46 protein-coding genes and 2 tRNA genes (1 of these 48 running past the window's edge) are annotated in these 57,671 nt (G+C 70.6%); 7 read left to right on the top strand and 41 right to left on the bottom strand.

The genetic code is table 11. From position 1 onward, the window contains the following. From ACFXAE_RS26895 to ACFXAE_RS26815, 17 genes are all read right to left on the bottom strand, one after another. Positions 1 to 1,046: the 5' portion of a glycosyltransferase family 2 protein gene (locus ACFXAE_RS26895; protein ID WP_384719329.1), read on the bottom strand. It extends 148 nt beyond the left edge of the window; only the first 1,046 of its 1,194 coding nucleotides appear in the window; it begins with the start codon at positions 1,044 to 1,046; its stop codon lies off the left edge, out of view. A gap of 204 nt (positions 1,047 to 1,250) precedes the next feature. Further along, positions 1,251 to 3,326, bottom strand: a complete 2,076-nt coding sequence (locus tag ACFXAE_RS26890; RefSeq protein WP_384719327.1) for a hypothetical protein — start codon at positions 3,324 to 3,326, stop codon at positions 1,251 to 1,253. A 183-nt stretch (positions 3,327 to 3,509) separates the two neighbouring features. Then, positions 3,510 to 5,006 (bottom strand): D-ribitol-5-phosphate cytidylyltransferase, encoded by a 1,497-nt coding sequence (locus tag ACFXAE_RS26885; RefSeq protein WP_384719325.1) that lies wholly within the window; start codon positions 5,004 to 5,006, stop codon positions 3,510 to 3,512. A 225-nt stretch (positions 5,007 to 5,231) separates the two neighbouring features. Then, positions 5,232 to 6,395, bottom strand: a complete 1,164-nt coding sequence (locus tag ACFXAE_RS26880; protein WP_384719323.1) for a hypothetical protein — start codon at positions 6,393 to 6,395, stop codon at positions 5,232 to 5,234. A gap of 92 nt (positions 6,396 to 6,487) precedes the next feature. Continuing rightward, on the bottom strand, positions 6,488 to 8,038 hold the full coding sequence (locus tag ACFXAE_RS26875; RefSeq protein WP_384719321.1) for an alkaline phosphatase D family protein: 1,551 nt from the start codon (positions 8,036 to 8,038) through the stop codon (positions 6,488 to 6,490). Between the two features lie 157 nt (positions 8,039 to 8,195). Beyond that, positions 8,196 to 8,549 (bottom strand): hypothetical protein, encoded by a 354-nt coding sequence (locus tag ACFXAE_RS26870; RefSeq protein WP_384719319.1) that lies wholly within the window; start codon positions 8,547 to 8,549, stop codon positions 8,196 to 8,198. A 110-nt stretch (positions 8,550 to 8,659) separates the two neighbouring features. Continuing rightward, positions 8,660 to 10,105, bottom strand: coding sequence for a GTPase ObgE (obgE, locus tag ACFXAE_RS26865; protein ID WP_384719317.1), 1,446 nt, complete (start codon positions 10,103 to 10,105; stop codon positions 8,660 to 8,662). A 103-nt stretch (positions 10,106 to 10,208) separates the two neighbouring features. Next, a complete protein-coding gene (gene rpmA / locus ACFXAE_RS26860) occupies positions 10,209 to 10,463 on the bottom strand; it encodes a 50S ribosomal protein L27 (RefSeq protein ID WP_003976205.1) in 255 nt (84 codons plus the stop codon). Positions 10,464 to 10,477: 14 nt separating this feature from the next. Then, positions 10,478 to 10,798, bottom strand: coding sequence for a 50S ribosomal protein L21 (rplU, locus tag ACFXAE_RS26855; RefSeq protein ID WP_004931419.1), 321 nt, complete (start codon positions 10,796 to 10,798; stop codon positions 10,478 to 10,480). 217 nt (positions 10,799 to 11,015) lie between these two features. Next, positions 11,016 to 11,609 (bottom strand): dTDP-4-dehydrorhamnose 3,5-epimerase, encoded by a 594-nt coding sequence (gene rfbC, locus ACFXAE_RS26850; protein WP_384719315.1) that lies wholly within the window; start codon positions 11,607 to 11,609, stop codon positions 11,016 to 11,018. 14 nt (positions 11,610 to 11,623) lie between these two features. Then, positions 11,624 to 13,606, bottom strand: coding sequence for a glycosyltransferase family 2 protein (locus tag ACFXAE_RS26845; RefSeq protein WP_384719314.1), 1,983 nt, complete (start codon positions 13,604 to 13,606; stop codon positions 11,624 to 11,626). Next, the gene (rfbD, locus tag ACFXAE_RS26840) at positions 13,603 to 14,526 is read right to left on the bottom strand and encodes a dTDP-4-dehydrorhamnose reductase (protein WP_384719312.1); all 924 of its coding nucleotides are present in this window, start codon (positions 14,524 to 14,526) and stop codon (positions 13,603 to 13,605) included. The genes ACFXAE_RS26845 and rfbD overlap by 4 nt, the downstream gene beginning before the upstream one ends. A gap of 114 nt (positions 14,527 to 14,640) precedes the next feature. Beyond that, entirely contained in the window at positions 14,641 to 15,630 is a 990-nt protein-coding gene (gene rfbB, locus ACFXAE_RS26835; RefSeq protein ID WP_384719310.1) for a dTDP-glucose 4,6-dehydratase, read from the bottom strand. Continuing rightward, positions 15,627 to 16,694, bottom strand: a complete 1,068-nt coding sequence (locus tag ACFXAE_RS26830) for a glucose-1-phosphate thymidylyltransferase (protein ID WP_384719309.1) — start codon at positions 16,692 to 16,694, stop codon at positions 15,627 to 15,629. Before ACFXAE_RS26830 ends, rfbB begins: the two co-directional genes overlap by 4 nt. Positions 16,695 to 16,909: 215 nt before the next feature. Beyond that, the gene (locus ACFXAE_RS26825) at positions 16,910 to 20,935 is read right to left on the bottom strand and encodes an Rne/Rng family ribonuclease (RefSeq protein ID WP_384719307.1); all 4,026 of its coding nucleotides are present in this window, start codon (positions 20,933 to 20,935) and stop codon (positions 16,910 to 16,912) included. A 261-nt stretch (positions 20,936 to 21,196) separates the two neighbouring features. Next, positions 21,197 to 21,973: a TIGR03936 family radical SAM-associated protein gene (locus ACFXAE_RS26820; RefSeq protein ID WP_384719305.1), complete on the bottom strand. Its 777-nt coding sequence runs from the start codon at positions 21,971 to 21,973 to the stop codon at positions 21,197 to 21,199. Between the two features lie 48 nt (positions 21,974 to 22,021). Next, entirely contained in the window at positions 22,022 to 23,122 is a 1,101-nt protein-coding gene (locus ACFXAE_RS26815) for a hypothetical protein (RefSeq protein WP_384719304.1), read from the bottom strand. Between the two features lie 272 nt (positions 23,123 to 23,394). Here ACFXAE_RS26815 and ACFXAE_RS26810 point away from each other — a divergent pair, with 272 nt between their 5' ends. Next, positions 23,395 to 24,111, top strand: a complete 717-nt coding sequence (locus ACFXAE_RS26810) for a DUF2637 domain-containing protein (protein ID WP_384719302.1) — start codon at positions 23,395 to 23,397, stop codon at positions 24,109 to 24,111. 60 nt (positions 24,112 to 24,171) lie between these two features. Here the strand turns inward: ACFXAE_RS26810 and ACFXAE_RS26805 are convergent, their stop codons facing one another. The 12 genes from ACFXAE_RS26805 to ACFXAE_RS26750 all read right to left on the bottom strand — a co-directional run bounded on the left by ACFXAE_RS26805 (position 24,172) and on the right by ACFXAE_RS26750 (position 40,869). Further along, a complete protein-coding gene (locus ACFXAE_RS26805) occupies positions 24,172 to 26,121 on the bottom strand; it encodes a TIGR03960 family B12-binding radical SAM protein (protein WP_384719300.1) in 1,950 nt (649 codons plus the stop codon). Between the two features lie 64 nt (positions 26,122 to 26,185). Next, positions 26,186 to 27,757, bottom strand: coding sequence for a CHAD domain-containing protein (locus tag ACFXAE_RS26800; protein ID WP_384719298.1), 1,572 nt, complete (start codon positions 27,755 to 27,757; stop codon positions 26,186 to 26,188). 83 nt (positions 27,758 to 27,840) lie between these two features. Beyond that, positions 27,841 to 29,043 carry a rod shape-determining protein RodA gene (gene rodA / locus ACFXAE_RS26795; RefSeq protein ID WP_384719296.1) on the bottom strand — a complete coding sequence of 401 codons (1,203 nt, stop codon included), beginning with the start codon at positions 29,041 to 29,043 and terminating at the stop codon, positions 27,841 to 27,843. Next, on the bottom strand, positions 29,040 to 31,322 hold the full coding sequence (gene mrdA, locus ACFXAE_RS26790) for a penicillin-binding protein 2 (protein ID WP_384719294.1): 2,283 nt from the start codon (positions 31,320 to 31,322) through the stop codon (positions 29,040 to 29,042). Before mrdA ends, rodA begins: the two co-directional genes overlap by 4 nt. A 114-nt stretch (positions 31,323 to 31,436) precedes the next feature. Beyond that, complete coding sequence (gene mreD / locus ACFXAE_RS26785; RefSeq protein WP_384719292.1) at positions 31,437 to 32,105, bottom strand: rod shape-determining protein MreD; 669 nt, start codon at positions 32,103 to 32,105, stop codon at positions 31,437 to 31,439. Positions 32,106 to 32,118: 13 nt separating this feature from the next. Then, the gene (gene mreC, locus ACFXAE_RS26780) at positions 32,119 to 33,060 is read right to left on the bottom strand and encodes a rod shape-determining protein MreC (protein WP_384719290.1); all 942 of its coding nucleotides are present in this window, start codon (positions 33,058 to 33,060) and stop codon (positions 32,119 to 32,121) included. A 213-nt stretch (positions 33,061 to 33,273) separates the two neighbouring features. Continuing rightward, positions 33,274 to 34,293: a rod shape-determining protein gene (locus ACFXAE_RS26775; protein ID WP_004931372.1), complete on the bottom strand. Its 1,020-nt coding sequence runs from the start codon at positions 34,291 to 34,293 to the stop codon at positions 33,274 to 33,276. A gap of 329 nt (positions 34,294 to 34,622) precedes the next feature. Beyond that, positions 34,623 to 35,036 (bottom strand): nucleoside-diphosphate kinase, encoded by a 414-nt coding sequence (gene ndk / locus ACFXAE_RS26770; RefSeq protein WP_145869257.1) that lies wholly within the window; start codon positions 35,034 to 35,036, stop codon positions 34,623 to 34,625. A gap of 65 nt (positions 35,037 to 35,101) precedes the next feature. Then, positions 35,102 to 35,452, bottom strand: coding sequence for a DUF4233 domain-containing protein (locus tag ACFXAE_RS26765; protein WP_384719288.1), 351 nt, complete (start codon positions 35,450 to 35,452; stop codon positions 35,102 to 35,104). 6 nt (positions 35,453 to 35,458) lie between these two features. Further along, positions 35,459 to 36,979 (bottom strand): bifunctional folylpolyglutamate synthase/dihydrofolate synthase, encoded by a 1,521-nt coding sequence (locus ACFXAE_RS26760; RefSeq protein ID WP_384719286.1) that lies wholly within the window; start codon positions 36,977 to 36,979, stop codon positions 35,459 to 35,461. A gap of 55 nt (positions 36,980 to 37,034) precedes the next feature. Beyond that, complete coding sequence (locus ACFXAE_RS26755; protein WP_384719284.1) at positions 37,035 to 38,093, bottom strand: acyltransferase; 1,059 nt, start codon at positions 38,091 to 38,093, stop codon at positions 37,035 to 37,037. 151 nt (positions 38,094 to 38,244) lie between these two features. Further along, entirely contained in the window at positions 38,245 to 40,869 is a 2,625-nt protein-coding gene (locus tag ACFXAE_RS26750) for a valine--tRNA ligase (RefSeq protein WP_384719282.1), read from the bottom strand. A gap of 138 nt (positions 40,870 to 41,007) precedes the next feature. Here ACFXAE_RS26750 and ACFXAE_RS26745 point away from each other — a divergent pair, with 138 nt between their 5' ends. Continuing rightward, positions 41,008 to 41,973 (top strand): hypothetical protein, encoded by a 966-nt coding sequence (locus tag ACFXAE_RS26745; protein ID WP_384719280.1) that lies wholly within the window; start codon positions 41,008 to 41,010, stop codon positions 41,971 to 41,973. 548 nt (positions 41,974 to 42,521) lie between these two features. Here ACFXAE_RS26745 and clpX read toward each other — a convergent pair. The 5 genes from clpX to ACFXAE_RS26720 form a co-directional block, all read right to left on the bottom strand. Then, entirely contained in the window at positions 42,522 to 43,808 is a 1,287-nt protein-coding gene (gene clpX, locus ACFXAE_RS26740) for an ATP-dependent Clp protease ATP-binding subunit ClpX (protein ID WP_384719278.1), read from the bottom strand. A 180-nt stretch (positions 43,809 to 43,988) separates the two neighbouring features. After that, on the bottom strand, positions 43,989 to 44,681 hold the full coding sequence (locus ACFXAE_RS26735) for an ATP-dependent Clp protease proteolytic subunit (RefSeq protein ID WP_384719276.1): 693 nt from the start codon (positions 44,679 to 44,681) through the stop codon (positions 43,989 to 43,991). 110 nt (positions 44,682 to 44,791) lie between these two features. After that, positions 44,792 to 45,397, bottom strand: coding sequence for an ATP-dependent Clp protease proteolytic subunit (locus ACFXAE_RS26730; RefSeq protein WP_217145473.1), 606 nt, complete (start codon positions 45,395 to 45,397; stop codon positions 44,792 to 44,794). Positions 45,398 to 45,752: 355 nt separating this feature from the next. Then, on the bottom strand, positions 45,753 to 47,147 hold the full coding sequence (gene tig, locus ACFXAE_RS26725; protein WP_384719274.1) for a trigger factor: 1,395 nt from the start codon (positions 47,145 to 47,147) through the stop codon (positions 45,753 to 45,755). Between the two features lie 166 nt (positions 47,148 to 47,313). After that, positions 47,314 to 47,390: transfer RNA gene (locus ACFXAE_RS26720), tRNA-Pro, on the bottom strand. Between the two features lie 165 nt (positions 47,391 to 47,555). Between ACFXAE_RS26720 and ACFXAE_RS26715 the strand changes: the two genes are divergently transcribed. Continuing rightward, positions 47,556 to 47,626 (top strand) — tRNA-Gly (locus ACFXAE_RS26715). Between the two features lie 195 nt (positions 47,627 to 47,821). On the opposite strand, the gene ACFXAE_RS26710 is transcribed toward ACFXAE_RS26715, so the two are convergent. Then, complete coding sequence (locus ACFXAE_RS26710; RefSeq protein WP_384719272.1) at positions 47,822 to 48,157, bottom strand: YnfA family protein; 336 nt, start codon at positions 48,155 to 48,157, stop codon at positions 47,822 to 47,824. An 11-nt stretch (positions 48,158 to 48,168) separates the two neighbouring features. Beyond that, positions 48,169 to 48,621: a hypothetical protein gene (locus ACFXAE_RS26705; RefSeq protein WP_384719271.1), complete on the bottom strand. Its 453-nt coding sequence runs from the start codon at positions 48,619 to 48,621 to the stop codon at positions 48,169 to 48,171. 471 nt (positions 48,622 to 49,092) lie between these two features. On the opposite strand from ACFXAE_RS26705, the gene ACFXAE_RS26700 reads away from it, so the two are divergent. Further along, positions 49,093 to 49,365 (top strand): hypothetical protein, encoded by a 273-nt coding sequence (locus tag ACFXAE_RS26700; protein ID WP_384719269.1) that lies wholly within the window; start codon positions 49,093 to 49,095, stop codon positions 49,363 to 49,365. Between the two features lie 78 nt (positions 49,366 to 49,443). Here ACFXAE_RS26700 and ACFXAE_RS26695 read toward each other — a convergent pair whose 3' ends face one another. Then, the gene (locus ACFXAE_RS26695) at positions 49,444 to 49,638 is read right to left on the bottom strand and encodes a hypothetical protein (RefSeq protein WP_217127783.1); all 195 of its coding nucleotides are present in this window, start codon (positions 49,636 to 49,638) and stop codon (positions 49,444 to 49,446) included. A gap of 697 nt (positions 49,639 to 50,335) precedes the next feature. On the opposite strand from ACFXAE_RS26695, the gene ACFXAE_RS26690 reads away from it, so the two are divergent. After that, positions 50,336 to 51,451, top strand: a complete 1,116-nt coding sequence (locus tag ACFXAE_RS26690; protein WP_384719267.1) for an acyltransferase family protein — start codon at positions 50,336 to 50,338, stop codon at positions 51,449 to 51,451. On the opposite strand, the gene ACFXAE_RS26685 is transcribed toward ACFXAE_RS26690, so the two are convergent. Next, the gene (locus tag ACFXAE_RS26685; RefSeq protein WP_384719265.1) at positions 51,448 to 51,927 is read right to left on the bottom strand and encodes an HD domain-containing protein; all 480 of its coding nucleotides are present in this window, start codon (positions 51,925 to 51,927) and stop codon (positions 51,448 to 51,450) included. The genes ACFXAE_RS26690 and ACFXAE_RS26685 overlap by 4 nt on opposite strands. Before the next feature lie 18 nt (positions 51,928 to 51,945). Beyond that, positions 51,946 to 53,124, bottom strand: coding sequence for a PP2C family protein-serine/threonine phosphatase (locus ACFXAE_RS26680; protein ID WP_384719263.1), 1,179 nt, complete (start codon positions 53,122 to 53,124; stop codon positions 51,946 to 51,948). Between the two features lie 162 nt (positions 53,125 to 53,286). On the opposite strand from ACFXAE_RS26680, the gene ACFXAE_RS26675 reads away from it, so the two are divergent. After that, positions 53,287 to 54,537 carry a GNAT family N-acetyltransferase gene (locus ACFXAE_RS26675; RefSeq protein WP_384719261.1) on the top strand — a complete coding sequence of 417 codons (1,251 nt, stop codon included), beginning with the start codon at positions 53,287 to 53,289 and terminating at the stop codon, positions 54,535 to 54,537. 3 nt (positions 54,538 to 54,540) lie between these two features. Here the strand turns inward: ACFXAE_RS26675 and ACFXAE_RS26670 are convergent, their stop codons facing one another. Together ACFXAE_RS26670 and ACFXAE_RS26665 are read right to left on the bottom strand one after the other, a co-directional pair. Then, entirely contained in the window at positions 54,541 to 55,368 is an 828-nt protein-coding gene (locus ACFXAE_RS26670) for an Fpg/Nei family DNA glycosylase (RefSeq protein WP_384719259.1), read from the bottom strand. Between the two features lie 106 nt (positions 55,369 to 55,474). Then, complete coding sequence (locus tag ACFXAE_RS26665) at positions 55,475 to 55,960, bottom strand: ribose-5-phosphate isomerase (protein ID WP_384719257.1); 486 nt, start codon at positions 55,958 to 55,960, stop codon at positions 55,475 to 55,477. Positions 55,961 to 56,164: 204 nt separating this feature from the next. Between ACFXAE_RS26665 and ACFXAE_RS26660 the strand changes: the two genes are divergently transcribed. Next, complete coding sequence (locus ACFXAE_RS26660; RefSeq protein ID WP_384719255.1) at positions 56,165 to 57,640, top strand: amino acid permease; 1,476 nt, start codon at positions 56,165 to 56,167, stop codon at positions 57,638 to 57,640. Positions 57,641 to 57,671 lie beyond the last annotated feature (31 nt).

The raw sequence follows: 57,671 nt of genomic DNA, 5'->3' as shown, positions 1-57,671 counted from the left end.
CGGAAGTGCGGGTAGGCGAGGTAGACGCGGCGGCCCCGCCGCTCCAGCAGGGCCTGCGGCTGCTTCTTCTCCCGGACGAACCGCAGGACGTCCGTGAGGAGTTCCAGCCGCTGCTCGGCCACCAGGTGCAGCCGCAGCCGCTCCTCGGTCTTCAGCCGCCGGGCGACGCCCTCGGTCCAGTGGACGTCCATCAGCGGCCGCGCCAGCTCCAGTTTGCGCCGCCGGACGTCGTCGGTGTCCTTGAGGAACCGGGGGCCGAACTGGGGCAGCAGGGTGACGGTGAAGGGCCGCACCATGAGCAGGTCGCGGCGGGGGCCCTCGGGGACGAGGTCGGCGATCAGGTTCATCAGGGCGCGGGCGGAGTCGAACCGCAGGGCGTAGCCGCCGCTCTTGGTGACGTGCTTGCCGTCGTCGCGGCCCACCAGGTAGTAGCAGGTGTAGTCGGCGATCACGGAGACGCCGTCGGCCCGCAGATAGGCCTCCATGGTGAACAGCGCGTCCTCGCCGGTGAACAGGGACTCGTCGAACCGTATGCCGTACCGGTCGAGTAACGCGCGGCGGAACAGCTTCTGCGCGCTGAGCGTGAACTTGATGTTGGAGGAGTAGACGTCGGTACGCTCCAGCGTCTTGCCCCACATGGACTTCGGCGCGCCCCGGTTGACGCCCTCGATCCGGCCCAGCACGACATCGGTGCCGGCCCGGTCGGCCATGGAGACCATCCGCTCGAGGGCCTCGGGGCCCAGCCGGTCGTCGGCGTCCAGGAAGAAGACGTAGCGCCCGGCGGCCTTGCCCAGGCCCACGTTGCGCGGGCCGCTGGGGCCGCCCGAGTTCTCCTGCCGGAGCACGGTGACCGCCATGGGCGCGCGGGCCGCGAACTCCTCCAGGCACTCCCCCGTGCCGTCGGTCGAGCCGTCGTCGACCGCGATGACCTCGACGCGCTCCGGGGCGATGGTCTGCGCCTCCACGGAGGCGAGGCACTCGACCAGGTACGGCATCGCCTCGTACGCCCCGATAACCACGGTGACATCAGGCTGCGCCATGGTCACTTTCCCCCTCGCCACGGGATGTTCCCCCCGTATCGCCTCATTCTTTACTTGTTAGACGGCTGTTCGAGGCAAGGGGTTGCGTCGGACACCCGTTTCAGTGGTCCACGTCACAGGGTCGCCGACGTCCCGTCCGGCACCCGAAAGGGCTCGGCCCCCGAGGATCAACTCCTCGGGGGCCGAGCCCTGTTGGGTCCGCCCGGCCGGTCAGCCGGCGTCGACGCCGTCCGTCTCACCGGCCGCCGACGTCCGCGGCACGGGCACCGCGTCCGCCAGCTCCACGTCGGGACCGCCGGTGGCGATACGGGACTCCTGGCCGAGGTTGCGCGTCTCGGCCTTCAGCGCGAGCCGGGCGACCGCGGTGTTGAACCGGTCGATGGACTTCGGCTCGTCCGGGCCGAGCAGATAGCGCTTGAGCTCCCCCCGGTCCCCGGCCAGCGGGTCGGCGGCCGGGTCGCGGACCGCGTCGAGCAGCCCGCCGAGCTCGTTCGCGTCGTTGGACAGGATCACCGCGGCACGCACCGCCGTGTTCTGCCGCTTGAACTCCTCCACGCCCAGCTCGGCGGAGTCCGTGACGGCGTACGGCTTGCCGCTGGCGATGAAGTCGGAGACCACGCTGGAGATGTCGGAGACCATCGCGTCGGAGACGTTGAAGCAGTCGTACAGCCGCGGCTCGGCGCCCGTGATGACGCGGTGCTCCCAGTCGGGGAAGGAGCGCCAGTACGCGGCGTTCCACTCGGCGCGCAGCCGGGCGGTCTCCTCGTGCCGGGCCACGTCGGCCACTCCGTCACGGGAGACCTCGGCCTCGTCGCCCTTCTCGCTGCCGCCGGACAGTTCGGCCAGCCGGGCCTCGATGCGCTCCAGCTCGGCCCCGGCCCCGGCCCGGGCGGCGGTGTCGGCGGTGAAGCGCGGGTCGGCCGCGCGCGCTGCGGCGGCCTTCTCGATCAGCGCGGTGATCCGCTGGTGGGCGGCCTTCGCCTTCGCGCTGCGGGTGCCGGTGAAGGGATGCGGCTTGTACAGGACCCGCACCGCGGGGTCGGCCTCGACCAGCTTCTTCACGATGTTCTCGCCGGCCAGCAGGATCGAGGTGTTGCCAGGGTTGTCGTCCCAGCCCTCCCAGGTGGGGGCGTACAGGACCGTCGGCATGCGGTCGCCGGGGACGCCCTGCCAGGTCCGGATCGGGGCCAGCTGCGGGCGGCCGACCTCGACGATGTCGTCGTCGCGGACACCGACGTCGGCGATGGCGTAGCGGTCGCGGCCCGCGCGGCCGGCCGTCCACACCTCGTCGTAGACCTTGCTGTACGGGTTGACGCTGGCGAGCTTGTCGCTGTCGCCGTGGCCGATGAAGACGTGCTTCATGGTCGGCACGCGCAGCATGTGGATGTTCTTGCCGACGTTCGCCGCGTACAGCGCGACCCGCACCGTGGACAGGTCCATGTTCATCAGGTGCACCCCTCCGGGCACGCAGACGACGGGGACCGTGGTGGGCGCCAGGTTCTGCAGGATGACCCGCTCGCGCAGGACGACCAGCGGACGGGTGTCCAGCTGCTCCATCGTCTCCAGCCACATGTTGACCTGGTACGCGGAGTCCTTGGAGCCGGAGAAGTACAGCACGGTCTCCGGGCGGTACTCGCGCAGCCAGCCGTCGATCGCGTCCAGCACCGCCCCCGGGGCCGGCGGGGTCTTCCGGCCGCGCACGTAGGGCAGCAGGGCGAGGACGTACAGGGTGCCCGCGGCCACCGTGACGCCGATGCCGATGTAGCCGACGGCGGCCGACTCCAGGGAGGCGCCGACGAGTATGCCGACGACCGCCGCGAGGTCGAGGTGGAGCATCTTCTCCGCGGCGCGGTTCAGCAGCGCGCGCGGCGGCGCGTCCGGGATGCGGATGCGGGAGGCCAGGTCGACGTTGCGGGTGGCGACCGGCATCCGGCGGCGGTTGCGGATCAGCGTGGTGAGCGCGCCGTGCGGGGCCTGAAGACCGTAGAAGGCGATGAAGCAGGCGATCGCCCCGTAGTAGATCAGGTTGTCCGCGAGGGACAGGCGGGCCAGCAGCAGGATCAGCAGCAGCTGTCGGATCAGGAAGCGGATCGACAGGCCGGCCCGCACCTTGCTGAGGCGGTTGACCAGGTAGCTGCCCTTGCGGTGCAGATAGTGGTCCGCCAGGTACGTCACGGCGGCCGCTGCCGCGAAGGCGGGGATGCTCGGGACGAGCGCGGCCAGCATGAGGCAGGGGAAGCCCAGCACCATGAGGACCGCCGCGGCCAGCTCGGCCGCGCTGCCCACCCGGGCGACGCGAATAGCGGTGGATATCACGAATAACCTGCTCTTGGAGGGGGGAGTGCCGGTTTTGTGCCTGTGCGCAATGCGGGAGGTACGGATTCAGGCCCCCGCGAACTCCCGTCGACCGACCACGTGAACAGGAGGCCGCAGAGGCCTGAATTACGGAAGATTATTTGGCGGCAATTATTACACGCCGTCCTGACGGTCCAGCACCGCGGCCAGCGCCTGCTCGAATCCGGTGGCCCGCGCCGCGCCCGCCGTCGGATCCTGCTGCCGCACGTCGATGACATGGCCGGTGAGCTCGGACAACAGCACGTCCAGCGAGGTCCGGGCCACCGCCTCGGAGGAGAGCAGACTGCTCGCCGGCTCCTGCCCGAAGGCCTTGGTGCGCATCGGCGTGGCGGTGCGCTCCGGGTTGATGCAGTTCACCCGGACGCCGTCGCCGGCCCACTCGTCGGACAGGGCCTGGGTGAGGTTCACCATCGCGGCCTTGGTCGAGGAGTACAGGCTGTACTCGGCGCGCCCGCGGGTGTAGCTGCTGGAGGTGTACAGCAGCAGCTGGCCGTTGGTCTCGGCGAGGTACTTGTAGGCCGAGCGGGCGATCTGCACCGGGGCCAGGTAGTTGACCTTCAGCGCCTCCTCGATGGTGGCGTTGTCGGTCTCGGCGAGCTTGCCGATGCGCAGCACGCCCGCGGTGTTGACGACGTAGTCGATGCGGCCGGTCTCGGCGTACGCCTTGGACAGCGCGTCGTCGACCTCCTCCGGGTTCTCCACGTGGGTGCCGGTGGTGGAGCGGCCCAGCGCGTAGACGGTGGCGCCGTAGGACTCGGCGAGCTCGGCGATGTCCTTGCCGATGCCGTACGAACCGCCGAAGACCACCATCGTCCTGCCGGTGAGCAGTTCGCGGTAGGCCTCCTCGGAGACCTGCTCGGGCGTGGCGGTGGAGGCGAGCTGGAAGAGCTTGTCGGCGATGAAGACGTCGACGGGCTGGGTGACCTTCATGTTGTACTCGTCGCCCGCCACGACGTGGATCGGCACGTCGGGGAGGTACTTGAGCACGACCGAGCAGTCGTCCGTGGCCTGGAAGTTGGGGTCGCCGGCGGCGACCTCGTAGGCGCGGCGGATGGTGGACAGCTTGAAGGCCTGCGGGGTCTGGCCGCGGCGCAGCCGGGCGCGGTCCGGGATCTCCGTGATGAACTCGCCGTCCTCGCCGTGCGTGCGCGTGACGATGATGGTGTCGGCGGACGGGATGGCCACGTCGACGGCCTGGTAGCGCTCCAGCGCGGTCACGCAGTCGTCGATGACGCGCTGCGACAGCAGGGGGCGCACGGCGTCGTGGAAGAGGACGTTGCGGTCCTCGCCCTCGGCCAGGCCCTCGCCGAGCGCGGCGATGGCGCGCTCGGTGGTCTCGTTCCGGGTCGAGCCGCCCTCGATGACCTTGGCGACCTTCGTGAACCCGGCCTTGGCGACGATCTTCTCGATGTCGGGCACGTATCCCGGCGCCATCAGCACGATGATGTCGTCGATCGAGTCGGCCTTCTCGAAGGTGGTCAGGGTGTGCTCGATGACTGCCTTGCCGGCGATCTTCAGCAGCTGCTTGGGGATCGACAGACCCACCCGCTGACCGGTGCCGCCGGCCAGGATCACTGCGGTGGTACGGGGCTTGGCTATGTGCTGGGACACAGGTGACCTACCTTGGGGCGACAGGGAACTCCGAAATGGTCCCACTTGTGGTTACCGCAGTGCAAGGTGAGCGACCTCTGCCGCATATGTGCGCGCAACCTGTCATTCACCTAGGACTCCTGGCACCCCGCGAGGGTTCCCGGGGCGCATCACGAATTGTTGTGAGTAACTCCACAGGAGTTATGTCATTGCTGTACGTGACAGGCGTGACACCACCCGGTCGGCTCAGCGCAGGAGCAGCCGTTTCGGACAGCGGTGACCGAGGACCTTCACGAGTTCCTTCGACGATGTCCGGTGAACGGTACGCCCCTTGTCGGTGCCGCTCGTCGCGGCGACCGTGGTGAGCATCCCGAACAGGGCCTGCGCGGCCGTCTCGGGAGCGAGCCGCGGCTCACCCGCCGGCTCCCCGGACGCCGGCACGCGGGACAGCGACTCCGGGCCGCCGAGGACCCGTACGCCCATGGAACCGATCCGCGCGGCCGTCTCGGCGCCGATCCCGGCGGCGGCCTCCAGGGCCCATCGCGGAGTGCGGATCTTCACGTCCTGCGGGGCGGGACTGCACGCGTTCTTCATATGCGCGATCGCGCCGTGCCGCACCAGCCTCGAATAGAGCTCTTCCGGAAGCTCATTCCCGCGGAATTCCTGGTTAAGATTCCGCAGCATTTCGGTCTCGGCGAGGGTGAGGGAACGGTTCGCGGTCTCCGGAACCGGCCGCAGCAGCCCTCCGGGCAGTCCCAGGAGGGCCTCGAAGGTGCGCATCAGCGCGTCCCGGTCACGGTCGTCGACCACGACGACGGTCACCCGGTCGGGGCCGGTCGCCCCGGCCCACCGCTCGACCAGCCGGTCGTGCCGGTGCCGACGCCAGAAACTGGGGGTGGGCTTGTCGTACGGGGGCCGGCGGAGCATGTGCTCCAGCCACGGCTCGTAGCCCAGCCGCAGCCCGTTCTGCACGTACTGCTGCCACTGCGAGGGCATGATCCGCGCCAGGGGCCGCAGGGTGACCAGGACGTGCACGCGGCCGCCGTCGAGCTGCTCGACGATCCGGGCGACGGTCGCCCCGTCCTCGGCGTCGGCGAAGAACTCGCTGCTGATCACACAGGTGCGCTCCCCGGTGGCCCGCACCCGGTCCAGCAGCCGCTGCCAGTGCTTCTCGGTGGGGACGGTGTCCCCCATCATCGCGGGCCGGGCGCAGGCGGCGAGGACGGCCTCGATCGGGTGCCGGCTGTGCGCCGGGAAGTCGACGCCGTGCCGTGCCATCTCCTCCTTCGCGGCGAACAGCGCGCCCTGGACGGCGGTGGTGCCGGTTTTGTGCGGACCTATGTGCAGCAGGCGGGTACCGGCGGGCAGGGCGGGGGGCAGGCGTTCTTCTCTCGTACAGTCCGTGTCCATGCCGAGGCACGGTAGGACGGCTCGCTGAGGATGCCGTGAGAGGAGCCTGGGACCCGCCTGAGTGCCTGGCTCCTCCCGTCGGGCCGCGGTCGTCAGACCAGGTGCACTCCGGGGCGGCCGGCCTCCACCCGGAGCCTGGCCAGCGTGCTGGGCGTGGCCCGCGGCTTCACCACGGTGTCCACCACCCGCACGCGCGCGTCGATGCCGCCTTGGCGGATGTCGAACAGGTGGTAGCCGCGGTGGGCGTCGAGCAGCTTCCAGTGCGGGTTGTCCGCGCGCCGCGGGTCCCACTGCGCGCGGAACGCGGCCTGGTCCTGGTCGCCGTTGCTGGAGATGGAGGTGCCGACGAACTCGGCGCCCACGACCGCCGACTTCGGGTCGGCGAAGTCCGCCTTGAGGTCGCTGATCATCGTCAGATGGCGGTCGCCGGTGAGCACGACCGGGTTGCTCACCCGCCGGAACTCCTGGAGCAGCGCGTTGCGTTCGGCCTGGTAGCCGTCCCAGGCGTCGTAGAACCAGAGCTTGCCCTCGCCGACCTGGAGGTCGGTCTCGGCCATCATGATCTGGGAGGCGATCAGGTTCCAGCGGGCGGGCGAGTGTCGCAGCCCGTCGATCAGCCAGCGCTTCTGCGCGGCCCCGAGCATGGTCAGCGACGGGTCCTGGGCGCCTTCCTGGCTGGTGGCCTGGTCACTGCGGTACTGGCGGGTGTCCAGCACGTTGAGCCGGGCGAGCCGGCCGAAGTCCAGCCGGCGGTGCATACGGATGCGCGGGCCGTCGGGTACGGCGGTGGCGCGGACCGGCATGTGCTCGTAGTACGCCTGGTAGGCGGCCGTCAGGCGGGCGACGAACGGGTCGTGCGCCTGCTTGTCGGGGTCCTGCGGGATCTCGCCGGCGAAGTCGTTGTCGACCTCGTGGTCGTCGAAGGTGACCACGAAGGGGGCGTTCGCGTGCATCGCCGCGAGGTCCGGGTCGGAGCGGTACTGGGCGTACCGGTTGCGGTACTGGGTGAGGCTGTACGGCTCACCGCTGCCCTCGTGGCGGCGTACGCCGGTCGCCGAGGGGGTGGACTCGTAGATGTAGTCGCCGACGAACACCACGACGTCCGGGTCCTGGTCCAGCATGTCGGCGTACGGGGTGAAGTAGCCGTGCTGCCAGTTCTGGCAGGAGGCGAGCGCGACCTTCAGCCGGCCGCCGGAACTGTGCGGGGCGGGCGCGGTGCGGGTGCGGCCGACGCGCGAGAGCTGCCCGCCGGCGCGGAAGCGGAACCAGTACGTGGTATCCGGGCGCAGCCCGCGTACGTCCACGTGGACACTGTGCCCGTACGTGCTCCGGGCCGGGGCGACACCCCGGCGGACGATCTTCTTGAAGCGGGCGTCCCGGGCCACCTGCCACTCCACGAAGACGGTGCGGTCGGGCATGCCGCCGCCGTTCAGCGGGTCCGGGGCGAGCCGGGTCCACAGGACGACCCCGTCGGGCAGCGGGTCGCCGGAGGCAACGCCCAGGCTGAACACGCCGTCGGGCAGTCTTGTCCCGGCCGCGTGCGCGGTGGCGGGCAGCCACAGCTGGGCGGAGGCGGCGGCGCCGAGCACGGCGGCACCGGCGGTCAGGACGCGGCGGCGGTCGGGCTGAACTGCTCCGGTCATCGGCGAACTCCCCTGCCTCGTCTGGCACTCGGACACTGGGAAGCTCGCGGTCCGGGCGGTCCGGACGCTGAACACCGTGGTTCGCGTGCATGACAAGCAGGGGGACAACGGGAAACCCGCCGCGGCACGGGAACATCCCGTTGCCACGACGGGTCCGTCAGGTGAGCGGCGGGCGACGGCCGTCGGAGCCCGTACGGGTCAGCCGGCGAAGGCGGTGCCCGGCCGCCACCGTGCCGAGGGCGCCCGCACCGAAGCTCCCGGCGCCGCCCGCGACGGACGTCGGGGAGGAGCGGAAGCACCACACCGACCCGGGCCGGATTTCTCCCCCGGCGCGCCCGTCGCCGTCGAAGCCGTCGCGCGGCCGGGTGGTGCCGGCGGCCGGCTCCCGGGCGGGCGCCGCGTACGCGCCGGGCACCGCGAGGGTGCCGGCGACGACGAACGCCCCACCGGTCGCGGGCGCGATCCGGGTGGGGCGGGCGAGGTTCCTGCGGCGTGGGGAAGGCGCGGCCACGGCGGGCGCCCCGTGGTGGAACCGGCCGGGCCGCCGTTCAGTGCGACCGGCCGGAACACCCGTCGGCCGCCCGGGTGTTCACCGCGACCTCACCGCCGTCACCGCACCGGCTAGAACGGCTCGAAGTCGTCGTACTCCCGGTCGACGTCGTCCCGCTCGGCCTCCCGGTCGCGCCGTCGCTGGGCGGCCGGGCGGGGTGCCTCCAAGCGGTGGTCCTCGCCGCGCCGGCCGAGCATCTCCGCGCCGGCCATGACGGTCGGCTCCCAGTCGAAGACGACCGCGTTGTCCTCGGGACCGATGGCGACGCCGTCACCGGACCGGGCACCGGCCTTCATCAACTCCGTCTCGACACCGAGGCGGTTGAGCCGGTCGGCGAGGTAGCCGACGGCCTCGTCGTTGTTGAAGTCGGTCTGGCGGACCCAGCGTTCGGGCTTCTCGCCGCGCACGCGGAACAGCAGATCACCGTCGATCTCCTCGCGGGTGACGGTGAAGCCGGCGTCGTCCACGGCCTTGGGCCGGATGACGATCCGCGTCGCCTCCTCCTTGGGCTTGGCGGCCCGTCCCTGGGCCACCAGCTCGGCGAGCGCGAACGACAGCTCCCTCAGCCCCATGTGGGCGACGGCCGACACCTCGAAGACGCGGTAGCCGCGTGCTTCCAGGTCGGGGCGCACCATCTCGGCGAGGTCCTTGCCGTCGGGGACGTCGATCTTGTTGAGGACGACGATGCGGGGACGGTCGCCGAGACCGCCGTACTGCCGCAGCTCCTCCTCGATGATGTCGAGGTCGGAGACGGGGTCGCGCTCGGACTCCAGCGTGGCGGTGTCCAGCACGTGCACGAGCACACTGCACCGCTCGACGTGCCGCAGGAACTCCAGACCGAGCCCCCTGCCCTGGCTGGCCCCGGGGATGAGGCCGGGCACGTCGGCGACGGTGTAGACGGTCGACCCGGCGGTGACGACACCGAGGTTCGGGACGAGGGTGGTGAAGGGGTAGTCGGCGATCTTCGGCCTGGCGGCGCTGAGCACGGAGATCAGCGACGACTTGCCGGCGCTCGGGTAGCCGACCAGCGCCACGTCGGCGACGGTCTTGAGCTCCAGGACGATGTCCTGGAAGTCCCCCGGCTCACCGAGCAGCGCGAACCCGGGGGCCTTGCGGCGCGCGGAGGCGAGGGCGGCGTTGCCGAGCCCGCCGCGTCCGCCCTGGGCGGCGACGTACGACGTCCCGTGCCCGACCAGGTCCGCGAGCACGTTGCCCGCCTTGTCCAGGACGACGGTCCCGTCCGGCACGGGCAGGACCAGGTCCTGCCCGTCCTTGCCGCTGCGGTTGCCGCCCTCGCCGGGCTTGCCGTTGGTGGCCTTGCGGTGCGGGGAGTGGTGGTAGTCGAGGAGGGTCGTCACGGACTGGTCGACGGTGAGGATCACGTCGCCGCCACGTCCGCCGTTCCCGCCGTCGGGACCGCCGAGCGGCTTGAACTTCTCACGGTGGACGGAGGCACAGCCGTGGCCTCCGCTACCCGCGGCGACGTGCAGCTCGACGCGGTCCACGAAGGTGGTCATGGGATGTGCCTCCAGTTACTACGGGGTTGTCTCTTGCCCAACACGCGAAAGGCGGACCCGCTTCCCGTGAGGGAAGTGAGGTCCGCCTCGCGAAAGCTTCCGGTCAGGCGACCGGAACGATGTTCACGACCTTGCGGCCACGGTGGGTGCCGAACTGCACCGCACCGGCCTGCAGGGCGAACAGCGTGTCGTCGCCACCACGGCCGACGCCGGCGCCCGGGTGGAAGTGGGTGCCGCGCTGGCGGACCAGGATCTCACCCGCGTTGACGGCCTGACCGCCGAAGCGCTTCACACCGAGCCGCTGGGCGTTCGAGTCGCGACCGTTCCGGGTGGACGATGCGCCCTTCTTGTGTGCCATGTCTCCTCAGTCCCTTACTTCGCAGCCGCGGGGATCTCAGTGACCTTGATCGCCGTGTACTGCTGGCGGTGGCCCTGACGACGGCGGTAGCCGGTCTTGTTCTTGTAGCGCAGAATGTCGATCTTCTGGCCCTTGTGGTGGTCCACGACCTCGGCCTGGACCTTGATGCCGGCCAGCACCCACGGGTCGCTGGTCACGGCGTCGCCGTCGACGACGAGCAGGGTCGAGAGCTCGACCGTGTCGCCCACCTTGGCGGTGGAAATCTTGTCAACCTCAACGATGTCGCCGACAGCAACCTTGTGCTGGCGACCACCGCTGCGCACGATGGCGTACACGCGGATCTCACTCTCACTCGAAGAACGGCACCCCCGCAGGCCAGCCGCCCGGCCATGAACACGGACGACCTCTCCCAGGCACCGCGGCACCCGGAAGGAAGAGGTTTACGGGAATGTGGCGGCCCAGATGGACACGCCGACAGTCAAGGTTACGGGGCCGTGGCCGAACGGGTCAAACCGGCCCTCCGCGGGGAGGGCCGGCCCGGCCCGGACGGGTTCAGCCGCCGAGGCCCTCCCGGTAGGCGACGCACGCCTCGTAGGAGGGGAGGAGGCCCTGGTCCCGGGCCTCGGCCAGGGTGGGAGCCTGCTCGTCCTTGGCGGAGAGAAGCGGGGTGAGGTCGGCGGGCCAGTCGATGCCGAGGGCCGGGTCCAGGGGATGGATGCCGTGCTCGCGCTCGGGGGCGTAGCCCTCGGAGCAGAGGTAGACGACGGTGGCGTCGTCGGTGAGCGCCATGAAGCCGTGGCCGAGGCCCTCGGAGAGGTAGACCGCGTGGTGGTCCCGGTCGTCCAGGCGGACCGCCTCCCACTGGCCGAAGGTGGGCGAGCCGGTCCGGATGTCCACGATCACGTCGAGGACCGCGCCGCGCACGCACTTGACGTACTTGGCCTGGCCGGGCGGCACGTCGGCGAAGTGGATGCCGCGCAGGGTGCCCCGGCTGGAGACGGACATGTTGGCCTGGGCGAGCGTGAGCGGGTGGCCCGCCGCCTCGGTGAAGACCGGGGCCTTGAACCACTCGTGGAAGCTGCCCCGGCCGTCGGGGAAGATCTTCGGCTCGTGCACCCAGGCACCGGAGAGGGAAAGGGGTCGCATGGAAGGGTCCGTCCTCAGCTCTTCTTCTCGTTCGTCAGTGCGCGCTTGACGCGGCCGGCGACCCGGCGCCACAGGGGGCGGGCCGGTGCCGGCTTCCGGCCGGCGGGCTTGGCCGGCGGGGTGTGCCGGTCGATCACCCGGGCGGTGCCGTCGGCGGCGACCACCACGTCGACCGGGAGCCGGGTCCACTTCGCCTCGCCGCGACCGGCGGACGGCACCCCGATGCGGACCGCCCAGCGCTTCCCGGTGAGCTTCTCCAGCGGCAGCGTGGCGCTCACGGTACGGCCGTCCACCACGGCTTCGGCCGGGTACTTGCCCACGTTCTTGCGTTCGAAGCGGAGCTGTACCGGGTCACCGGCGTCCACCGCGACGTGCAGCGGCAGCGGCAGCCGTACGGCCGAGCCCTCGACCACGGCCCCGGCCGGGTCCATCCGGGCCACCGCCTCGCGCTCCAGCTTGTTGGTGTGCTGGTCGACGTCGAGGGAGAGGTTGCCCGGCCCGTCGGTCCAGTACGGCAGCACCAGCCGCCTCGGCTCACCGGTGAGCGCGGCCAGCCGTCCGGCCTCCACGTCCTCGCCGCGCACCGCGCCGAGCCGCGTCTCCTTGCTCCAGCCGCAGGACTTGATGCGCAGGTGCAGGTCCCAGAGGCCCTTCTCCAAGGGCGCGCCCGCGGCCGCCGTCTCCGGGTCGAGGACGGCGCGCGCGGTGATCCGCTGGCGGAAGGAGCCCTCCCCCGCGTCCAGGCGGTGCGGCTCGCACTCGACCGGGAGGTAGAACTGCCTGGCGTCCTCCCGGTGGCGGACCACCAGGTCCACGCCGCTCCTGTCGACCGGGGCCTCCAGGGTGATGTCCTGGCCGGCCAGCGCCTCGAGCGCCTTGTCGGACAGCGGCAGGCCGAGCAGGTCGCGCTCGCCCTCCCGGCGGAAGGTCATCGGCTCGCCGTCGACCTGGTACTCGGAGGTGAAGCCGATGTTCAGGACGCCGTCCTCCCAGGTCAGGGAGGACAGGGTGCCGGTGGGCCTGATCCCGGCCTCCCAGCGGGCGAGGGCGCGGACGTCCTCGTAGAGGTCGGCGGCGATCAGTCCGGCCACCACCCGCTGGGTGGGGGCGACCTTCGCGAACACGCCCGGCCCGAAACGCTCGGTGATCACACCGCGGATCTCGCGGTACAGCTCCTCGGCGTAGTCCTCGGGGAGCTTGAGCAGCCGGTTGCCGCGCAGCCGCTCGACCATCTCGTTGCGCAGCCAGCGGCTGAACAGTTTGTCGCGCAGCGGGCCGGGCTCGGTGAGCTCCTCGACCACGTCGAGGGCCTCACGGAGGTTGGTGAAGTAGCCGGCCGGGTCGAAGCGCTGGAAGCCGGCGTTGGAGCCGTCGTCGCGGGTGATGTGGTAGTAGCACAGGTAGTCGCCCAGGACGGCGACGCTCTTCGCCCGCAGGTAGGCCTCGACGACGAAGACGTGGTCCTCCAGCCGGCGGCGGCCCTCCTTGAAGCGCATGTCGTGCTGCCGGAGGAACTCCCGCCGGAACATCTTGTGCGGGGTGAGGCTGTCGATCAGCGGCGCGTTCTCCACCGTCGCGCGCGGCCGGTTGACCCGGAACAGCTCCTGCGGGACCGGGCGGCCGATGCCCGCCATCTTGCCCACGACCACGTCGGCGTCGTTCGCCCTGCCGTAGTCGTACATCCGCTCCAGGGCCTCGTCGCCGAGCCAGTCGTCGTGGTCGACGAACATGACGTACTCGCCCCTGGCCGCGTCGATGCCGGTGTTGCGGGGTTTGCCGGACCAGCCGGAGGCCTCTTGGTGGACGACGTGGAAGTGGGGGTGCTCGGCCGCCAGTTCGTCCAGCCGGGCGGGGGTCTCGTCGGTGGAGCCGTCGTCGACGAAGAAGACCTCGAACTCGTCCGGGGCGAGGCTCTGCCGCAGCAGACCGTTGACGCAGTCCTCGACGTACTTGCCCGGGTTGTAGACCGCGATGACGACGCTGACCTTGACTGTCACGCCGGGTTCTCCTTCTGGTGGATCCGGTGGATCTCCGGGAACGCCTCGGTGAGGGCAGCGCGCCAGTCGCGCAGCGGCTCCATGCCGGCCGCGGCGAAGCGCTCGTGGCCGAGCACGCTGTAGGCCGGACGGGGGGCGGGGCGGACGAACGCCTCGCTGGTGGTGGGGCGGACCCGGTCCGGATCGGTGCCGAGCAGGCGGAAGATCTCGCGGGTGAGGCCGTACCAGGTGGTCTCGCCGGAGCTGGTGCCGTGGTAGACGCCCGCCGGGGCGGTACCGGCCAGGGCTCCGCGCCCCAACTCGAGCAGCAGACCGGCCAGGTCGGCGCTCCAGGTGGGCTGTCCGCGCTGGTCGTCGACGACGTCGAGGGTGTCCTTGAGACCTTCCAGCTTGATCATCGTACGGACGAAGTTGCCTCCGCCCGCTCCGTACAGCCAGGCGGTGCGCACGACGTAGCCGCTGTCGGGGAGTGTCTTCAGGACGGCCTGCTCGCCGGCCAGCTTGGTGCGGCCGTAGGCGCTGCGCGGCGCGGTGGGAGCGTCCTCGGCGTACGGCGTCGCGGCGTCGCCCGCGAAGACGTAGTCGGTGGAGACGTGGAGCAGGACGGCACCGGTGCGGGCGCAGGCGGCCGCCAGGTGGGCCGGGCCGTCGCCGTTGACCGCGAACGCCTCGGCCTCGCGGGTCTCGGCGTCGTCCACGGCGGTCCAGGCCGCGCAGTTGACCACCACGGCCGGCCGGTGGTGTTCGAGCGCCTGCCGCACGGCGTCCGCGTCCGTGAGGTCCAGCGCCGCCCGGTCCAGGGCGGTGGCCTGCTCTCCCGCCGCGGCCAGCCGGGCCAGTACGTCCTGGCCGAGCATCCCGCCCGCCCCGGTGACCAGCCAGCCGGCCGGCGTGTTCCCCTGTTCCTCTGTCGGGTTCATCCCTCTTCCTGTCCTCCGTACCGGATGGCGCGGGCCCGGGCGGGATCCGGGACGCGCGGGAGACGCCTGAACGGGCCCAGGACGATCCCGGGCCCGCGCCGGACGAGTGGTGTGTCAGCTCAGCGCCGCACGCTCCTTCAGCGGCTCCCACCAGGCGCGGTTGTCGCGGTACCACTGGACGGTCTCGGCGAGGCCCTGCTCGAAGCTCTTGCGCGGCTCGTAGCCCAGTTCCTCACGGATCTTCGTGCAGTCGACGGAGTAGCGGCGGTCGTGGCCCTTGCGGTCCTCGACGTACTCGACGCTGGTCTCCCAGTCGGCACCGCACGCCTTCAGGAGCAGCCCGGTGAGCTCCTTGTTGGAGAGCTCGGTGCCGCCGCCGATGTTGTAGATCTCGCCCGCGCGGCCCTTGGTGCGGACCAGCTCGATGCCCTGGACGTGGTCGTCGATGTGCAGCCAGTCGCGGACGTTGCCGCCGTCGCCGTACAGCGGGACCTTCTTGCCGTCGAGGAGGTTGGTGACGAAGAGGGGGATGACCTTCTCGGGGAAGTGGTGGTGCCCGTAGTTGTTGGAGCAGCGGGTGACGCGGACGTCCAGGCCGTGGGTGCGGTGGTAGGACAGCGCGATCAGGTCGCTGGACGCCTTCGCCGAGGAGTAGGGCGAGTTGGGCTCCAGCGGGTGGGTCTCGGGCCAGGAGCCCTCGTCGATCGAGCCGTAGACCTCGTCGGTGGAGATGTGCACGAAGGTCTCGATGCCGGCCCGGTGCGCGGCGTCGACGAGCGTGTGGGTGCCGACCACGTTCGTGCGGACGAACTCCGCGCCGCCGTCGATGGACCGGTCGACGTGCGACTCGGCGGCGAAGTGCACCACCTGGTCGTGCTCGGCCATCAGCTTGCCGACCGGCTCCGGGTCGCAGATGTCTCCCTGCACGAAGGCGAATCCGGGGTGCTCGCGCACCTCGTCGAGGTTGGCCGGGTTGCCCGCGTACGTCAGCTTGTCCAGGACGGTGACCGAGACGTCACCGGGGCCCTGGGGGCCGAGCACCGTACGGACGTAGTGCGAGCCGATGAAGCCGGCACCGCCGGTCACCAGGATCCTGGTAGTCATGAGGAGATCTGCACCTTGCTGTGATCACCGAGCACGAGCCGGTGGGCCTTGGGGTTACGGGGAGCGGGCGTGACCTCGACGTCACGCCCGATGAGCGAGGCCTCCACCCGGCGCACGCCGGTCACGGACGCGCCCCGCAGGACGATGGAGTACTCGATTTCGCTGTCCTCGATCCGGCAGCCCTCGGACACCGAGGTGAACGGGCCGATGTACGCGTCGTTGACCACCGTACCGGCGCCGATGACCGCGGGCCCGACGATCCGGCTGCCGCTGACCCGGGCGCCCTCCTCGATGCGCACCCGGCCGATGATCTCGCTGGCCTCGTCCACCGTGCCCGCGTCGTGGGGCTCGAGGGTCTCCAGGACGGACCGGTTGACCTCCAGCATGTCGGTGACGTTGCCGGTGTCCTTCCAGTAGCCGGAGATCGTGGTGGAGCGGACGTCCCGCTTCTGGTCGATCAGCCACTGGATGGCGTGCGTGATCTCCAACTCGCCGCGCCAGGAAGGCTCGATGGAGCGGACGGCCTCGTGTATGGCCGGGGTGAACAGGTAGACGCCGACGAGGGCCAGATCGCTCTTCGGCTGCTTCGGCTTCTCCTCCAGGCCCACCACGCGGCCGTCGGCGCCGAGTTCGGCGACACCGAAGGAGGTGGGGTCGGGGACCCTGGTCAGCAGGATCTGCGCGTCGGGCCGCTCGGTGCGGAACTCCTCCACCAGGCCGGTGATGCCACCGACGATGAAGTTGTCGCCGAGGTACATGACGAAGTCGTCGTCGCCGAGGAAGTCCTGGGCGACGAGCACGGCGTGCGCGAGTCCCAGGGGCGCTTCCTGCGGGATGTAGGTGACCTCGATGCCGAACCTGGAACCGTCCCCCACCGCCTCGCGGATCTCGTCCGCGGTGTCACCGACGATGATCCCGACCTCGGTGATCCCTGCGTCGGCGATCGCTTCCAGACCGTAGAAGAGGACGGGTTTGTTGGCGACCGGCACGAGCTGTTTGGCAGAGGTGTGGGTGATCGGACGGAGGCGGGTCCCCGCTCCCCCGGAAAGCACGAGAGCCTTCACGTGTGGCGCCCCAATACTGTGGACCTTGAGAGGGACGGAGAGTCCCTGATCATCTGATTTCGCAGGAGATCTTCGGGCACATCATAGCCACTCGGCAGGAACAGCGATTCACCGGCCATTCACACATTCGAACCGCAGTGGCCGCCTAATGGCGAAAAAGTGATGCGCCCCCGGTGGAACCGGGGGCGCATCACACTCACCGAACGATCCGGAGGTCAGTCCTCCGTCGAGGCGGTCACCGATGACGACGGCTGCTGGGCCGCCGCCGCGGTCTTCTTCGACGCCGTCTTCTTCGCGGTCGTCTTGGCGGCGGCCGGCTTGGCGGTCTTCGCCGCCGCCTTCTTGGCCGTCGTCTTCTTGGCGGCGGTCTTCTTGGCCGCCGTCTTCTTCGTGGCGGCCTTCTTCGCCGTGGCCTTCTTGACCGCCTTGCGGGCGGTCTTCTTGGCCGGGGCGGCCTCGGCCTCGGCTTCGGCCTCGGCCTCGGCTTCCTCGACGGACTCCCCGGCGGGCGCCGTCTCCGTCGCCGCCGACGGCACGACCACGACGGCCGTCTCCTCGGACGCGGTCGACGTGCTCGGCTTGCGCACCGCGCGACGGCGCGGGCGGGCCGGGGCCTCGGCCTCGGCGGGCGCCTCGGACGGGGCCTCCTCGGACTTCGGCTCAGGCGTCTCGGCGACCGGGGCCGCGGGCTCCACGACCGTCACCACCGCGGCCTCCGCGCCCGCCGGGGAACCGGCCGGCGCGGACACCTTGCGGGTGGCCCTGCGACGCGTACGGCCCTTGGGCGCGGCCTCCTCGGCGGCCGGGGCCCCGGTCTCCCGGGCTTCGGTCCCCGGCTCGGGGACCACCGCGTCCTCGACGGCCGCGGGCTCGGCCAGCGCCTCGGCGGCCGGCTCCGGCCGCACCGGACGCGCGGCCTCCTCGGCGGCCGTCACGTCCTGCGCCGTCGGGGCCCCGGCCCGCTCGCTCTCCCCGGCCTTGTGCCGGTCGGCCCTGGCGGTCTCCCGCCTCGGCGCGCCCGCCGGGGCCGACACCCGCCGGCTCGCCCGGCGGCGCGTGCGCCCACGGGTGGCCGCGGCCTCCGCCTCGGCGGCGCTGTTGTACAGCTCCTCGTCGGGCACGAACTCGGGCGCGGGGAGCGCGACCGGCTCGGCGGCCTCGGCGGCGACCTCGGCCGCCGTCTCCTGCTCCGCCTCCTGCTCGGCCGTCCCGACGCCCACGGCGACCTCGTGCTCGTGCGGCTGCTCCGCCGCACCGGCCCGCGCCCGCTTCCGGCGCTTGCCGCCACCACCGGCGGCGGCCGGCTGGTCCAGGTGCACGATGACACCGCGCCCGTTGCAGTGGACGCAGGTCTCCGAGAACGACTCCAGCAGGCCCTGGCCGACCCGCTTGCGGGTCATCTGGACCAGGCCCAGCGAGGTCACCTCGGCGACCTGGTGCTTCGTACGGTCGCGGCCCAGGCACTCGAGGAGGCGCCGCAGCACCAGGTCCCGGTTGGACTCCAGCACCATGTCGATGAAGTCGATGACGATGATGCCGCCGAGGTCGCGCAGCCGCAGCTGACGCACGATCTCCTCGGCCGCCTCCAGGTTGTTCCTGGTGACCGTCTCCTCCAGGTTGCCGCCCTGGCCGGTGAACTTGCCGGTGTTGACGTCGACGACGACCATCGCCTCGGTCCGGTCGATCACCAGCGAACCGCCGCTGGGCAGCCAGACCTTGCGGTCCAGCGCCTTGGCGAGCTGCTCGTCGATCCGGTACGTGGCGAAGACGTCGACCTCGCTGGTCCACCTCGACAGCCGGCCGGCCAGGTCGGGCGCGACGTGCGAGACGTAGCCGTGAATGGTCTCCCACGCCTCGTCACCGCTGACGACGACCTTGGTGAAGTCCTCGTTGAAGATGTCCCGCACGACCCGGACGGTCATGTCCGGCTCGCCGTACAACAGCGTCGGCGCGCTGCCGCCGCCGTTCTTGGACTTCTTCTTGATCTCCTCCCACTGCGCCTGCAGCCGCTCGACGTCCCGGCGCAGCTCGTCCTCGCTCGCGCCCTCGGCGGCGGTGCGCACGATGACGCCCGCGTCCTCGGGGACGATCTTCTTGAGGATGGTCTTCAGCCGGGCCCGCTCGGTGTCGGGCAGCTTGCGGCTGATGCCGGTCATCGAGCCCTCGGGGACGTACACGAGGTAGCGGCCCGGGAGGGAGACCTGGCTGGTGAGGCGGGCGCCCTTGTGCCCGATCGGGTCCTTGGTGACCTGCACCAGGACCGACTGCCCCGACTTCAGCGCGGACTCGATGCGGCGCGGGCCGCCCGACATGCCGAGCGCCTCGAAGTTGACCTCACCGGCGTACAGCACGGCGTTGCGGCCCTTGCCGATGTCGATGAAGGCGGCCTCCATCGACGGCAGCACGTTCTGCACCTTGCCGAGGTAGACGTTGCCGACGTACGAGGTCGCCTGCTCCTTGTTGACGTAGTGCTCGACGAGCACGTCGTCCTCCAGGACGCCGATCTGCGTACGGTCGCCGTGCTGGCGGACCACCATGACGCGCTCGACGGCCTCGCGGCGGGCCAGGAACTCGGCCTCGGTGATGATCGGCACCCGGCGGCGGCCCTGCTCACGGCCCTCGCGGCGGCGCTGCTTCTTCGCCTCCAGACGCGTGGAGCCCTTGATGGACTGCACCTCGTCCGACGGCTCGGCCTTCGGACGGGGCTCGCGGACCTTGACGACCGTGCGCTCGGGATCGTCGGTGGCCACCTCGGGCTCACCGCCGCCGTCACCGGCACGACGGCGACGGCGACGACGGCGACGGCTGCTGCTGGACCCGGAGTCCTCGCGGTCCTCGGCCGACTCGGCGTCGTCCTCGTCGTCCTCCTCGACCTGCTCGGCGGTGTCCTCGGCGTCCTGGGCCGCCTGCTCGGCGGGGACCCGCTCGGCGCCAGCGTCCGCGGACTCGCCGTCCTCGATGTCGGTCTCGGCCGAGTCGCCGCGCCGGCGGCGACGGCCGCCGCGGCGCCGGCGACGGCGCGAACCGGCGGCCTCGCTGTCGTCCTGGTCGTCGGCCTCGGCGTGGTCCTCGGACTGCTCCTCGGCCTCCTCCGCCTCGTCCTCGACGCGGGTCACGGGAGCGGCCTCGGGCTCCTCGTCCGCACCCCGGCGCCGGCGACGACGGCGGGAGGCTGCGGGCTGCTCCTCCGGGAGCTCCTCGGTCCGCTCCGGCTCCGCCGTCGGTTCGACGACCTCGACGGCCGCTTCGGCGGCGGCCCGCTCCAGGGTCTGGAAGCGGGGCTCGGTGAACACCGGCGGCTGGAACACGGCGACGGCCGGACGCGCGGGGCGCCGCGGCGACGTCTCCGCCTCGCCGGACTCGGCGGGCTCGGCGAAGCCGGCGGCGGCCTTACGGACCACCCGGCGCCGGCGTCGCGGAGCGGCCTCGTCGGCGACGGCCTCGGGGGTCTGCGCGGGCTCGGGGGTCTGCGCGGGCTCGGGGGTCTCGGTCACCGGGGTCTCCTCGGCGGCGGGCGCGTCGGCACGCCGCGTGGCGCGACGCCGGGTCCGGCGCGGAGCGGCGTCCTCGGACGTGCCGGCGGCGGTCTCCGCCGTCCCGGCGGTCTCGATGGTGGCCTCGGCGGTCCCGGTGGCGGTCTCGGCAGACGCCTCCGGGGAGGTCACACTGCGCGTGGCCCGACGCCGGGTCCGGCGCGGAGCCGCCTCCTCGGCGGTGGTCTCCGCGAGCTCGGGGGCGGCTTGCGGGGTCTCGGGGGCGGCCTGCGGGGTTTCGGCGGTCGCCGTCGGCGAGGTCACGCTGCGGGTCGCACGACGCCGGGTCCGGCGCGGGGCCGCGTCCTCGGCCGTGTCCGCGGCGACGGCGGGCTGCTCGGGAGCCGGAGCCGTCCCGGGCGCGGCGGACGTCGCCGGTACGACGGTCTCGGCGGCCTCCGCCGACTCCGGCGCCCCGGCCGACGCGACCGCGCGGCGGACCACGCGACGACGCCGGGGCGCGGCGGCCGGGGCCTCGACGGGCTCAATCTCCTTCTCCGCCTCGGCGCCCTCCTGCTCCACGAGCTCATCGGGCTCGGGGGCCTCCGCGGCCGGTATGGCCGACGCGTCGGTCTCGGCCGTCGTGTCGGCCGCCCCGCCGGGCGGGCCCGCCGGGCGGGACGCGGCACGGCGCCGCCGCCTCGGCGGCAGGGTGTCGCTGGGAGTGTTCGGTTCGGAGCCCTCAACGGGCTCGATCGGTTCGAGCATGCGGGCGTTTCTCCCGTCAGGCTCCCGGGCGCCGCACCTGGTCCGGCGATGCCGGTGACGTCCGCGGCTCGCGCTGTGCGCGATCGCCGCCGTCCGGGGCGCGGGCGCCGCACGGGAGCACTCTGTGTCCTGTCTCGCCGGTTCCGTACGCCGAATGCGTACGGCCTGGCGAAAGTCTTCTGGTCGGTGCGCTGCCCGCCCCAGGTGGCTCCCGAGTTCGAGGGCGGCGCTTACGACGTCCGTCCCTTCGCGGGACCTTCCTTACGCCGGCACCGTCGCGGCGGCAGTGGCGCCGGCCGGTTGCGGCTCGGTCGCTGCTGCCTCGCGGTCGGGCGCGAGCGGGTCGGTCACCGTGCCGGTCTCTTCATCGAGCAGCCCCTGCGCCAGCCTGGTCACCGCTACGGGGACCGGCGGCGTCAGGTCGGCCACGGCGCGGAGACCGGACAGAACGTCGTCGGGTCGTACGGCAGGCGTCACGTGCCGAACAACCAGCCGCAGTATCGCACAAGGGTGGTCGGTCGGCCTATCAGCCTGCGACGAGCGCGTTTCCGCGCTCTCCAGTTCCACGACCGCCGAGCGGGCGTCGAAGGTGCGGACGCCGTTCTTGGTCCGGCGCTGGACCTCGACGGTCCCGGCCGCGTTGAAGGCGTCCACCGCGCGGCGGGCGTCCTCGGGGCCGACGCCGTCCAGCCGCAGCTCCCACACGGAAGCCGTCAGCCGGTCGGCGAGACCCGACGTGCGGGCCTCGACCGCCTCGACGATGTCGAGCCCGGCGGGCATCGACTCGTCGAGCAGGCCCTGGAGCCGCTCGGGGTCACGCGGCTCGGTGAGCGCGATCTCCAGATACTCTGCCTCACTGCCCGTGCCGGTGGGTGCGGCATTGGCGTACGACACCTTCGGGTGCGGGGTGAACCCCGCCGAGTACGCCATCGGCACCTCGGCGCGGCGCAGCGCACGCTCGAAGGCGCGCTGGAAGTCACGGTGGCTGGTGAACCGGAGGCGGCCGCGCTTGGTGTAGCGCAGTCGGATGCGCTGCACCGCGGGTGCGGGCGGCGGGCCTTCGGGCTGTCGCTTGCCCAGTGTTGTTCAGTCCTTCGTGAGAGCGGTCGTACTGCTACCAAGAGTACGTGCCTCCGGGCCGGTAGGTTCCCGCCGGTGCGTGAGCTGCGGTTCCTTCCCCGTACCGACCGGTTCGCCGACCGGTTCGCCGAGCAGCATCCGCCGGAAGTCGGCGCGCGCCCGCCGTACCGACACGCGGGCGGCGGCGAGGGCCTGCCCGGTGGCCCGGCCCACCGCGCGGGCGGCGTCCCCGAGAGGCCGCAGCACCGTGTCGCGCACCACGTGCCCCACCGGGGTCAGCACCCTCCGGTACACCCATCGCACCGGCTCCACGAACACCCACCGGAAGAGCGTCCCCAGCCACCGTCCGACGGCGAGCGAGATGTGACCGGCGACGCGCCAGGCATGCCCGAGGGCGTCCCCGACCTCCCGCGCGACGATCGCGAGCACACGGCCGACGGGCACCAGCACCCGGCGCCACACCGCGAGCGCGGGCAGCACCAGCAGGATCCGGACGATCCAGTACAGCCCCGTGCCGATCCCGGTGACGATCGTCGCCACCAGCCACACCAGCCCCTTCACGCACCAGGCGATCGCCCGCCCCACCGGCGTCAGAACCCACCGGTACAACCACGCCGAGGGCACGACGACGAGACACCGCCCCAGCCACACCACACCCGCCCGCACTCCGGCCCCGATCGCGGCGAGCACATGACCGATCGGCGTCAGCACGCGCGCGTACAGCCACACGGCCCCGTGACCGAGGGGAGTCAGCACATGGCGGTAGAACGCGATGGCCGGAAGGACCGCCAGCACCTTCCCGAGCCACGCCAGCACCTTCCCGAGCCACGCCAGCCCCTTGCCGAACGGCACGAGGACATACCGCCACAGCCCCACGAACGGCCACACGAACACCGCCCTCCCCACCCACAGCAGCGCCCGCCCGAGCGGCCGCAGCAGCGTGCCGTTCAGGAACCGCCCGGCGACGACCAGCGCGTCCCACACCATGCGCACCGGCACGACCAGCACCAGCGCCACGATCCGCACGGGGACGCGGATCGCCACGACGAGACACCCCTCACCCGCGGGCGCGGCGGCAGGCGGACCGGGCGGCTTCTCGAGATCCATACCTGCGAAGACGCAGGCGCGGCCCGCCCGGATCCCATGATCATGACGTTGTTTACCTCATATGCTGAACGCCGATCGGACATAAGAATTCCGCGAATTATGTAAAACAACTTTCCCTACGGCCGTTCACCCATTCACCACGCATCCAAGTGAAACAGTTGCCGTTAGTCGCTATATGACGAAGGCAAGCATGTCCGGGCTCATCAGGTCCGACAGGGGGAATTCATGGAAATCCGACCTCGCCGGCCGCTGGATCGGCGAGGCCGGCTGACATGAATGACGAACGCTACGACCCTCTCGTCTACGCGGAGCCCATGGAATCGTCCGTACCGCACTGGGACCCGGCCGAGGAACTCGCCTATCTGCTCCAGGAAGCCCGCAGCGAGGAATCCTCCGGCGTCACCATGCCGGGCCCCCGCGAGGAGACCTCGGTCACCACTCCCCCGGCCGGCAGCCCCATGGGCAACCTGCAGGAGATCACGGCGGAACTGCCACCCCTGCGCGCGGCACCGCGCGGCCACCGCAAACCCCCGCGCAAACGCCCCGACGCGCTGCGCCTCGCCAGCTACGCCATCGCCGCCCTGGCAGCGGTCACCGTGTCGATGGTGAGCGTCTTCAGCGGCGTCGTCACCTACGAACCCCTGCTCCTCGTCACCACGGCCCACAGCAGCGGCAGTTCCTCGGCCTGGTGGCCCGTGCTGGTCTACGGCCCCTGGCTGGCGGGCTCGTTGTCCATCCTCCGCGCGGCACTGCACCAACGGCGCGCCCTGCACTCGTGGTTCGTCGTCCTCCTCTTCTCGACCGTCGCGGTGATGCTCTGCGTCGCCCAGGCGCCCCGCACGATCACCGACACGGCCGCCGCGGCTCTCCCGGGCGTGGCCGCCCTGGCCTGCTTCCAGCAACTCGTCCGCCAGATCACCCTGACCCGGCCGCCCCGCCGGGCCGTCCCCCGCCACCGCGTACGCCAGTACGGCCACGACATCCCGTGACCCCGGCAACACGTCGAAGCCCCCTTCGCGCGCGAAGGGGGCTTCGACGTACGTCACCGCTCAGGAGGCAGGCGTCGCGTTCTTGACCGTCAGCGGCAGCAACTTCTTGCCGGTGGGGCCGATTTGGATGGACGTGTCCATCTGAGGACACACGCCGCAGTCGAAGCACGGGGTCCAGCGGCAGTCCTCGACCTCCGTCTCGTCGAGGGCGTCCTGCCAGTCCTCCCAGAGCCAGTCCTTGTCCAGGCCCGAGTCGAGGTGGTCCCAGGGGAGGACCTCCTCGTAGGCGCGTTCGCGGGTGGTGTACCAGTCGACGTCGACGCCGAAGGGGGCCAGCGCCTTGTCGGCGCAGTTCATCCAGCGGTCGTACGAGAAGTGCTCGCGCCAGCCGTCGAAGCGGCCGCCGTCCTCGTAGACCGCGCGGATGACCGCGCCGATGCGGCGGTCACCGCGGGAGAGCAGGCCCTCGACGATGCCGGGCTTGCCGTCGTGGTAGCGGAAGCCGATCGAGCGGCCGTACTTCTTGTCGCCGCGGATCTTGTCGCGGAGCTTGGCGAGGCGCTCGTCCGTCTGCTCGGCGGAGAGCTGCGGGGCCCACTGGAACGGGGTGTGCGGCTTGGGGACGAAGCCGCCGATGGAGACCGTGCAGCGGATGTCGTTGGAGCCGGAGACCTCCCGGCCCTTGGCGATCACGCGGGTGGCCATGTCGGCGATCTGGAGGACGTCGTCGTCGGTCTCGGTGGGCAGGCCGCACATGAAGTACAGCTTCACCTGGCGCCAGCCGTTGCCGTAGGCGGTGGCGACGGTCCGGATGAGGTCGTCCTCGGAGACCATCTTGTTGATGACCTTGCGGATGCGCTCCGAGCCGCCCTCGGGGGCGAAGGTGAGGCCGGAGCGGCGGCCGTTGCGGGTCAGCTCGTTCGCCAGGTCGATGTTGAAGGCGTCGACGCGGGTGGAGGGGAGGGAGAGGCCGATCTTGTCTTCCGTGTAGCGGTCGGCGAGGCCCTTGGCGATGTCGCCGATCTCCGAGTGGTCGGCGGAGGAGAGGGAGAGCAGGCCGACCTCTTCGAAGCCCGTGGCCTTCAGGCCCTTGTCGACCATCTCGCCGATGCCGGTGATCGAGCGTTCGCGGACCGGGCGGGTGATCATGCCGGCCTGGCAGAAGCGGCAGCCGCGGGTACAGCCGCGGAAGATCTCCACGGACATGCGCTCGTGGACGGTCTCGGCGAGCGGGACGAGGGGCTGCTTGGGGTAGGGCCACTCGTCGAGGTCCATGACCGTGTGCTTGGAGACGCGCCACGGGACGCCCGACCTGTTCGGTACGACGCGGGCGATACGGCCGTCGGGGAGGTACTCGACGTCGTAGAAGCCGGGGACGTACACCCCGCCGGTCTTCGCCAGGCGGAAGAGGAGTTCCTCGCGGCCGCCGGGGCGGCCCTCCTCCTTCCAGGCGCGGACGATCCGCGTGACCTCCAGGACGGCCTGCTCGCCGTCGCCGATGACCGCGCAGTCGATGAAGTCGGCGATCGGCTCGGGGTTGAAGGCGGCGTGGCCGCCGGCCATGACGATCGGGTCGTCCAGCGTCCGGTCCTTGGCTTCCAGGGGGATGCCGGCCAGGTCGAGGGCGGTGAGCATGTTGGTGTAGCCGAGCTCGGTGGAGAAGCTCAGGCCGAACACGTCGAAGGCCTTCACCGGGCGGTGGCTGTCGACGGTGAACTGCGGGACGTGGTGCTCGCGCATCAGCGCCTCGAGGTCCGGCCAGACGCTGTAGGTGCGCTCGGCGAGGACACCGTCCTGTTCGTTGAGGACCTCGTAGAGGATCATGACGCCCTGGTTGGGCAGTCCGACCTCGTAGGCGTCGGGGTACATGAGCGCCCAGCGGACGTCGCAGCTGTCCCACGGCTTGACCGTGGAGTTGAGCTCTCCGCCGACGTACTGGATCGGCTTCTGCACATGCGGGAGCAGAGCTTCGAGCTGCGGGAACACAGACTCGGCGACTTCGGCAGGCATCTCGCGAACCTTTGTGTGCTGAGTGGGGTGACCATTCAGCGTAACGCGGCCGGAGGGGTACTCCCTACGTTGTCCAGGGCCGGAGGTCCTTGGTGATCGACGCCCAGGCTTCGGGGAGAGCGGCCTCGGCGAGTTCCGCACGGCGTTCCTCGCGGGCGTGCAGGACGCCGTAGGTGAAGGCGCTCTCGCCTGCCGCGTGGGCGACGGCGGCGAGCTCGCGGAGGGTCTTGCGGGCCATGACGCTGTCCTGGTGGTCGCCGAGCAGGCCCTGGAGCGACTTCATGGCCTTGACGAGGTCGTTCGCCGGTCTGCCGAGTGCGGGGGCGGCGGCCTCGGCGGCGTAACGGGTGCGCTTGGTCTTCTTGCGGGCCTCGTGCAGGGCGACGTCGCGGTCGGTGCCGGGCGGGAGGTCCAGGGCGCGGGTGACGAGGCCGGCGAGCTTGTCGAGGTCCTTGCGTACGGCCTTGGTGAGGACCTTGTCCGGTGCGGCTCCGGCTTTCTTGCGCAGGGGCGGGTCGGCGAGCAGGGCGTCCAGGGTGTCGAGGAGGGTGAGGTGGCGGCGGGAGTCGAGGATGCCGGTGAGGTGGCCGTGGGCTCCGGAGTGGCGGGCCTCGGCCCAGGCGGTGAGCCGGTGCCCGACGGGGCCGGCGACGAGGGTGTCGGGCAGGTCGGCGAGGGACGACCGGAGGCGTTCGGCGAGGACCTCCTGGTCGCGGTCCAGGCCCAGCTCGGCGGCCAGCCATTTGAGGTCGGCGCCGACGGGGTCGGTCGTCTCGCGGTCGAGGACGGTACGGAAGGTGCGGAAGGTGCTGCGCAGGCGGCGGGTGGCGACTCTCATGCGGTGCACGGAGTCGGGGACGTCCTGGCGTACGGCGGGGTCGAGCTCGACGAGGGCGTCGCGCTGGGCGCGGACGTAGGCGAGGACGTGGTCGCCGGCGGTGACGGGTTTCCCGGTCGCCCGTGGCCTGTGTTTCCGCCGCGGGGCCGCCTCCGGTGCCGTGGCGGGTGCGCCTGCCGCCGCGGTGGTGGTGGTGTTGTCCGGTGCCGTGTCGGCCAGCGCTCTGGCGAGTTTGGAGGCGGACTTCGAGGGGTGCGCGCCGGCCTTGCGCAGGCGTTTCTCCACCTTGTCGAGGAAGGCGGGGTCGCCGTCGTCGGCGAGTTCGACCTCGATCTCGGTCCACCGGGCGGTGCCGCCGTCGCCGGTGAGGCGTTCGGCGTGGACGGTGTCGACGCTGACCTCGGCGAGCAGCCGGCCGCCGGCGTCGACCAGGTGGCGTACGTCACGGTCGGAGCGCAGCCGGACGACGGGCCGCAGTTCGCCGGCGCGGACGCGGGAGCGGACGAGGGCGGCGAGCTCGTCCGGGAGGGTGTCGGAGAGCGGCGCGCGGATCTCGTCGCGCACTCCGGGGGCGACGGGGAACTTCAGGTGCCAGCCGGCGTCGGAGCCGCCGGTGCGGCGGCGCAGGGTGACCGAGGAGGCGGCGAGGCGTTCGTCGGCGGTGTCGTGGTAGGTGGCGTCGAGGTGGGTGACGCCCTTGTCGAGGACGGTCGCCACGCCGGGGACGCGGGTCAGGTCGGGCAGTCCGCTGTCGCCGGACTCGTACTTTCGCTCGATCTCGCGCTTGGTGTCCGCCATGAGGTGCAGGTATCCGCCGTGGGTGAATCTAGTCGTCGCGGGCGTGGAACGGCGGTGGGGCGCCGCTCCGTGCCCGCGACGGATCACGCGGACATCGGCCGTTGTATCCGGATGGACTGCAGCAGGCCCACGGCCAGCCATACGGCGAACATGGAGGAGCCGCCGTAGGAGACGAACGGCAGGGGCAGGCCGGTGACGGGCATGATGCCGAGGGTCATGCCGATGTTCTCGAAGGACTGGAAGGCGAGCCAGGCGACGATGCCGGCGGCGACGATCGTGCCGTACAGGTCGGTGGTGTCGCGGGCGATGCGGCAGGCGCGCCAGAGGATGATGCCGAGCAGGCCGATGATCAGTGCGCCGCCGACGAAGCCGAGTTCCTCGCCGGCGACGGTGAAGACGAAGTCGGTCTGCTGTTCGGGCACGAACTGGCCGGTGGTCTGGGAGCCGTGGAAGAGGCCGGAGCCGGTCAGTCCGCCGGAGCCGATGGCGATGCGGGCCTGGTTGGTGTTGTAGCCGACGCCGGCGGGGTCGAGCTCGGGGTTGGCGAAGGCGGCGAAGCGGTTGATCTGGTACTCGTCGAGGATTCCGAGCTGCCAGACGGTGATCGCGCCGGCCGCGCCGGCGCTGATCAGGCCGAAGACCCAGCGGTGGGAGGCGCCGGAGGCGAGCAGTACGCCGAGCACGATGACGACCATGACCATGACCGACCCGAGGTCGGGCATGAGCATCACGATCAGCATGGGGACGACGGCCAGCCCGAGGGCCTGGAGGACCGTGCGGTGATCGGGGTACGGCTTGTCGCCGGCGTCGACGCGGGCGGCGAGCAGCATCGCCATGCCCAGGATGATCGTGACCTTCACGAACTCGGAGGGCTGGAGGGAGAAGCCGCCGGGGAGCTTGATCCAGGAGTGGGCGCCGTTGACGGTGGAGCCCAGCGGGGTGAGTACCAGCAGGATCAGGGCGACCGAGGCGCCGTACAGCAGGGGCACGGCCGTGCGCAGGGCGCGGTGGCCGAGCCAGAGGGCGCCGATCATCAGGGCCAGTCCGATGCCGGTGTTGAGCCAGTGCCGGACGAGGAAGTAGTAGGGGTCGCCCTGGTTGAGTTCGGTGCGGTTGCGGGTGGCCGAGTAGACCAGGAGCGAGCCCAGCAGGGAGAGGGCGAGCGCCGAGAACAGTATCGGCCAGTCGAGGCGGCGGGCCAGGGAGTCGCGGGCGAAGACCCGTGTCCAGCCGGCTCGCTCCGGTCCGTATCCGGAGACCTGGAAGCTGTTGACTCCGCCGGTCATGACGCTGCCCTCCGCGGTCCCTTTCCGGTGGCGCCGCGTCGTCGCCGGTGGCGGCGGCGGGTTTCGCGGTTGGTGTTCTCCGGTGAGGGGACCGTGCCGGCCTGCTGCGGGTCGGCCGGGTCGCCCTGCGGGGTGGTGGCCTGTGCGTCGGGCGAGGGGGTCGCCCGGTCCTTGACGGGGTCCTTGGAGATCTTCGGGGACGTGATGGTGCCGTCCGTGCGGACCTTCGGGAGGTTCTTCTGCGGCGTGGACAGCAGCGCCTTCTTCTTGTCGATCTCGCCGTCCTCGGAGACGCCGTACAGGGCGTTGTAGATGTTGCGCACGGCGGGGCCCGAGGCGCCGGAGCCCGTACCACCCTGGGAGATCGTCATGACGATCGAGTAGTCCTTGGTGTACGTGGCGAACCACGAGGTGGTCTGCTTGCCGTAGACCTCGGCGGTACCGGTCTTGGCGTGCATCGGGATCTCGTCCTGTGGCCAGCCCCCGAACCGCCACGCGGCCGTACCGCGGGTGGCGACTCCTTCGAGGGCTTCGTCTATCTGGGCGAGCGTCTTCTTCGACGTGGGCAGCTTGCCGTGCGCCTTGGGCTCGATCTCCGTGACCGTCTTGCCGTCGGGACTGATGACGGCCTTGCCGACGGTGGGGTCGTAGAGGGTGCCGCCGTTGGAGATGGCCGCGTAGATGGTGGCCATCTGGATGGGGGTGACGAGCGTGTCTCCCTGGCCGATGGAGTAGTTGACGGAGTCACCCGCGCGCAGCCGGTTGCCTTCGAGGCAGTTCTCGTAGGCGATCTTCTCGGCGTAGCTGCCGTCCTTCTTCCCGTACTTGCACCAGGCGTCCTTGTTGGCCGTCCAGTAGTCCAGCTTCCACTGGCGGTCGGGGACGCGGCCGGTGACCTCGTTGGGCAGGTCGATGCCGGTCTCCTCGCCGAGGCCGAACTGGTGGGCCGTCTTGTAGAACCAGTCGTTGGCGTTCTTCTTCGGCTTGTTGCCTCCGTCGCGCTTCCACTCCTCGTGGGAGAGGGAGTAGAAGACGGTGTCGCAGGACACCTCCAGGGCGCGGCCGAGGCTGATCGGGCCGTGGTTCTGGGACTCGAAGTTCTTGAAGACCTGGTTGCCGATGGAGTACGAGCTGGAGCAGTTGTAGGGGCCTTCGAAGGAGTAGCCGGCCTGTATGGCGGCGGCCGTCGGGATGACCTTGAAGATGGAGCCGGGTGCCGACTGGCCCTGGATGGCGCGGTTGAGCAGCGGGTAATTGGACTTCTTGCCGGTGAGGTCGGCGTAGTCCTTGGCGGAGATGCCGCCGACCCAGGCGTTGGGGTCGTAGGTCGGGTTGGAGGCCATGGCGACGACGCGGCCGGTCTTGGACTCCATGACGACGACGGCGCCGGAGTCGGCCTCGTAGGGGCGGTTGGTGTTGCGGTCGACCACCTTGCGGGCGTCCTTCATCGCCTCGTTCAGCTCGTACTCGGCGATGCGCTGGACGCGGGCGTCGATGCTGGTGACGAGGTTGGCGCCGGGCTCGGCGGGGTCGGACTCGGCCTCGCCGATGACGCGTCCCAGGTTGTCGACCTCGTAGCGGGTGACGCCGGCCTTGCCGCGCAGCTGCTTGTCGTACTGGCGCTCCAGGCCGGACCGGCCGACCATGTCGGAGCGCAGGTAGGGCGAGCTGGTGTCCTGGGCCTGGGTGATCTCCTCGTCGGTGACGGGCGACAGGTAGCCGAGGACCTGGGCGGTGTTGGCCTTGCCGGGGGCGGCGTAGCGGCGCAGGGCCTGCGGCTCGGCGGTGATGCCGGGGAAGTCCTCGGCGCGCTCGCGGATCTGCAGGGCCTGTTTGGCGGTGGCCTCGTCGGTGATGGGGATGGGCTGGTACGGCGAGCCGTTCCAGCAGGGCTGGGGGGTCTCGGCGTCGCAGAGGCGGACCTTCCGGAGGACCTCCTCGGCGTCCATGCCGAGGACGCCGGCGAGTTTGGTGAGGACCGCCTTGCCGTCGTCCTTCATCTTCAGCAGGTCGGTGCGGGAGGCGGAGACGACCAGACGGGTCTCGTTGTCCGCGAGGGCCACTCCGCGCGCGTCCAGGATGGAGCCGCGGACGGCGGGCTGGACGACCTGCTGGACGTGGTTGCCGGAGGCCTCCTTGGCGTACTGGTCGCCCTCGCGGATCTGGAGGTACCACAGGCGCCCGCCGAGGGTGCCGAGGAGGGAGATGACGAGGACCTGGATGACGACGAGCCGGATCTGGACCCGCGGGCTGCGGCCGGTCTCGGGGATGTTGGTCACGCGGCTTCCTCCTCTCTCAGAGCGCGTACGCGGATGCGGGTACGAGTGATGAACGGCCGGGCCGTGTGCCCGCGTTCCGCCGCCGTTCACTCGTTCCGGTGAAGTTGCGCGAGGTCACAGGCGCTTGACCCCCTTGATGCGTCCCGCACGGGCCACCCGGGCGCGGGCCGCCTTGACCCGCAGTCCGCCCCGTTGCCCGCCGATGCGCAGTCCGGTGCCGCCGGAGAGCCAGCCGGAGGCGATGTCCCCGGACTTGGCGGGGTTGGTCTCGGCGAGCGGGTCGTTCTCGGCGCGCCGGGCCAGGGCCATGACGCCGGGGACGACGAACGGCGCGAGCAGCAGGTCGTACAGGGCGGCGGTGAACAGCAGTCCGCCCAGGCCGACATGGCGGGCGGCGGTGTCGCCGACGAGGGCGCCGACACCGGCGTAGAGCAGGGTGGAGCCGACGGCGGCGGCGACGACCACGACCATCGGGCCGGTCGCCGATCTCACCTGGCCGCTCTCGGGTTTGACGAGTCCGGCGAGGTAGCCGATGACGCACAGCACGAGGGCGTAGCGCCCGGCGGCGTGGTCGGCGGGAGGGGCGAGGTCGGCGAGGAGTCCGGCGGCGAAGCCGACGAGGGCGCCGCCGACGTGGCCGTAGACCAGGGCGAGGCCGAGGACGACCAGCAGCAGCAGGTCGGGGACGGCGCCCGGGAGGTGGAGCCGGGCGAGGACGCTCACCTGGATCACCAGGGCGACGACGATCAGCGAGCTGGAGAGCAGGATCCGGTTGACGCGCATGGGGTGACAGCTCCTACTGCTCTTGCTGGTTCAGGCCGTCGGCAGGGGCGGAGGGGGTGACGGTCACCGTCACGGTCGGTGTCGGGGTCGGCTTCGGCTTCTTGGGCAGCACCGTGTCGCGCGGGTCCTTCTCGGGGGCCTGGACGACGACGCCGACGACGTCGAGCTTGCTGAAGCTGACGAACGGCGTGACGGAGAGGGTGCGGGTGAGGTCGCCGCCGGAGGGGTCCACGCGGGAGACGACGCCCACGGGAACGCCGGGCACGAACGGCTTGTCGGCCTGCGAGCCGAAGGTGACCAGGCGGTCGCCCTTCTTGATCTCGGCCTTGCCGTTGAGGAGTTCGACGCGCAGCGGGCGGTCGCCCTGGCCGGAGGCGAAGCCGAGTTCGTCGGTGGCCTCCATGCGGGTGCCGACGGTGAAGTCGGGGTCACTGGCGAGCAGCACGGTGGCGGTGCCGGGGCCGACGGTGGTGACGCGGCCGACGAGTCCGTCGCCGTTGAGGACGGTCATGTCGCGCTCGATGCCGTCGTCGGCGCCGGCGTCGATGGTGATGGTCCAGGAGAAGCCCTGGGCCGCTCCTATGGCGATGACCTGGGCGCCCTTGATGCCGTACTGGCCCTGGCCGGAGACCTTCAGCAGCTTGTCGAGCTGCTCGAGGCGGCTGCGGCTGCGGTCGTCGCTGCCGAGTTCGGCCTTGAGCGTGGCGTTCTCCCGCTCCAGTTCGGCGAGCCGGTCGTGCCGGTCGCCGGACTCGCGGACGGCGGAGACGGCGTTGCCGATCGGGTCGACCGCGCCGGACACGCCGTTCTCGATCGGGCCGAAGACGGTCGCCGCGGCCTGCCGGGCACCGTCGACCGGTGAATCCTCCCCGCCGCGGATGTCCACCGTGATCAGTGCGAACGCGATGGCGATCAGCAGCACCAGGAGCAGCCGGCTCTCTCGTGTGTCCCTCACGTGCGGCGGCCGTGCCTTCCTCGTCGAGAACGGGTATGAGGTGGGGGGTCTGTTCAGGTGTGTCGAAGGTGCGTCAAAGGTGCTTCGGAGGTGCTTCGAAAGCGCGTCGAAGACACTTCCGTTTCGAGGCGTTATGGGGGAGTTTATGCCTCTATATCAACGATCCGCCGTACGGAAGAAGGTCGTCCCGTACGGCGGTGTCGAAGAGTCGTGTCATCTGCGCGGCTGGGCGTCGAGCACCTGCTGAAGCGCCTCGAACTCCTCGACGCACTTGCCGGAACCGAGCGCCACGCTGTCCAGCGGGTCCTCGGCGATGTGGATCGGCATGCCCGTCTCCCGGCGCAGCCGCTCGTCGAGGCCGCGCAGCAGAGCCCCACCGCCGGTCAGAACGATTCCCCGGTCCATGATGTCGCCGGACAGCTCCGGCGGGCACTTGTCGAGGGTCGTCTTGACGGCGTCCACGATGGCGTTGACCGGCTCCTCGATCGCCTTGCGCACTTCGGCGGCGGAGATCACCACGGTCTTCGGCAGTCCGGAGACGAGGTCCCGGCCGCGGATCTCGGTGTGCTCGTCGGCGTCCAGGTCGTACGCCGAACCGATCGTGATCTTGATCTGTTCGGCCGTCCGCTCACCCAGCAGGAGGGAGTACTCCTTCTTGATGTGCTGGATGATCGCGTTGTCCAGCTCGTCGCCCGCGACGCGGATGGACTGGGCGGTGACGATGCCGCCGAGGGAGATGACCGCGACCTCCGTGGTGCCGCCGCCGATGTCCACCACCATGTTGCCGGTGGCCTCGTGGACCGGCAGTCCGGAGCCGATGGCGGCGGCCATGGGCTCCTCGATGATGTGCACCTGACGGGCGCCGGCCTGCGACGACGCCTCGATGACGGCACGGCGCTCGACGCCGGTGATGCCCGAGGGCACACAGACGACGACCCGCGGCCGAGCCAGATAGCGTCGCTTGTGGATCTTCAGGATGAAGTAGCGGAGCATCCGCTCGGTGATCTCGAAGTCGGCGATGACACCGTCCTTCAGCGGGCGTACGGCAACGATGTTGCCGGGCGTGCGCCCGATCATCTTCTTCGCTTCGGCGCCGACCGCGAGGATGCCACCGGTGTTGGTGTTGATCGCGACGACGGACGGCTCGTTGAGTACGATCCCACGACCCCTGACGTACACCAGCGTGTTGGCGGTCCCGAGGTCGACAGCCATGTCACGGCCGATGAACGACATTGAGTTCCCCATCAGGATTCGACTGGCCTTCCCACAAGCTTTTGAGAGCTTCTCAGGTCGGCGAAGTGGGTGCGGTGACGTGAAGGCTTCCATCGTAGACGCGCCTTCGCGAACACCGTGCGAGGGTCTTCGCCATTGTCATCAGATGGCGTCTTCCCCTGCTTGTGGAGACGGCCCATCGGGGGCATCCGTTCCCCCGAACGCCACGCATATGCCAGAAAAGGCCCGGGGGCAAAGCCCCCAGACCGTCCGACAGGCGACCAAACACGCCGGACACGGCCGCGACGTGATCGTTATGCGCGAGATTCACGCACGTCCGGGTGCGCGGGTCACGCGCGACCCGGGAAGAAGATCTTCACCTCGCGCTCGGCGGACTCCTCGGAGTCGGAGGCGTGGATCAGGTTCTCCCGGACGATGACACCGAAGTCGCCACGGATCGAACCCGGCGCGGCGGCGATCGGGTCGGTGGGACCGGCCAGTTGGCGCACTCCCTCGATGACCCGCTCACCCTCGACGATCATCGCCACGACCGGGCCGGAGGCCATGAACTCCACCAGCGGCTCGTAGAACGGCTTGCCCTTGTGCTCGCCGTAGTGCTGCTCCAGCGTGTCCTGGTCCAGGGTGCGCAGCTCCAGCGCGGTGATCTGCCAGCCGGCCTTGCGCTCGATACGGCTGATGATCTCGCCGGTCAGGCCACGACGTACGGCGTCGGGCTTGAGGAGGACGAGGGTGCGCTGGGTCACGACGGAGCTCCTTGTGCGTGAAGTGGTGCGGGAGGACGAGATTACCGGGCGTGTCGGGACATCTGTCACGCAGCGTCAGGCCGGCCCGCCTGAGCGGCGAAACGGGCCTTCGCTTCGTCCACCTTTCGACCGAAGTGCACCGAGGCCCACCACAGCAGCGCGAAGAGCGCGCCCATGAAGAACATCATCGGGACGAAGACACCGGAGGCGATCAGGGCGATCTGCAGCACCCAGCCGAGCGTCACCCCGCCGGGCCGTGTGATCACCCCGCACAGGGCCACGCACAGGAACATCGCGATGCCGCAGACCGTCCACACCGTGCCGGTGGACAGGTCCGCGTCCTTCATCGCGACCAGTCCGGCGAATCCGATGATGAAGAACTCGCCGATCAGGGTCGAAGCGCAGAGCGTACGCACGGGATCTCAGCCCCTCCCCAGGAGCAGTCGGGCCTCGCCGACGGTGATGACGGAACCGGTGACGAGCACACCGCCGCCCGCGAACTCGCCCTCCTCCTCGGCCAGCGTGATCGCGGCCTCCAGGGCGTCGGGCAGCCGGGGCTCGACCTGGACGCGGTCCTCACCGAACACCTCGACGGCGATTCCCGCCAGTTCGTCGGCGTCCATCGCTCGGTGGCTGGAGTTCTGGGTGACGACGACCTCGGCGAAGACCGGCTCGAACGCCTCCAGCAGCCCGCGCACGTCCTTGTCGTCGCTCGCGCCGACCACGCCGATGAGCCGGCTGAACTGGAACGCCTCCCCGACCGCGGCGGCCGCCGCCCGCGCGCCCGCCGGGTTGTGGGCGGCGTCCAGGACGACGGTCGGCGAACGCCGTACGACCTCCAGCCGGCCCGGGGAGGCGACGGCGGCGAACGCCTTGCGCACGGTGTCGTTGTCGAGCGGCTGGGCGTGCTGCGCACCGACGCCGAAGAACGCCTCCACGGCGGCGAGCGCCACGGCCGCGTTGTGGGCCTGGTGTTCGCCGTGCAGCGGGAGGTACACCTCGGGGTACTCACCGCCGAGTCCGCGCAGCGTCACCAGCTGTCCGCCGACGGCGACCCGCCGGGCCACGACCCCGAACTCCAGCCCTTCCCGGGCCACCGTCGCGTCCACCTCGACGGCCTTCTTCAGCAGTACCTGCGCCGCGTCCACCGGCTGCTGGGCCATGATCACCGTCGCGTCCCGCTTGACGATGCCGGCCTTCTCGCCGGCGATCTCCGCGGGCGTGGTGCCGAGCCGGTCGGTGTGGTCGAGGTCGATCGGCGTCACCACGGCGACACCGGCGTCGATCACGTTCGTCGCGTCCCAGCTGCCGCCCATGCCGACCTCGACGACCGCCACGTCCACCGGCGCGTCGGCGAAGGCCGCGTACGCCATGCCGGTGAGCACCTCGAAGAAGGACAGCCGGTGCTCCTGCATGGAGTCGACCATCTCGACGTACGGCTTGATGTCCCGGTACGTCTCGATGAACCGCTCGGCGGAGACCGGCGCCCCGTCGAGGCTGATCCGCTCGGTGACCGACTGGACGTGCGGAGAGGTGTACCGGCCGGTGCGCAGCTCGAAGGCGCCGAGCAGGGCCTCGATCATGCGGGCGGTGGAGGTCTTGCCGTTGGTGCCGGTGATGTGGATCGAGGGGTACGAGCGCTGGGGCTCGCCCAGGACGTCCATCAGCGCGGCGATGCGGGCGACCGAGGGCTCCAGCTTGGTCTCGCCCCAGCGGCCGGCGAGCTCCGCCTCGACCTCGCGCAGGGCCTTGTCGACCTCGGGGTCCTCGGGGCGGGCGGGCACGTCCGCCCGGGGCGGGCCGCCCTGGGTGCGCAGGGTGCGGCTGCCGGCCTCGATCACCGCGAGGTCGGGGTCGCGGCGGGTCTCCTCCTCGACGAGTTCCGCGAAATCGTCGAAGGTGTCGTCCGGGTCGGGACCTGCTGAATCTGGGCGCTCGCTCACGGTCCCCAGTCTACGGAGCGGACCGGACGTCACCCGACAGGCCCGGGTTCCCGCGTCAGCCGAGCCATCTCCGCATCCCCAGCCGGCCCCACAGGACGCTCACGGCGAAGGACAGCACGGCGGCGACCGTCGCCGTCACGGCGAGCGCCACGGGCGCCGGGAACCCGTGCGGCAGCCCTTCCGCGACGGGCCTGACCAGCAGCATCACAAACAGCAGATGCACCAGGTACGTCCCGAACGACGCGTCCGACAGCCGCCCCAGCGCCGCCCGCGCCCTCTCCGGCACCCGCACCCCGCCCACCGCGCCGAGCACGGTGAAGGTCAGCGCGGCCACCGCCGCGCTCCCGTACGCGGCGGGGTGCCGCACGGTGAACTGGTACAGGGTGAGGGCGACGAGCGCGACCGCCACGCCCGCGAGCCACAGCGGGCGCGGGCCGCGCCGCCGGGCGGCGAGCAGGCCGGCGCCCGCCACCGCGTAACCCAGCGAGTACAGCGACGTGCTCCAGGCCCAGGCGGGCAGCGGCAGCCCGGTGAGGGTCCGCGCGTCCCCGACGACCGCCGGCGCGACGGCGAACGCGGCGAGCAGCAGCAGCGCCCTGCGGGGCGTGGCGCGCTGCTTGAGGACGAGCACGGCGACGCCGAGGAGCAGGAGGATCGGCACGTAGGTGTAGAGGTACCAGAGGTGGAAGGCGGCCTCCACGGAGCCGAAGAGAGCCCGTAGCGCGTCCTTCACCACCCCCTCCGCGCCGCCGCCCGAGGACGGCCCGGACACGTACTGCCAGAGGAGGTAGACCGCCGTCCACACCGCCATCGGGCGCACGATCCGTCCGAGCCGGGTGAGGAGCTGGGCCTCGCCGCGCACCGGCGAGCCCGCCAGGGCGGCCCAGCCGGCCATCGCGAAGAACGCGGGCACGGCGAACCGGCCGGCCGAGTCGCCGAGGATGCCGGTCGTACGGTGGCCCGCGTCGAGGAACTCGGCGGAGGCGTGCACCAGCACGACGGCGGCGGTGCAGATGACGCGCAGGAGGTCGATGTCGTCCCGCCGGTCCCGGCCGGGTCCGCCCCGCGCGGTCGGTTCGGCGGGCAGCGCGGTGGGGGGCGCGGTTCGGGGCATCGTGGGGGTGCTCCTGACGGCATGAGCCTGGCGATGGGCGAAGACGCAGGGTCCCCCGGGCGGGTTACAGGAGAGTCGCCGCTGCGTGAACGGCCCCCGTCCGGCGTCGGGAGGACGCCGGTCGGGGGCCGCGGGTTGTCCGGGCCGGCCGTCAGGCCTCGGGCAGACGGTCCAGCTGGGTCCGGATGCGGGTGATGTCCTCCTCCGCCCTGGCCAGGCGGGTGCGGATCTTGTCGACCACGTGGTCCGGTGCCTTAGCCAGGAACGCCTCGTTGCCGAGCTTCGCCGTGGCCTGGGCCTTCTCCTTCTCCGCGGCGGCCAGATCCTTGGCCAGTCGCTTCCGCTCGGCGGCGACGTCGATCACACCGGACAGGTCCAGCGCGACCTCGACGCCCGCCACCGGAAGGGTCGCCGTCGCGGTGAACGCCTCCCCCTCCGGCTGGAGACGCAGCAGCTGCCGGACGGCCGGCTCGTGCGGGGCGAGCGCCGTGCCGTCGAGGGTCAGCCGGGCCGGAACCCGCTGGCCGGGCTGCAGACCCTGGTCGGCGCGGAACCGGCGGACCTCGGTGATCACCGACTGGAGCGCCCCGATCTCCCGCTCGGCGTCGGTGTCCCGGAAGCCGCTGTCGTTCGGCCATTCGGCGATGACGACCGACTCGCCCCCCGTCAGCGTCGTCCACAGCGTCTCGGTGACGAACGGGACGACCGGGTGGAGGAGCCTGAGCGTGACGTCGAGGACCTCGCCGAGGACCCGCTTGCTGACCTCGGCCGGCTCGCCGCCCGCCTGGAACGTCGTCTTGGACAGCTCGACGTACCAGTCGAAGACCTCGTCCCACGCGAAGTGGAACAGCGCGTCCGACAGCTTGGCGAACTGGAAGTCGTCGTAGTACGCGTCGACTTCGGCGACGACCGAGTTCAGCCGGGACAGGATCCAGCGGTCGGTCGGCGACATCTCCGACGCGTCCGGCAGCGGACCCTCGACCGTCGCGCCGTTCATCAGCGCGAAACGGGTGGCGTTCCAGATCTTGTTGGCGAAGTTGCGGGAGCCCTGGACCCAGTCCTCGCCGATCGGCACGTCGACGCCGGGGTTGGCGCCGCGGGCGAGCGTGAAGCGCAGGGCGTCGGAGCCGTACTTGTCCATCCAGTCCAGCGGGTTGACCGCGTTGCCGAAGGACTTCGACATCTTCTTGCCGAACTGGTCGCGGACCATGCCGTGCAGGGCGATGGTGTGGAACGGCGGGGTGCCGTCCATCGCGTAGAGGCCGAACATCATCATCCGGGCGACCCAGAAGAAGAGGATGTCGTAGCCGGTGACCAGGACGGAGTTCGGGTAGAACTTCGCGAGCGACTCGGTCCGTTCGGGCCAGCCGAGCGTGGAGAACGGCCACAGGCCCGAGGAGAACCAGGTGTCGAGGACGTCGGTGTCCTGGTGCCAGCCCTCGCCGGTCGGCGCCTCGTCGTCCGGTCCGACGCAGACGACCTCGCCGCTGGGCCCGTACCAGACCGGGATGCGGTGGCCCCACCACAACTGCCGCGAGATGCACCAGTCGTGGAGGTTGTCGACCCAGTCGAAGTACCGCTTCTCCATCTCCTGCGGGTGGATCTTGACGCGTCCGTCACGGACCGCGTCGCCCGCCGCCTTCGCCAGCGGGCCGACCTTGACCCACCACTGCATGGACAGCCGCGGCTCGACGGTGGTGCTGCAGCGCGAGCAGTGGCCGACCGAGTGGACGTACGGCCGCTTCTCGGCGACGATCCGGCCCTCGGCGCGCAGCGCGGCGACGATGGCGGAGCGGGCCTCGAGCCGGTCCAGGCCCTGGAAGGGGCCGTGGGCGGTGATGACGGCGTGCTCGTCCATGACGGTGATGGCGGGCAGGTCGTGGCGCCGGCCGATCTCGAAGTCGTTCGGGTCGTGCGCCGGGGTGACCTTGACGGCACCCGTGCCGAACTCGGGGTCGACGTGCTCGTCGGCGACGACCGGGATGGAACGGTCGGTCAGCGGCAGCTTGACGAGCTTGCCGACGAGGTGCTTGTAGCGCTCGTCCTCGGGGTGGACGGCGACGGCCGTGTCACCGAGCATCGTCTCCGCGCGGGTGGTGGCGACGACGATGGTGTCGTCCCCGTCGCCGTACTTCATGGAGACGAGCTCGCCGTCGTCGTCCTGGTAGTTGACCTCGATGTCGGAGATCGCGGTCAGACAGCGCGGGCACCAGTTGATGATGCGCTCGGCGCGGTAGATCAGCTCGTCGTCGTAGAGCCGCTTGAAGATGGTCTGGACGGCCCTCGACAGGCCCTCGTCCATGGTGAAGCGCTCACGCGTCCAGGCGACGCCGTCGCCGAGGCGGCGCATCTGGCCGGAGATCTGGCCGCCGGACTCGCCCTTCCACTGCCAGACGCGCTCGACGAACGCCTCGCGGCCGAGGTCGTGGCGGGACTTGCCCTCCTTGCCGAGCTCCCGCTCGACGACGTTCTGCGTGGCGATGCCGGCGTGGTCCATGCCGGGCTGCCACAGCGTCTCGAAGCCCTGCATGCGCTTGCGGCGGGTGAGCGCGTCGATGAGCGTGTGCTCGAACGCGTGCCCGAGGTGCAGGCTGCCGGTGACGTTCGGCGGCGGGATGACGACGGTGAACGGCGGCTTCTCACTCCCCGCGTCCGCCTCGAAGTAACCGCGCTCCACCCAGCGCTCGTACAGCGGCCCCTCTACATCGGCCGGCGCGTACTGGGTCGGCAGTTCGGTCGTGGGCGCTGATGGCTCCTGCTGAGCGTTCTCGGTCACGGGGCTCAGTTTAGAGGCGTCACGGGCCTGTCCCGAAACGCGTTTCCTCTGTAACGGTGCGACCCCCGCTGGCCTGAACCGGTCACTCCTGAGTCAGGATGTCAGCAACGCACAAGCATCTGGAGGGGGAACCCCGTCATGAGTTACAACCAGCCGGGCCCGTACGGCGGGCAGCAACCGCAGCAGCCCGGGCCGTACGGCCAGCCGGGTCCTTACGGCCAGCAGCCGCAGGCCCCGCAGCCCGGCTACGGCTACCCCCAGCAGGCTCCCCCGCCCGGCCAGCCCGGCTACGGCTACCCGCAGCAGCCCGGCCAGCCCGGCGTCCCGCCGCAGCAGCCCCCGTACGGCCAGCAGCCGCCCTACGGCCAGCCCCAGTACGGCATGCCGCCCCAGCCCCCGGCCTCCGGCGGCGGCGGCAAGAAGGCCGGCATCATCATCGGCGCGGTGGCGGTCGTGGCGGCCATCGGCGTGGGCGCGTACTTCGTGATCGGCGGGGGAGCCGGCGGCTCGGACATCGCAGACGACGGCCCGCACAAGCTGACGACTCCGGCGACCGTACTCGGCGGCGAGTACAAGAAGGGCGACGCCGCGGACAGTGACGGCTTCGACGAGAACGACCTGAAGGAAGCCGAGAAGAACGGCGTCAAGAACGCCAAGAACGTCAACGCGGTCTACCAGGCCGGGGACGAGAACAATCCGCTCGCCATGACGATGGTCCAGTTCATGGGTGTCTACGGCGAGATCGACGATCCGGAGAAGGTCGTCGACGCCATGTTCGGGGAGATGGAGAAGAACGCCTCCGAGGACAAGGAGACCGAGGGCGAGCTCGTCGGCAGCCCGGAGGACTTCAAGCCGAGCGCTCTGGACGGTGCTGTCCTGAAGTGCCAGGCGATCAAGGTCAAGAACAGTGATGCCTCATCGGGTGACGTGGCCTCCGGACCTTCGGAGATCAACATGCCGGTGTGTATTTGGGGTGACCACAGCACGGTGGGCGTCATCATCAACACGGTGATGGCCGACGTCATGGCCGGCAAGCCCGCCGACCTGGAGAAGGCCGCCGAGCTGACCGCCAAGTTCCGCAAGGATGTGCGCGTCAAGGCCTGACGCTCGGCGGACACACCAGAGCACAGGAGGGGGCCCAGGCTTTGCCCGAGCCCCCTCTCACTCTGCGGCAACCGGGGTCCCTCAGACTGCCCGGCACGCCTGTATCGCGTAATTGTCCCTCACGCCGGAGTTGATCAGCCCTGAACTGCATATGGGTGCGGTCGCGGAGTTGCCCGCGTACTTGCAGGCACCCTTCACCTTCGGGCCGACGAGATAGTCCTTCGAAGCAATGTACCTTTCACAGTAAGAGGGTCCGTAGGCACTGGCCGGCGTGGCCATAGCCAGAGGCAGTACCCCTGCGGCCGCTGTCACGGCCAACGCTGTCAATACACGCTTCAACTTCATGTTCCGTCTCCCGTTTCCCTCGGGACAAGATGGTCAATCTTGTCGGCAACGAGCCGAACACGTGAGATGCACATGCCACCGGAGGCTCTGGCGGGCATGTCCGGATCGGTTTGAAAATCAGCGAGAAATCGATCACCTTCCACCACCGTGAGCAAAGAAGGGGCCCCAGCTACTTCGCTGGGGCCCCTTTCGCGCGTCCGCCGTTATGCCGTCTTCTGCTCCCCGGAGCCCCGGCCGCGGGCGTCGCGCGGGATCAGGGTCGGGTTGACGTTGGACAGGACCACGTCGGCCGTGATGACCACGCGGGCGACGTCCTTGCGGGACGGGACCTCGTACATCACGCCCTGGAGGACCTCCTCCATGATGGCGCGCAGGCCGCGGGCGCCGGTCTGGCGGAGGATGGCCTGGTCGGCGATGGCCTCCAGCGCCTCGCGCTCGAAGTCCAGCTCCACACCGTCGAGTTCGAAGAGGCGCTGGTACTGCTTCACCAGTGCGTTGCGCGGCTCGACGAGGATCTGGAGCAGGGCCTCGCGGTCGAGGTTGTGGACCGAGGTGATGACGGGGAGCCGGCCGATGAACTCGGGGATCATGCCGAACTTGACCAGGTCCTCCGGCATGACCTCCTCGAACTGGTCCTTGGACTCCCGCTCCTGCTTGGAGATGATCGTCGCGCCGAAGCCGATGCCCTTGGCGCCGGCCCGACCCTCGATGATCTTCTCCAGTCCGGCGAAGGCGCCGCCCACGATGAACAGCACGTTCGTCGTGTCGATCTGGATGAACTCCTGGTGCGGGTGCTTGCGGCCGCCCTGCGGCGGGACGGAGGCCGTGGTGCCTTCGAGGATCTTCAGCAGGGCCTGCTGTACGCCCTCACCGCTGACGTCACGGGTGATCGACGGGTTTTCACTCTTCCGGGCGACCTTGTCGATCTCGTCGATGTAGATGATCCCGGTCTCGGCCTTCTTGACGTCGTAGTCGGCCGCCTGGATCAGCTTCAGCAGGATGTTCTCGACGTCCTCGCCGACGTATCCCGCCTCCGTGAGCGCCGTGGCGTCGGCGATCGCGAACGGGACGTTCAGCATGCGGGCCAGGGTCTGGGCCAGCAGGGTCTTGCCGGAGCCCGTGGGACCCAGCAGGAGGATGTTGGACTTCGCCAGCTCGATGGCGTCGTCACGGCCCTGGGCGCCGCCGTTCTCGCCGGCCTGGACGCGCTTGTAGTGGTTGTACACGGCGACGGAGAGGGCCTTCTTGGCGGACTCCTGCCCGACGACGTACCCCTCGAGGAACTCGTAGATCTCGCGGGGCTTGGGAAGCTCCTCCCAGCGGACCTCGCTGGTCTCGGCGAGCTCTTCCTCGATGATCTCGTTGCAGAGGTCGATGCACTCGTCGCAGATGTACACACCGGGCCCTGCGATGAGCTTCTTGACCTGCTTCTGGCTCTTGCCGCAGAACGAGCACTTGAGCAGATCGCCGCCGTCACCGATGCGTGCCACGGTGTGCTTCCCCTTCGCCTGGGAGTCGCGGACGCGGGCGTCCGGCGGCTCCTGGTGCTGCCTTATGTCCGACGGTACCTTGCCGAGCCCCCCGTTCGGGCCCCCCTTGGCACGGTTCACTTTGACGTGGACCGTGCCAAACCGTGCCAAGGGGCGACAGACGTCACACCCCGTCCCGCGTCAGCGCAGGCTGGAATTGTCCATCTTCCGGGTGGAGATGATCTGGTCGATCAGGCCGTACTCCAGCGCGTCCTCGGCCGTGAGGATCTTGTCGCGCTCGATGTCCTCGCGGATCTTGTCGAGGGGCCGGGTGGAGTGCTTGGCCAGCATGTCCTCCAGCTGGCTCCGCATCCGGAGGATCTCGTTGGCGGCGATCTCCAGGTCGGAGACCTGACCGCGGCCGGTCTCGCTGTACGGCTGGTGGATCAGCACGCGCGCGTTCGGCAGCGCCATGCGCTTGCCGGGCGTGCCGGCGGCCAGCAGGACGGCGGCGGCGGAGGCCGCCTGGCCCATGCAGACCGTCTGGACGTCCGGCTTCACGTACTGCATCGTGTCGTAGATCGCCGTGAGCGCGGTGAAGGAGCCGCCGGGGCTGTTGATGTAGACCGAGATGTCCCGGTCGGGGTCCATCGACTCCAGGCACAGCAGCTGCGCCATCACGTCGTTGGCCGAGGCGTCGTCGATCTGGACGCCGAGGAAGATCACGCGCTCCTCGAAGAGCTTCGCGTACGGGTCGTACTCGCGGATGCCCTGGGAGGTGCGCTCGACGAAGCGCGGGATGACGTAGCGGGATTCGGCCGAGGGGCCGGTGTACCGGCCCTCGGAGGCGGCGGGCGTGCGGTCGTACAGGCCACTGCCGGGGAAGCTGTTCACGGTGTCTCCTGAAAGGGGCTGAGGCGGTCGGCTGGGGCTGCTGGGGCTTCGTACCGGGCCCCTGGGGGCCCGGGGGCGTCCACGGGGCCACGAGGGCCCCGTGAGGCCGCTCAGGCCCCGGTGCCGCCGCCGCCCGGCATACCGGCGGCCGTCGTCATGACGTCGTCGATGAGGCCGTACTCCTTGGCCTCGAAGGCGTCGAACCAGCGGTCGCGGTCCGAGTCGCGGGTGATCTGCTCGATCGTCTGGCCGGTGTGCTGGGCCGTGAGCTCGGCCATGCGCCTCTTGGTGTGCAGCAGCCGCTCGGCGTGGATCTTGATGTCCGAGGCCGAGCCGGCGAGACCGGCGGAGGGCTGGTGGATCAGGATCTCGGCGTTCGGCAGCGCGAAGCGCTTGCCGGGCGTGCCCGCGCTCAGCAGGAACTGGCCCATGGAGGCCGCCAGGCCCATGGCGATCGTCACCACGTCGTTCTTGATGTACTGCATGGTGTCGTAGATCGCCATGCCGGCCGTGATGGAGCCGCCGGGGCTGTTGATGTACAGGTAGATGTCCTTGTCCGGGTCGGAGGCAAGGAGCAGCAGCTGTGCGGTGATCTTGTTGGCAATGTCGTCGTCGACCGGCTGGCCGAGGAAGATGATCCGCTCGCCGAGCAGCCGGTTGTAGACCTGGTCGCCGAGGCCACCACCGATGGAGGGCTCGCCGGCGGCTGAGGGCATCAGATTCGTCACGTATCCACCTGCTCGTCTTACGACGGCGCCGGGCCGTCTCACGTGTCCCTACGGGGGCGGAGCCGTATTCGGTGACTCACGTCCCCTGGTATTCAAGGACCCTAACGCGGCGACTCCGCCAGGGAATCCCGGTAACCGGGGTGTTCGCCGGGGGCGTAGAGGGGCGCCTGTTCGGTTTGCGGGCGGCCGCGACCTGTGGGCGGCCGGTCGCGCCCGCGTGGCGGAGCCGCGCACCGGCACGCTCCCGCTCCCCCGGGTCGGCTGCCCTCGGCGCCAGACACCGGGGCCCCGGAGTGTGCGACACTCCGGGGCCCCGGTGATCACGTCAGAGGTGACGCGAGGGTCAGCCCTCGGTCTTCTCCTCGGCCGGGGCCTCGGCGGCCTCGGCCTGCTCGGTGCCCTCGGCCTCGGTGGCCTCGTCCTCTTCCTCGTCCTCGAGGTCGACGATCTCGCCGTTGGTGTCCTTGACCGTGGCCTTCTCGACCACGGAGGCCAGGGCCTTGCCGCGGGCGACCTCGCCGACGAGGAGCGGGACCTGGCCCTGCTCGACGACGGCCTGGGCGAACTGGTCGGGGGACATGCCGGAGGAGGCGGCGCGCCGCATGAGGTGCTCGGTGAGCTCCTCCTGGTTGACGTTGAGCTTCTCCTGCTTGACGAGCTCGTCGAGCACGAACTGGGTCTTGATGCCCTTGACCGCGGCCTCGCGGGTCTCGGTCTCGAACTCCTCCTCGGTCTTGCCCTGGATCTCCAGGTACTTCGCGAGGTCGAGGCCCATCTGGCCGAGCTGGTGGTGCTCGAGGTTGTGCTTGCGGGTGTTGATCTCGTCCTCGAGCAGCTTCTCGGGGACCGGGACCTCGACCAGCTCGAGCAGCTTCTCCAGGACGCGCTCCTGGGCCTGCGTGGCCTGGTCGTACTGCTTCATGTTCTCCAGGCGCTTGCGGCTGTCCGCCTTCAGCTCCTCGAGGGTGTCGAACTCGGACGCGAGCTGGGCGAACTCGTCGTCCAGCTCCGGCAGCTCACGGGCGGCGACCTGGGACACCTTGACGGTGACCTCGGCCTCCTTGCCGGCCGCCGAGCCGCCCTTGAGCTCGGAGGTGAAGGTGGCCTCGCCACCGGCCTCCAGACCCGTCACGGCGTCGTCGATGCCGTCCAGCAGCTCGCCGGAGCCGATGGTGTACGACACGCCGCTGGCGACGCCGTCCTCGAGGACCTCGCCGTCGACCTTGGCCTCCAGGTCGACGGTGACGACGTCGCCGTCCTCGGCGGCGCGCTCCACCGGGGAGGTGGAGGCGAAGCGCTCGCGGAGCTGCTCGACCGACTTCTCGACGTCCTCGTCGGTGACCTCGACGGCGTCGACCTCGACCTCGATGCCGGAGTAGTCCGGGATCTCGATGGCCGGGCGGATGTCGACCTCGGCGGTGAAGTTCAGCGTCTCGCCGTCCTTCAGCTCCGTGATGTCGACCTCGGGCTGGCCCAGCGGGTTCAGCTCCGCCTCGTTGACCGCGTCGGTGTAGAACTTCGGGAGGGCGTCGTTGACGGCCTCCTCCAGCACCGCACCGCGGCCGAAGCGCTGGTCGATGACCCGGGCCGGGACCTTGCCCTTGCGGAAGCCCTTCACCGTGACCTGCTGGTTGATCTTCTTGTACGCCGCGTCGAGGCTGTCCTTGAGCTCCTCGAAGGGCACCTCGACAGTGAGCCGAACCCGGGTCGGGTTCAGGGTCTCCACGGCGCTCTTCACGGTTCGGTCTCCTTGGTGGCTGACTTCTCGGGTTCTGCCGGGACCAGAACGGTCCGGCCGATTCGCCGCCCGGAGGACGTCAGAGACACACGGGCGTGCAGCTTGCATAGTAACGGCAGCGACTGCGGCACCCAAAAGGCGATCATCGCCGCATGAGGCAGGTGGCTGGTCGGGGTGGCGGGATTTGAACCCACGGCCTTCCGCTCCCAAAGCGGACGCGCTACCAAGCTGCGCCACACCCCGTCTGGTGCGAGACGTAGGGTACATGCACCCGGGCGGAACGGCCGCCGCGTTTCACGGGCGCGGTGCGGCGCCGGGGGCGGGCCGGAAACGGGGTGTGCGACGAGGGCGTACGACCCGCTACGATGCCTGTCAGTGCCGCGCTCACCGACGCGCGGCGCGCTCCGTGCGGGCGTAGCTCAATGGTAGAGCCCTAGTCTTCCAAACTAGCTACGCGGGTTCGATTCCCGTCGCCCGCTCTTGATGGCCCAGGGCCAGGTCGGAGGATCATTCCTCCGCCTGGCCCTGGCTGGCCGTTCCCTGTCCGGTCGTGCGCTCGGTCTGGTCCACGGACTGCCCGGCGCGCCGGAAGCTTACGGGGCCATGATCACTCGCCCCGAAGCAGCTCCCGCCCAAAGCCGCTCCGCCGACCTCAGTAGGGACTGTTGGCGTGGTCAGTGGCTACGCGGGGCGTACATGATCACAGCCATCCCGGCGAGGCACACCAGGGCGCCCGTGATGTCCCAGCGGTCGGGGCGGTAGCCATCGGCGATCATGCCCCAGGCGATCGACCCGGCGACAAAGATGCCGCCGTAGGCCGCGAGGATGCGGCCAAAGTTGTCGTCGCTCTGCCAGGTCGCCACGACCCCGTAGAGGCCGAGAGCGATGACGCCAGCACCGACCCAGATCCAGCCCTTGTGCTCGCGAATACCCTGCCAGACGAGCCACGCGCCCCCGATTTCGAAGAGGGCGGCAACGACGAACAGGGCAACGGAACGAGCGACGGTCATGCCGGCTGACCCTACCTACGGCCCTTGCCGGTGATCTCCAGGGGATTCTTGGACGCCTGACAACCGCACGCCCCCTCGCCAGCGGTTTCCTGCGAGCAGGAGCAGGGACGGCGGCGCCGGCCGAGCCACCACGTTCCGGCGGCGAGCACGGCCAGGACGACGGCGAGGGCGTCCAGTACCGCCGCATGCGGCTCGTCCACCGAAATATCCAGCTGGACCAGGTCCTCGCCGGGAGTGGTCGTGAAGGTGAAGAAGGAACAGCAGCCGCTCTCGCGCTCCACCAGGTTCCGGACCCGATCCTCGACGCTCGGCCCGCCCGCCAGGTCAAGCCGCAGGTGTAGAGGCTGGGGGCGAGACAGAAACCGCAGATGCTCGGAAAACAACGCGTCCCACTCAGCGACCCGCAAGGACCGTTCTTCGGTGGGCAGCGTGCAGGACTGCGGAACCCATGCCAAATCGCTCACCGCATTACTCCCGTCGTCACGCCCCGCACAGGTGGGGACACCTCCGACGGTAAACCTGTACCTGGGTACCGTTTGCAAGCCCGGACCGAGGCCCGGGTTGGCCCGCTGCGGTCCCGAACGGCCTTGATGCGAGAAGATCCGCCAGCGAGCCGGGAGCGCGCGAGACGGGCACCTGTGCCCCCTGCGTGCCCGATGGGACGGCTACGGGCGGGGAGCAACGGGGAACCTCGGCAAGCCCGACAGAAGTGCGCAGGTCAGGGCCTCGCCCGGTCAGCGCAGATCCGGTTACGCGATCTTCCAAACCAGCTACGCGGGTTCGATTCCCGTCGCCCGCTCTGTACGGCTCAGGGCCAGGTCGGAGGATCATTCCTCCATCTGGCCCTGATCGTTTTCCGGGGTCCCGATCAGCCGGTCGTGTCCCCGGCGCGCTCTTCCCTTGACCTGGTCGACCGCCATCCGGAAGATCCGGGCATGCCGACTCTCGCCGACCGGACCGGAGCCGGGCCCGCTCCCTTCCTGTTGATCCAGGGTTTGATCGCGCTCGTCGGCGGAGGAGCACCGGTGACCAGGAAGGCGTCCGTCCGCTTTTACTCCTTGATCACCCGCGGGCTCGGGGAGAAAGCCGGAAGCCGGGCGGACGCCCGGGCCGTGCCTCCGGGCTTCCCGCGCGTCCTCGGCGGGTTCTTCGCCGTGGGCGGTCCGGTCGCGCTGCCGGTGGCACTGTTCGCGGTGTCGGGCGGCTGAAGCGGACGGGGCGGGCGGCAGGGCCGAGAAGTGGTTCCCGGGTCGGCCCGGATCGTTTCCGCGCGGGGGCGGGCGGGGTCAGAAGCTGATGGAGTTGATCATCTCGGCTATCGAGTCCAGGAAACGCTGGATGTCGTCGGCCATGCCGGTGGAGGCGAGGAAGAAGCCGAAGAGGACGGCGACGATCGCCGGCCCGGCCTTGATGGAGCCGCTTCTCATCAGCACCACCAGGATGATCGCCAACAGCAGCACCACAGACAGTGAAATGGCCACAACTGATCACACCCTCGGTCGGTTCCGCTTCCCCGGCCCGGGCGACGCGACCCCGCGCACCCCGCCAGAACCATCGTGCCACCAACACGGCCGCCCTATGCGGCGGCTGACGCATCATCCGTCCCGGCGTGGTCGGCCCCACCCCTGCGCGGCCGTCCGCGCGGGCCGACGGCGCCATGTCGTACGACAATTCGAGAGAACACCCGCACAGGGAATTCAACCGGATCGTTTCCGTCTCCACACAACGCGTTCGCAGCTAATTCGAATTGTCGCCGCAGCCGTTCCGGCAGACCTTCGCGCGTTACGGGAAAAACATGCCGAAGCTGGACATATCACCGGAGTCGCCTGCTGGTCTTATGCGTGACTCAATCCGGAACAATCACGACAAGGTCGACCCGGGCGACGAACAAGCCCTTTATATCCACAGCGTGTTGACCATCACACCGACCGCGTCGCGCACTTTCCCCGATCCGGGGTACCCGAGCCCAATACCAGGAACGACGTCGGGCGTTTTACGAAATCTCGCGGACAACGCTAGGGTGCCTCAGATGTTCCACGCTGCCTCGTCCCCCGCAAGCGCAGCGAGCTCACCGATCGACTCCCCGAGTCCCCGCCGGGAGGGTCAGTGACGAACTCGCAGCGACCGTACGGCAACCGCAGAACGCCGCTCCCCCCGGCACAGTCGCCGGCGCCCGGAGTGCCGAGCCCACGCACGAAGAGCCGGAGCGGCGACCGGCCGGCGCCGTCCGGCAGGCAGCGCGACGCGTTCTTCGACAACGCCAAGTACCTGGCGATCGTGCTGGTGGCGGTCGGCCACGCCTGGGAACCCCTCAAGGGCGACAGCCGGGTCCTGGAGGCGGCGTACACGGTCGTGTACTCGTTCCACATGCCGGCCTTCATCATCATCTCCGGCTTCTTCTCTCGCAGTTTCGACATGCGGCCCGACCGGCTGCGCCGGCTGATCACCGGCGTCGCCGTGCCGTACATCGTGTTCGAGACCGCCTACCCCCTGTTCCGGCGGGTCGTCGACAACGCCCCGGAGCAGGAGATCAGCCTGCTCGACCCCTGGTACCTGACCTGGTTCCTGGTCGCGCTGTTCGTGTGGCGGCTGACCACGCCGATCTGGAACGCGGTACGGCACCCGCTGCCGCTGGCCCTCGGCATCGCCGTGCTGGCCAGTGTCACCCCCGGGATCGGCGACGACCTCGACCTGCAGCGCGTGCTGCAGTTCCTGCCGTACTTCGTGCTCGGTCTGTGCATGAAGCCGGAGCACTTCCACCTGGTGCGCCGCCGGTCGGTACGGATCGCGGCGGTGCCGGTGTTCGCGGCGGCGCTGGCCTTCGGCTGGTGGGCGGTGCCGCGGATGAACACCGCGTGGTTCTACCACCGTGACGCCGCGCAGGAGCTGGGCGCGCCGTGGTGGGCCGGCCCGGTCATGGTGCTGGCGATGTTCGGCTGCTCGCTGCTGCTGACCGCCTGCTTCTTCGCCTGGGTGCCGGGCCGCCACCTGTGGTTCACGGCGCTCGGCGCGGGCACGCTGTACGGCTATCTGCTGCACGGCTTCGTGGTCAAGGCCGGCGACTACCAGGGCTGGTTCGACCACTCCGTACTGCACCGGCCGCTCGGTGAGATCGCCGTGAGCGTCCTGGCGGCGGTCCTGGTGACGCTGCTGTGCACCGCCCCCGTGCGGCGGGTGTTCCGGTTCGTGATGGAGCCGAGGATGGAGTGGGCGTTCAAGCGGGACGCCGCGGAGCAGGCCCGCGAACGCCAGCGGCAGCAGAAGCGGGAAACCCGCGAGAAGGTCCCCGCCTAGGAGTCCCCCTCCCCCGCCACGAGACCGAGAAGCGTGCGCATCCGCGTGTACTTCTCGGTCAGTCGTGTGCGGGTCGGTGCGTCCAGTACGGCGAGGCGGGCCGGGTCGGCGTTGTGCGCCAGGTCCGCCTCCTTGACCAGCAGCGCGCCGGGTGTGGCGAGGATGCGCGCCGCGTACGCCTCGGAGGGCTCCCCGGACCGTTTGGTGACCGCGAGGACGATGTCCTTGGTCCGCCGGGCCAGCGCCGCCTCCTCCAGCCACCGCTGCGACAGTTTGTCGTCCTCGACGGCGTCGTGCAGCCAGGCCGCCGCGATCTGCTCGTCGTCGCCGCCGCGGGCCCGTACCCCCTCGGCGACGGCCCGGAGGTGTTCGGCGTACGGCCGGCCCGCCTTGTCCCTCTGGCCGGCGTGCGCGGCGCGGGCGGTGGCCTCGACCTCGGCCAGGGACAGCGGGGCGGGCGGTGTCGTCTCGGTCACCCGCCCAGTGTGCACGGGTCAGCGGGCCGCCGCGGCCGTCGGGCCCTCCCGGGAGATGAGCAGCAGGGCCCGGTCGTCGTTGACGTCCTTGGCGACCGCCTCGATGAGGTGCCAGGCGGCTCCGTGGAAGCCGCCGGCGACGTAGCGGTCGGCCTCGCCGGTGAGGCGGTCGATGCCCTCCACGATGTCCCGGTCGGAGGTCTCCACCAGGCCGTCCGTGAACAGCATCAGCACGTCCCCGGAGCGCAGCGTGCCCTTCACCGAGTCGAACTGGGCCCCGTCGTACACGCCCAGCAGCGGGCCGTCGGCCGCCTTCTCCTCCCAGCGGCCGCTGCCCGCGCTGAGCTGGAGGCCCGGCGGGTGCCCGGCGGAGTAGAGCTCGTAGTCGCCGGAGTCCAGGTCGAGCACCAGGTGGATGGAGGTGGCGAAGCCCTCGTCCCAGTCCTGGCGCAGCAGGTAGCCGTTGGCGGCCGGCAGGAAGGCGTGCGGCGGGAGGCTGCCGAGGAGCCCGCCGAAGGCACCGGAGAGCAGCAGGGCGCGTGAGGCGGCGTCCATGCCCTTGCCGGAGACGTCGGTCAGCACGACCTCCAGGGTGCGCCCGCCGTTGGTGCGGGCCGCGACCACGAAGTCGCCCGAGAACGACTGTCCGCCGGCCGGGCGCAGGGCCATCTCACGGTGCCAGCCGTCCGGCAGCTTCGGCAGCTTGCTCTGCACCCGGATGCGTTCGCGCAGGTCGAACAGCATGGTGCCGCCGCGCCGCCAGGGCACGCCGACCCGGCTGCGGAACTGGGCGACGAGCAGCCCGAAGAAACCGCAGGCGGCGACGGTGAGGACCACGCCGGGGGTGACGCGGGCCGCGCCCTCGGTGTAGGGGCCGAGCCGCACCGACTCCACGATCAGCGCGGTCGCCGCGGCGGCGTACAGGCCGAGCAGGCTCGCCGGGCGCAGCAGCAGGCCGCCGACGACGATCGGGAGGACCAGTGCGGCGGGCGCGCACCACACGGAGTTGGTGAGCGTCCCTGCCGTGATCAGCGGGATGGTGAGGAGCAGTCCGGCGAGCGCGACCCAGTCGGAACCGTCCCCGCGGAAGTAGTCGACCGCGCTCCGGCGCATGCCGACGCGGGCCCGGTGCCACTGCTTCTTCAACCGGGCCGTGAACGTGTCGGCTTCCGCGCGCCGCTCTCGTCCTGCTGCCATTAGTTCGGGACCCTATCCATCGGACCGGCCACTTGGCACGGGAGGTCCTGGTTGTCCCCTTGCCGGGGGCGGACTTCACAGTGAACTTCACCGGACGCCGTCGTGGGGCCGCGCGGAAGAAATTGTCTCGCTCGTCCCGCACGGCCCTGGTAGGCATGGTCCATGGCGATTGAACAGGCGGACCCCGCAACCGGACTTCGCGTGCTACAGCCGGACGACTGGGACAAGTGGTACGCGAACCTGATCCGCGCGTTCGGTGGGGTGCCGGAGGCGGACGAGGAACGCGAACTGTGGAACGCTCTCACCGAGTTCGACCGTTTCCTGGGGTTCTGGGACGGCGACGAGTGCGTGGGGACGGCGGGCGCGTTCTCGTTCCGGCTGACCGTTCCCGGCGGTGAGTCCGTGCCGGCCGCGGGCATCACGGGCGTCAGCGTGGCCGCCACGCACCGGCGGCGCGGGGTGCTGAGGTCGATGATGCGGCGGCAGTTGGACGACGTGCGGTCCTGGGGGGAGCCGCTGGCGGTGCTCACGGCGTCCGAGCCGGCGATCTACGGCCGGTTCGGCTACGCCGCGGCCGCGTTCCAGGTGAACGCCGAGATCGACACGAGCCGTACGGCGCTGTCCGTTCCGCCCGGTACGGACGACGTACGGCTGCGGTACGCGGTCCCTGCCGACGTACTCGACGCGTGTGAGGCGGTGTACGCCCGACTCGTCCCGGGGCGGCCCGGGATGCTCGCGCGCCGGCCCGGCTGGGAGCGGCAGGGTCTGCTCGATTCGCCGGGCGAGCGGGGCGGGGCGTCACCGCTGCAGTGCGTGGTCGCCGAGCGGGCCGGTGAGACGGTCGGGTACGCGCGGTTCCGGGTGAAGCCGGGCTGGAGCGCCGCCGGGGCCGACGGCACGGTGCTGCTGAGCGATCTGGCCGCGCTGGATCCGGCGGCCGGTGCGGCGCTGTGGCGGTTCCTGTTCGGCATCGACCTGACGTCGTCCCTGGTGGCACGGGGACGGCCGGTCGACGAGGGCTGGCAGTACATGGTGTCCGACATCCGCCGGTGCCGTCCGGAGACACGGGACTCGCTGTACGTACGGCTCGTCGACGTCGGCGCGGCGCTCCAGGCGCGGACGTACCGGGCGCCGGTGGACGTCGTGTTCGAGGTGGAGGACGCCTTCTGCCCCTGGAACACGGGGCGTTGGCGGCTGACCGGTGACGCGAAGGGCGCGTCCTGCGAGCGTACGGAGGACCGGGCCGATCTCGCCCTGTCCATACGGGAGCTGGGTGCGGCGTATCTGGGCGGGGTGAGCCTCACGGCGCTCGCGGCGGCCGGCCGGGTGGACGAGCTGCGGCGGGGCGCGCTGGCGGAGGCGTCCCTGGCGTTCGGGAGCGACCCGGCGCCGTGGCTGCCGCACGGTTTCTGAGCGTCAGCGGCGCTGGCAGGCGGGACACCAGAACAGATTGCGGGCGGCGAGGTCGGCGGTGCGGATCTCGCCCCCACAGATGTGGCAGGGCAGACGGGCCCGGCGGTAGACGTACACCTCGCCGCCGTGGTCGTCGACGCGCGGCGGGCGCCCCATCGCCTCCGGGGTGTGTTCGGGGCGGACGGTGTCGATGCGGTTGAGGCGGACGCCCTCGCGCATCAGCGCGACCAGGTCGGCCCAGACGGCGTCCCACTCGGCCGGGGTGACGTCCCGGCCCGCGCGGTACGGGTCGATCCGGTGCCGGAAGAGGACCTCGGCGCGGTAGACGTTGCCCACGCCCGCGATGACCTTCTGGTCCATGAGAAGGGCGGCGATCGTCGTACGGCTGCGGCCGATCCTGCGGTACGCGAGGGCCGGGTCGGCGTCCGGGCGGAGCGGGTCGGGGCCGAGGCGGTCGTGGACCGCCCGCTTCTCGCCGTCCGTGATCAGGGCGCAGGTGGTGGGGCCGCGCAGGTCGACGTACGAGGTGGCGTCGGCGAGGCGGAGCCGGACGGTGTCCGTGGGCGGCGGCGCCGGGGCCGGGCCGAAGGTGACCTTGCCGAAGAGGCCGAGGTGGATGTGGACCCACTCGGCGTGTTCCGGCCCGGGGTCGCCGAAGCCGAGGAACAGGTGCTTTCCGTGGGCGTCGGTGGTGTGCAGCGGCGTGCGGTCGAGGAGGGCGGCGGCGTCGGCGAACTTGCCCTGGGGGCTGGTGACGCTCAGGGGGGTGCCGGCGGTGAAGGCGGCGGCGTAGTCCTCGGCCAGCCGGTGGATCGTGTGGCCTTCCGGCACGGGGGTGTCCTTCCACGCGTCGGCCGAGGGGCCCGGCCCGGTCCGGGCTCCGCGGCGCCCTCCCCCGAGGCCCGCGCGTCGGGGTCGGGGGAGGGTCCTGACGGCGCTACTGCTGCGGGTGGTGCGGGGGGATGGGCGGGAGGTCGCCCGTCGTCTCGTAGGCGGCGAGCATGTCGATCCGGCGGATGTGGCGCTCGTCACCGGAGAACGGGGTGCTCAGGAAGGTCTCGACGAACTTCGTCGCCTCGTCCCGGGTGTGCATGCGCGCGCCCACCGCGATCACGTTGGCGTCGTTGTGCTGGCGGCCCAGCGCCGCCGTCTCCTCGCTCCACGCCAGGGCCGCCCGTACGCCCTTGACCTTGTTCGCGGCGATCTGCTCGCCGTTGCCGGAGCCGCCGATCACGATGCCGAGGGCGCCCTCGTCCGCCGCGGTCCGCTCGGCGGCACGGAGGCAGAAGGGCGGGTAGTCGTCCTGGGCGTCGTAGACGTGCGGGCCGCAGTCGACGGGCTCGTGGCCCGCCGCCTCGAGCCATTCGACGAGGTGGTTCTTGAGTTCGTAGCCCGCATGGTCCGAGCCGAGATACACGCGCATGGTCCGAGTGTGACATGGGGGTTCCCGGGAAGGCGCGCCGGGTGCTGCCGCCGAAAAAGTGAGGAGAATCTCAGAAGCTCAGGAAAAGCTCAAGTAACAATATGGATTCGAAGGTTCCTCAATCCGTTGGCCTCCGTTTCACTGGTCCGGCCCGTAGACCCATACGGAGTACAGCTCCCCCACGGCGCAAAGGAAATCTGTTCCATGACCTCGCAGCCGACCCTGAGAACAGCCGGAAGCGGCCCCGAAGACCCCGGAGAATCCGGCAGCGGCCCCGCAGAACACGGTTCCGGGCTCCAGGCCGGGCTCAAGAACCGCCATCTGTCGATGATCGCCATCGGCGGTGTGATCGGCGCGGGCCTCTTCGTCGGTTCCAGCTCCGGCATCGCGACCGCCGGCCCCGGCATCCTGCTGTCGTACGCCCTCGTCGGCACGCTCGTGGTGCTGGTGATGCGGATGCTCGGTGAGATGTCCGCGGCCAACCCGACGTCCGGATCCTTCTCCGCACACGCCGACCGGGCGCTCGGACCGTGGGCCGGGTTCACGATCGGCTGGCTCTACTGGTTCTTCTGGGTCGTCGTCCTCGCGGTCGAGGCGACCGCCGGCGCCGCGATCCTCGAAGGGTGGATCCCGGCCGTTCCGCAGTGGGGCTGGGCGCTCATCGTGATGGTGGTGCTGACCGCCACCAACCTGGTGTCCGTCGGCTCCTACGGCGAGTTCGAGTTCTGGTTCGCCGGGATCAAGGTCGTCGCCATCGGCGCGTTCATCGTCATCGGCGGGCTGGCCGTCTTCGGTGTGCTGCCCGGTGCCGACACCGATCAGGCGGGCCTCGCCAACCTCACCGAGCACGGCGGCTTCCTGCCCCACGGCGCCGGCGCCATCCTCACCGGCATCCTGCTCGTCGTCTTCTCCTTCATGGGCAGCGAGATCGCCACACTGGCCGCCGGTGAGTCCGAGGACCCGCAGCGGGCCGTCACCAAGGCGACCAACAGCATCATCTGGCGGATCGGCGTCTTCTACCTCGGCTCGATCTTCGTCGTGGTCTGTCTGCTGCCGTGGGACAGCAAGTCGATCACCGAGGACGGCTCGTACGTCGCCGCCCTGGACTCCCTCGGCATCGCGCACGCCGGTCAGATCATGAACTTCATCGTGCTGACGTCCGTGCTGTCCTGCCTCAACTCCGGGCTCTACACGGCCTCCCGGATGGCCTTCTCGCTCGGCCGGCGCGGAGACGCGCCGAAGGCGTTCGCCCGGACCACGAGCCGGGGCGTGCCGCGGACCGCGATCATCGCGTCGGTGGTCTTCGGCTTCGTCGCCGTCTTCTTCAACTACAAGTTCCCGGACTCCGTCTTCCTCTTCCTCGTCAACTCCTCCGGAGCGGTCGCGCTGTTCGTCTGGCTGGTGATCTGCTTCTCGCAGCTGCGCATGCGGAAGATCATCCAGGCGGAGGCGCCGGAGAAGCTGGTCGTGCGGATGTGGCTGTACCCGTATCTGACGTGGGCCAGCGCCGCGCTGATCGTGTTCGTGCTCGGGTACATGCTGACCGACACCGAGCACGACGGGCGTACGACGGTGCTGCTGTCGCTGCTGGTCGCCGGCATCGTGCTCGCCATCGCCTTCGTCAAGCAGCGGGTGGCCGGGCGCCGCGCGGAGGACCGGGACGAGGTCCCGGCCGGCTGAGGCACCCGTCCATACGGTCGAGAGGCTCGGC

Origin of the sequence: Streptomyces sp. NPDC059454, assembly GCF_042749965.1 — a bacterium.
In the GTDB taxonomy this organism is placed as follows: domain Bacteria; phylum Actinomycetota; class Actinomycetes; order Streptomycetales; family Streptomycetaceae; genus Streptomyces.
The sequence above is the reverse complement of the archived record's forward strand: the minus strand, read 5'-3'. Positions and strand labels throughout refer to the sequence as shown.

Bases quoted from the DNA above. Each gene is read 5' to 3' on its own strand.
- ACFXAE_RS26880 (WP_384719323.1), bottom strand. From the start codon at position 6,395: ATGGACACGGACTGTACGAGAGAAGAACGCCTGCCCCCCGCCCTGCCC.
- ACFXAE_RS26875 (WP_384719321.1), bottom strand. From the start codon at position 8,038: ATGACCGGAGCAGTTCAGCCCGACCGCCGCCGCGTCCTGACCGCCGGT.
- obgE (WP_384719317.1), bottom strand. From the start codon at position 10,105: ATGACCACCTTCGTGGACCGCGTCGAGCTGCACGTCGCCGCGGGTAGC.
- rpmA (WP_003976205.1), bottom strand. From the start codon at position 10,463: ATGGCACACAAGAAGGGCGCATCGTCCACCCGGAACGGTCGCGACTCG.
- rfbC (WP_384719315.1), bottom strand. From the start codon at position 11,609: ATGCGACCCCTTTCCCTCTCCGGTGCCTGGGTGCACGAGCCGAAGATC.
- rfbD (WP_384719312.1), bottom strand. From the start codon at position 14,526: ATGAACCCGACAGAGGAACAGGGGAACACGCCGGCCGGCTGGCTGGTC.
- rfbB (WP_384719310.1), bottom strand. From the start codon at position 15,630: ATGACTACCAGGATCCTGGTGACCGGCGGTGCCGGCTTCATCGGCTCG.
- ACFXAE_RS26825 (WP_384719307.1), bottom strand. From the start codon at position 20,935: ATGCTCGAACCGATCGAGCCCGTTGAGGGCTCCGAACCGAACACTCCC.
- ACFXAE_RS26815 (WP_384719304.1), bottom strand. From the start codon at position 23,122: ATGGATCTCGAGAAGCCGCCCGGTCCGCCTGCCGCCGCGCCCGCGGGT.
- ACFXAE_RS26810 (WP_384719302.1), top strand. From the start codon at position 23,395: ATGAATGACGAACGCTACGACCCTCTCGTCTACGCGGAGCCCATGGAA.
- ACFXAE_RS26805 (WP_384719300.1), bottom strand. From the start codon at position 26,121: ATGCCTGCCGAAGTCGCCGAGTCTGTGTTCCCGCAGCTCGAAGCTCTG.
- ACFXAE_RS26800 (WP_384719298.1), bottom strand. From the start codon at position 27,757: ATGGCGGACACCAAGCGCGAGATCGAGCGAAAGTACGAGTCCGGCGAC.
- rodA (WP_384719296.1), bottom strand. From the start codon at position 29,043: ATGACCGGCGGAGTCAACAGCTTCCAGGTCTCCGGATACGGACCGGAG.
- mreD (WP_384719292.1), bottom strand. From the start codon at position 32,105: ATGCGCGTCAACCGGATCCTGCTCTCCAGCTCGCTGATCGTCGTCGCC.
- ACFXAE_RS26775 (WP_004931372.1), bottom strand. From the start codon at position 34,293: ATGTCGTTCATCGGCCGTGACATGGCTGTCGACCTCGGGACCGCCAAC.
- ACFXAE_RS26755 (WP_384719284.1), bottom strand. From the start codon at position 38,093: ATGCCCCGAACCGCGCCCCCCACCGCGCTGCCCGCCGAACCGACCGCG.
- ACFXAE_RS26745 (WP_384719280.1), top strand. From the start codon at position 41,008: ATGAGTTACAACCAGCCGGGCCCGTACGGCGGGCAGCAACCGCAGCAG.
- ACFXAE_RS26730 (WP_217145473.1), bottom strand. From the start codon at position 45,397: ATGCCCTCAGCCGCCGGCGAGCCCTCCATCGGTGGTGGCCTCGGCGAC.
- ACFXAE_RS26710 (WP_384719272.1), bottom strand. From the start codon at position 48,157: ATGACCGTCGCTCGTTCCGTTGCCCTGTTCGTCGTTGCCGCCCTCTTC.
- ACFXAE_RS26700 (WP_384719269.1), top strand. From the start codon at position 49,093: ATGCCGACTCTCGCCGACCGGACCGGAGCCGGGCCCGCTCCCTTCCTG.
- ACFXAE_RS26680 (WP_384719263.1), bottom strand. From the start codon at position 53,124: ATGGCAGCAGGACGAGAGCGGCGCGCGGAAGCCGACACGTTCACGGCC.
- ACFXAE_RS26675 (WP_384719261.1), top strand. From the start codon at position 53,287: ATGGCGATTGAACAGGCGGACCCCGCAACCGGACTTCGCGTGCTACAG.
- ACFXAE_RS26665 (WP_384719257.1), bottom strand. From the start codon at position 55,960: ATGCGCGTGTATCTCGGCTCGGACCATGCGGGCTACGAACTCAAGAAC.
- ACFXAE_RS26660 (WP_384719255.1), top strand. From the start codon at position 56,165: ATGACCTCGCAGCCGACCCTGAGAACAGCCGGAAGCGGCCCCGAAGAC.